General features: G+C 59.8%; 60 protein-coding genes and 3 pseudogenes. 24 read left to right on the top strand and 39 right to left on the bottom strand.

Going from position 1 to position 52,042, the window contains the following annotated elements; genetic code table 11:
• Positions 1 to 371: 371 nt before the first annotated feature.
• Together PFU01S_RS20745 and PFU01S_RS20740 are read right to left on the bottom strand one after the other, a co-directional pair.
• Positions 372 to 1,763, bottom strand: a complete 1,392-nt coding sequence (locus PFU01S_RS20745; protein ID WP_027916477.1) for a sensor histidine kinase — start codon at positions 1,761 to 1,763, stop codon at positions 372 to 374.
• Complete coding sequence (locus PFU01S_RS20740) at positions 1,741 to 2,421, bottom strand: response regulator transcription factor (RefSeq protein ID WP_027916476.1); 681 nt, start codon at positions 2,419 to 2,421, stop codon at positions 1,741 to 1,743. The genes PFU01S_RS20745 and PFU01S_RS20740 overlap by 23 nt, the downstream gene beginning before the upstream one ends.
• 192 nt (positions 2,422 to 2,613) lie before the next feature.
• Between PFU01S_RS20740 and PFU01S_RS20735 the strand changes: the two genes are divergently transcribed.
• The 3 genes from PFU01S_RS20735 (at position 2,614) to proP (ending at position 6,317) form a co-directional block, all read left to right on the top strand.
• Complete coding sequence (locus tag PFU01S_RS20735; RefSeq protein ID WP_027916475.1) at positions 2,614 to 3,507, top strand: PA4780 family RIO1-like protein kinase; 894 nt, start codon at positions 2,614 to 2,616, stop codon at positions 3,505 to 3,507.
• A gap of 170 nt (positions 3,508 to 3,677) precedes the next feature.
• The gene (gene hemB / locus PFU01S_RS20730; protein WP_027916474.1) at positions 3,678 to 4,652 is read left to right on the top strand and encodes a porphobilinogen synthase; all 975 of its coding nucleotides are present in this window, start codon (positions 3,678 to 3,680) and stop codon (positions 4,650 to 4,652) included.
• Positions 4,653 to 4,814: 162 nt separating this feature from the next.
• Complete coding sequence (proP, locus tag PFU01S_RS20725) at positions 4,815 to 6,317, top strand: glycine betaine/L-proline transporter ProP (protein ID WP_027916473.1); 1,503 nt, start codon at positions 4,815 to 4,817, stop codon at positions 6,315 to 6,317.
• Here the strand turns inward: proP and PFU01S_RS20720 are convergent, their stop codons facing one another.
• From PFU01S_RS20720 to nspC, 7 genes are all read right to left on the bottom strand, one after another.
• Positions 6,318 to 7,019, bottom strand: coding sequence for a YoaK family protein (locus tag PFU01S_RS20720; protein ID WP_027916472.1), 702 nt, complete (start codon positions 7,017 to 7,019; stop codon positions 6,318 to 6,320).
• Positions 7,020 to 7,034: 15 nt separating this feature from the next.
• Positions 7,035 to 7,658, bottom strand: coding sequence for a riboflavin synthase (locus PFU01S_RS20715; RefSeq protein WP_028687858.1), 624 nt, complete (start codon positions 7,656 to 7,658; stop codon positions 7,035 to 7,037).
• Between the two features lie 76 nt (positions 7,659 to 7,734).
• On the bottom strand, positions 7,735 to 9,801 hold the full coding sequence (treS, locus tag PFU01S_RS20710; protein ID WP_027916470.1) for a maltose alpha-D-glucosyltransferase: 2,067 nt from the start codon (positions 9,799 to 9,801) through the stop codon (positions 7,735 to 7,737).
• A 110-nt stretch (positions 9,802 to 9,911) separates the two neighbouring features.
• A complete protein-coding gene (locus tag PFU01S_RS20705) occupies positions 9,912 to 10,760 on the bottom strand; it encodes a TIGR03915 family putative DNA repair protein (protein ID WP_027916469.1) in 849 nt (282 codons plus the stop codon).
• Positions 10,751 to 11,971: a putative DNA modification/repair radical SAM protein gene (locus tag PFU01S_RS20700; RefSeq protein WP_028687859.1), complete on the bottom strand. Its 1,221-nt coding sequence runs from the start codon at positions 11,969 to 11,971 to the stop codon at positions 10,751 to 10,753. The genes PFU01S_RS20705 and PFU01S_RS20700 overlap by 10 nt, the downstream gene beginning before the upstream one ends.
• A 217-nt stretch (positions 11,972 to 12,188) precedes the next feature.
• The gene (locus PFU01S_RS20695; protein ID WP_028687860.1) at positions 12,189 to 13,433 is read right to left on the bottom strand and encodes a saccharopine dehydrogenase family protein; all 1,245 of its coding nucleotides are present in this window, start codon (positions 13,431 to 13,433) and stop codon (positions 12,189 to 12,191) included.
• 33 nt (positions 13,434 to 13,466) lie between these two features.
• Positions 13,467 to 14,564, bottom strand: coding sequence for a carboxynorspermidine decarboxylase (gene nspC, locus PFU01S_RS20690; protein WP_027916467.1), 1,098 nt, complete (start codon positions 14,562 to 14,564; stop codon positions 13,467 to 13,469).
• A gap of 193 nt (positions 14,565 to 14,757) precedes the next feature.
• Between nspC and PFU01S_RS20685 the strand changes: the two genes are divergently transcribed.
• A complete protein-coding gene (locus tag PFU01S_RS20685; protein ID WP_027916466.1) occupies positions 14,758 to 14,967 on the top strand; it encodes a hypervirulence associated TUDOR domain-containing protein in 210 nt (69 codons plus the stop codon).
• A 138-nt stretch (positions 14,968 to 15,105) separates the two neighbouring features.
• Here PFU01S_RS20685 and PFU01S_RS20680 read toward each other — a convergent pair whose 3' ends face one another.
• The 4 genes from PFU01S_RS20680 to yghU form a co-directional block, all read right to left on the bottom strand.
• Positions 15,106 to 16,026, bottom strand: a complete 921-nt coding sequence (locus tag PFU01S_RS20680; RefSeq protein WP_027916465.1) for a pyridoxal-phosphate dependent enzyme — start codon at positions 16,024 to 16,026, stop codon at positions 15,106 to 15,108.
• On the bottom strand, positions 16,023 to 16,727 hold the full coding sequence (locus PFU01S_RS20675) for a helix-turn-helix transcriptional regulator (protein ID WP_371259687.1): 705 nt from the start codon (positions 16,725 to 16,727) through the stop codon (positions 16,023 to 16,025). Before PFU01S_RS20675 ends, PFU01S_RS20680 begins: the two co-directional genes overlap by 4 nt.
• A gap of 51 nt (positions 16,728 to 16,778) precedes the next feature.
• The gene (locus PFU01S_RS20670) at positions 16,779 to 18,482 is read right to left on the bottom strand and encodes an amidase (RefSeq protein WP_027916463.1); all 1,704 of its coding nucleotides are present in this window, start codon (positions 18,480 to 18,482) and stop codon (positions 16,779 to 16,781) included.
• Between the two features lie 252 nt (positions 18,483 to 18,734).
• Positions 18,735 to 19,574, bottom strand: coding sequence for a glutathione-dependent disulfide-bond oxidoreductase (yghU, locus tag PFU01S_RS20665; protein WP_028687861.1), 840 nt, complete (start codon positions 19,572 to 19,574; stop codon positions 18,735 to 18,737).
• A gap of 189 nt (positions 19,575 to 19,763) precedes the next feature.
• Here yghU and PFU01S_RS20660 point away from each other — a divergent pair, with 189 nt between their 5' ends.
• Positions 19,764 to 20,807, top strand: coding sequence for an alpha/beta hydrolase family protein (locus tag PFU01S_RS20660; protein WP_027916461.1), 1,044 nt, complete (start codon positions 19,764 to 19,766; stop codon positions 20,805 to 20,807).
• Here the strand turns inward: PFU01S_RS20660 and PFU01S_RS20655 are convergent.
• The 3 genes and pseudogenes from PFU01S_RS20655 to PFU01S_RS20645 all read right to left on the bottom strand — a co-directional run.
• Positions 20,789 to 22,375, bottom strand: coding sequence for an ABC-F family ATPase (locus PFU01S_RS20655; protein WP_023533837.1), 1,587 nt, complete (start codon positions 22,373 to 22,375; stop codon positions 20,789 to 20,791). The genes PFU01S_RS20660 and PFU01S_RS20655 overlap by 19 nt on opposite strands.
• Before the next feature lie 32 nt (positions 22,376 to 22,407).
• Positions 22,408 to 22,722: pseudogene (locus PFU01S_RS22820) on the bottom strand (site-specific integrase).
• Between the two features lie 43 nt (positions 22,723 to 22,765).
• A pseudogene (locus PFU01S_RS20645) lies at positions 22,766 to 23,118 on the bottom strand (SAM-dependent methyltransferase); the annotation flags it as partial.
• Between the two features lie 273 nt (positions 23,119 to 23,391).
• On the opposite strand from PFU01S_RS20645, the gene PFU01S_RS20640 reads away from it, so the two are divergent.
• Positions 23,392 to 23,862, top strand: coding sequence for a lysozyme inhibitor LprI family protein (locus PFU01S_RS20640; RefSeq protein WP_028687862.1), 471 nt, complete (start codon positions 23,392 to 23,394; stop codon positions 23,860 to 23,862).
• A gap of 378 nt (positions 23,863 to 24,240) precedes the next feature.
• Here the strand turns inward: PFU01S_RS20640 and PFU01S_RS22765 are convergent, their stop codons facing one another.
• The 3 genes from PFU01S_RS22765 to PFU01S_RS22225 all read right to left on the bottom strand — a co-directional run bounded on the left by PFU01S_RS22765 (position 24,241) and on the right by PFU01S_RS22225 (position 25,794).
• The gene (locus PFU01S_RS22765; protein ID WP_028687863.1) at positions 24,241 to 24,534 is read right to left on the bottom strand and encodes a hypothetical protein; all 294 of its coding nucleotides are present in this window, start codon (positions 24,532 to 24,534) and stop codon (positions 24,241 to 24,243) included.
• Positions 24,535 to 25,365: 831 nt separating this feature from the next.
• Positions 25,366 to 25,638, bottom strand: coding sequence for a hypothetical protein (locus PFU01S_RS20630; RefSeq protein ID WP_033737114.1), 273 nt, complete (start codon positions 25,636 to 25,638; stop codon positions 25,366 to 25,368).
• Between the two features lie 18 nt (positions 25,639 to 25,656).
• Complete coding sequence (locus PFU01S_RS22225; protein WP_154665211.1) at positions 25,657 to 25,794, bottom strand: hypothetical protein; 138 nt, start codon at positions 25,792 to 25,794, stop codon at positions 25,657 to 25,659.
• A 483-nt stretch (positions 25,795 to 26,277) separates the two neighbouring features.
• Here PFU01S_RS22225 and PFU01S_RS22220 point away from each other — a divergent pair, with 483 nt between their 5' ends.
• The 6 genes from PFU01S_RS22220 (at position 26,278) to PFU01S_RS22425 (ending at position 29,093) form a co-directional block, all read left to right on the top strand.
• The gene (locus PFU01S_RS22220; protein ID WP_154665212.1) at positions 26,278 to 26,445 is read left to right on the top strand and encodes a hypothetical protein; all 168 of its coding nucleotides are present in this window, start codon (positions 26,278 to 26,280) and stop codon (positions 26,443 to 26,445) included.
• Between the two features lie 788 nt (positions 26,446 to 27,233).
• Entirely contained in the window at positions 27,234 to 27,539 is a 306-nt protein-coding gene (locus tag PFU01S_RS20625; RefSeq protein ID WP_027916394.1) for an NIPSNAP family protein, read from the top strand.
• Positions 27,540 to 27,705: 166 nt separating this feature from the next.
• Positions 27,706 to 27,996, top strand: a complete 291-nt coding sequence (locus tag PFU01S_RS20620) for a hypothetical protein (RefSeq protein ID WP_225806690.1) — start codon at positions 27,706 to 27,708, stop codon at positions 27,994 to 27,996.
• 62 nt (positions 27,997 to 28,058) lie between these two features.
• Complete coding sequence (locus PFU01S_RS21465) at positions 28,059 to 28,415, top strand: hypothetical protein (protein ID WP_027916392.1); 357 nt, start codon at positions 28,059 to 28,061, stop codon at positions 28,413 to 28,415.
• A gap of 201 nt (positions 28,416 to 28,616) precedes the next feature.
• Entirely contained in the window at positions 28,617 to 28,805 is a 189-nt protein-coding gene (locus tag PFU01S_RS20610; RefSeq protein ID WP_027916391.1) for a hypothetical protein, read from the top strand.
• 120 nt (positions 28,806 to 28,925) lie between these two features.
• Positions 28,926 to 29,093 carry a hypothetical protein gene (locus PFU01S_RS22425; RefSeq protein ID WP_165919287.1) on the top strand — a complete coding sequence of 56 codons (168 nt, stop codon included), beginning with the start codon at positions 28,926 to 28,928 and terminating at the stop codon, positions 29,091 to 29,093.
• Between the two features lie 106 nt (positions 29,094 to 29,199).
• On the opposite strand, the gene PFU01S_RS20605 is transcribed toward PFU01S_RS22425, so the two are convergent.
• Together PFU01S_RS20605 and PFU01S_RS20600 are read right to left on the bottom strand one after the other, a co-directional pair.
• Entirely contained in the window at positions 29,200 to 29,577 is a 378-nt protein-coding gene (locus PFU01S_RS20605; protein ID WP_027916390.1) for a VOC family protein, read from the bottom strand.
• An 89-nt stretch (positions 29,578 to 29,666) separates the two neighbouring features.
• Entirely contained in the window at positions 29,667 to 30,104 is a 438-nt protein-coding gene (locus tag PFU01S_RS20600) for an acetyltransferase (protein WP_028687864.1), read from the bottom strand.
• Positions 30,105 to 30,274: 170 nt separating this feature from the next.
• Here PFU01S_RS20600 and PFU01S_RS20595 point away from each other — a divergent pair, with 170 nt between their 5' ends.
• The 6 genes and pseudogenes from PFU01S_RS20595 to arsH all read left to right on the top strand — a co-directional run bounded on the left by PFU01S_RS20595 (position 30,275) and on the right by arsH (position 34,546).
• On the top strand, positions 30,275 to 30,691 hold the full coding sequence (locus PFU01S_RS20595) for a hypothetical protein (protein WP_028687865.1): 417 nt from the start codon (positions 30,275 to 30,277) through the stop codon (positions 30,689 to 30,691).
• Between the two features lie 496 nt (positions 30,692 to 31,187).
• Positions 31,188 to 31,604: pseudogene (locus PFU01S_RS21965) on the top strand (IS66 family transposase); the annotation flags it as partial.
• A 68-nt stretch (positions 31,605 to 31,672) separates the two neighbouring features.
• A complete protein-coding gene (locus PFU01S_RS20585; RefSeq protein WP_028687867.1) occupies positions 31,673 to 32,023 on the top strand; it encodes a metalloregulator ArsR/SmtB family transcription factor in 351 nt (116 codons plus the stop codon).
• Between the two features lie 19 nt (positions 32,024 to 32,042).
• Entirely contained in the window at positions 32,043 to 33,332 is a 1,290-nt protein-coding gene (locus PFU01S_RS20580; RefSeq protein ID WP_028687868.1) for an arsenic transporter, read from the top strand.
• A 9-nt stretch (positions 33,333 to 33,341) separates the two neighbouring features.
• Entirely contained in the window at positions 33,342 to 33,812 is a 471-nt protein-coding gene (locus PFU01S_RS20575; RefSeq protein WP_028687869.1) for an arsenate reductase ArsC, read from the top strand.
• Positions 33,812 to 34,546: an arsenical resistance protein ArsH gene (arsH, locus tag PFU01S_RS20570; protein ID WP_027916384.1), complete on the top strand. Its 735-nt coding sequence runs from the start codon at positions 33,812 to 33,814 to the stop codon at positions 34,544 to 34,546. The genes PFU01S_RS20575 and arsH overlap by 1 nt, the downstream gene beginning before the upstream one ends.
• Positions 34,547 to 35,276: 730 nt before the next feature.
• Here the strand turns inward: arsH and PFU01S_RS22760 are convergent.
• Together PFU01S_RS22760 and PFU01S_RS22215 are read right to left on the bottom strand one after the other, a co-directional pair.
• Positions 35,277 to 35,402 carry a hypothetical protein gene (locus PFU01S_RS22760; protein ID WP_255212325.1) on the bottom strand — a complete coding sequence of 42 codons (126 nt, stop codon included), beginning with the start codon at positions 35,400 to 35,402 and terminating at the stop codon, positions 35,277 to 35,279.
• Entirely contained in the window at positions 35,399 to 35,575 is a 177-nt protein-coding gene (locus PFU01S_RS22215; RefSeq protein WP_154665213.1) for a hypothetical protein, read from the bottom strand. The genes PFU01S_RS22760 and PFU01S_RS22215 overlap by 4 nt, the downstream gene beginning before the upstream one ends.
• A gap of 196 nt (positions 35,576 to 35,771) precedes the next feature.
• Here PFU01S_RS22215 and PFU01S_RS22755 point away from each other — a divergent pair, with 196 nt between their 5' ends.
• Positions 35,772 to 36,071, top strand: a complete 300-nt coding sequence (locus PFU01S_RS22755; RefSeq protein WP_027916381.1) for a hypothetical protein — start codon at positions 35,772 to 35,774, stop codon at positions 36,069 to 36,071.
• Positions 36,072 to 36,535: 464 nt separating this feature from the next.
• Here the strand turns inward: PFU01S_RS22755 and PFU01S_RS20555 are convergent, their stop codons facing one another.
• Positions 36,536 to 36,832: a hypothetical protein gene (locus tag PFU01S_RS20555; protein WP_241773127.1), complete on the bottom strand. Its 297-nt coding sequence runs from the start codon at positions 36,830 to 36,832 to the stop codon at positions 36,536 to 36,538.
• A 277-nt stretch (positions 36,833 to 37,109) separates the two neighbouring features.
• On the opposite strand from PFU01S_RS20555, the gene PFU01S_RS20550 reads away from it, so the two are divergent.
• Entirely contained in the window at positions 37,110 to 37,418 is a 309-nt protein-coding gene (locus PFU01S_RS20550; protein WP_027916379.1) for a hypothetical protein, read from the top strand.
• Positions 37,419 to 37,453: 35 nt separating this feature from the next.
• On the opposite strand, the gene PFU01S_RS20545 is transcribed toward PFU01S_RS20550, so the two are convergent.
• The 3 genes from PFU01S_RS20545 to PFU01S_RS20535 all read right to left on the bottom strand — a co-directional run bounded on the left by PFU01S_RS20545 (position 37,454) and on the right by PFU01S_RS20535 (position 38,447).
• The gene (locus tag PFU01S_RS20545) at positions 37,454 to 37,690 is read right to left on the bottom strand and encodes a hypothetical protein (RefSeq protein WP_305955242.1); all 237 of its coding nucleotides are present in this window, start codon (positions 37,688 to 37,690) and stop codon (positions 37,454 to 37,456) included.
• Between the two features lie 124 nt (positions 37,691 to 37,814).
• Positions 37,815 to 38,021, bottom strand: coding sequence for a hypothetical protein (locus tag PFU01S_RS20540; protein WP_028687870.1), 207 nt, complete (start codon positions 38,019 to 38,021; stop codon positions 37,815 to 37,817).
• 117 nt (positions 38,022 to 38,138) lie between these two features.
• The gene (locus tag PFU01S_RS20535; protein WP_023533881.1) at positions 38,139 to 38,447 is read right to left on the bottom strand and encodes a hypothetical protein; all 309 of its coding nucleotides are present in this window, start codon (positions 38,445 to 38,447) and stop codon (positions 38,139 to 38,141) included.
• 214 nt (positions 38,448 to 38,661) lie between these two features.
• On the opposite strand from PFU01S_RS20535, the gene PFU01S_RS20530 reads away from it, so the two are divergent.
• A complete protein-coding gene (locus PFU01S_RS20530; RefSeq protein WP_027916377.1) occupies positions 38,662 to 38,988 on the top strand; it encodes a hypothetical protein in 327 nt (108 codons plus the stop codon).
• Between the two features lie 93 nt (positions 38,989 to 39,081).
• Here PFU01S_RS20530 and PFU01S_RS22420 read toward each other — a convergent pair whose 3' ends face one another.
• Complete coding sequence (locus PFU01S_RS22420) at positions 39,082 to 39,252, bottom strand: hypothetical protein (RefSeq protein WP_023533860.1); 171 nt, start codon at positions 39,250 to 39,252, stop codon at positions 39,082 to 39,084.
• Positions 39,253 to 39,387: 135 nt separating this feature from the next.
• Between PFU01S_RS22420 and PFU01S_RS20525 the strand changes: the two genes are divergently transcribed.
• Positions 39,388 to 39,906, top strand: coding sequence for a methylated-DNA--[protein]-cysteine S-methyltransferase (locus tag PFU01S_RS20525; protein ID WP_027916376.1), 519 nt, complete (start codon positions 39,388 to 39,390; stop codon positions 39,904 to 39,906).
• On the opposite strand, the gene PFU01S_RS20520 is transcribed toward PFU01S_RS20525, so the two are convergent.
• Positions 39,891 to 40,133 (bottom strand): hypothetical protein, encoded by a 243-nt coding sequence (locus tag PFU01S_RS20520; RefSeq protein ID WP_027916375.1) that lies wholly within the window; start codon positions 40,131 to 40,133, stop codon positions 39,891 to 39,893. The two genes, PFU01S_RS20525 and PFU01S_RS20520, sit on opposite strands and share 16 nt — an antisense overlap.
• Entirely contained in the window at positions 40,130 to 40,870 is a 741-nt protein-coding gene (locus PFU01S_RS20515; protein WP_028687871.1) for a carbon-nitrogen hydrolase family protein, read from the bottom strand. Before PFU01S_RS20515 ends, PFU01S_RS20520 begins: the two co-directional genes overlap by 4 nt.
• A 114-nt stretch (positions 40,871 to 40,984) precedes the next feature.
• Here PFU01S_RS20515 and PFU01S_RS20510 point away from each other — a divergent pair, with 114 nt between their 5' ends.
• The gene (locus PFU01S_RS20510; protein ID WP_028687872.1) at positions 40,985 to 41,677 is read left to right on the top strand and encodes a metallophosphoesterase; all 693 of its coding nucleotides are present in this window, start codon (positions 40,985 to 40,987) and stop codon (positions 41,675 to 41,677) included.
• Here PFU01S_RS20510 and PFU01S_RS20505 read toward each other — a convergent pair.
• Together PFU01S_RS20505 and PFU01S_RS20500 are read right to left on the bottom strand one after the other, a co-directional pair.
• Positions 41,658 to 42,269, bottom strand: a complete 612-nt coding sequence (locus tag PFU01S_RS20505) for a LysE family translocator (protein WP_028687873.1) — start codon at positions 42,267 to 42,269, stop codon at positions 41,658 to 41,660. The genes PFU01S_RS20510 and PFU01S_RS20505 overlap by 20 nt on opposite strands.
• Before the next feature lie 97 nt (positions 42,270 to 42,366).
• Positions 42,367 to 43,188, bottom strand: a complete 822-nt coding sequence (locus PFU01S_RS20500; RefSeq protein ID WP_027916371.1) for an AraC family transcriptional regulator — start codon at positions 43,186 to 43,188, stop codon at positions 42,367 to 42,369.
• A gap of 128 nt (positions 43,189 to 43,316) precedes the next feature.
• Here PFU01S_RS20500 and PFU01S_RS20495 point away from each other — a divergent pair, with 128 nt between their 5' ends.
• Positions 43,317 to 43,940, top strand: a complete 624-nt coding sequence (locus PFU01S_RS20495; protein ID WP_027916370.1) for a LysE family translocator — start codon at positions 43,317 to 43,319, stop codon at positions 43,938 to 43,940.
• Between the two features lie 42 nt (positions 43,941 to 43,982).
• On the opposite strand, the gene PFU01S_RS20490 is transcribed toward PFU01S_RS20495, so the two are convergent.
• The 7 genes from PFU01S_RS20490 to PFU01S_RS20460 all read right to left on the bottom strand — a co-directional run bounded on the left by PFU01S_RS20490 (position 43,983) and on the right by PFU01S_RS20460 (position 51,590).
• Complete coding sequence (locus PFU01S_RS20490; protein ID WP_033737116.1) at positions 43,983 to 46,457, bottom strand: autotransporter family protein; 2,475 nt, start codon at positions 46,455 to 46,457, stop codon at positions 43,983 to 43,985.
• Positions 46,458 to 46,589: 132 nt separating this feature from the next.
• On the bottom strand, positions 46,590 to 46,865 hold the full coding sequence (locus tag PFU01S_RS20485; RefSeq protein WP_027916368.1) for a peptidylprolyl isomerase: 276 nt from the start codon (positions 46,863 to 46,865) through the stop codon (positions 46,590 to 46,592).
• A 75-nt stretch (positions 46,866 to 46,940) separates the two neighbouring features.
• The gene (gene hbdH / locus PFU01S_RS20480; RefSeq protein WP_028687875.1) at positions 46,941 to 47,711 is read right to left on the bottom strand and encodes a 3-hydroxybutyrate dehydrogenase; all 771 of its coding nucleotides are present in this window, start codon (positions 47,709 to 47,711) and stop codon (positions 46,941 to 46,943) included.
• A gap of 178 nt (positions 47,712 to 47,889) precedes the next feature.
• On the bottom strand, positions 47,890 to 48,171 hold the full coding sequence (locus PFU01S_RS20475) for a peptidylprolyl isomerase (RefSeq protein ID WP_027916366.1): 282 nt from the start codon (positions 48,169 to 48,171) through the stop codon (positions 47,890 to 47,892).
• A gap of 36 nt (positions 48,172 to 48,207) precedes the next feature.
• Entirely contained in the window at positions 48,208 to 49,317 is a 1,110-nt protein-coding gene (locus tag PFU01S_RS20470) for a 3-deoxy-7-phosphoheptulonate synthase (protein ID WP_042139876.1), read from the bottom strand.
• A 570-nt stretch (positions 49,318 to 49,887) separates the two neighbouring features.
• The gene (locus tag PFU01S_RS20465; RefSeq protein WP_027916365.1) at positions 49,888 to 50,196 is read right to left on the bottom strand and encodes a hypothetical protein; all 309 of its coding nucleotides are present in this window, start codon (positions 50,194 to 50,196) and stop codon (positions 49,888 to 49,890) included.
• Between the two features lie 98 nt (positions 50,197 to 50,294).
• Complete coding sequence (locus PFU01S_RS20460) at positions 50,295 to 51,590, bottom strand: MFS transporter (protein WP_028687876.1); 1,296 nt, start codon at positions 51,588 to 51,590, stop codon at positions 50,295 to 50,297.
• Between the last annotated feature and the right edge of the window lie 452 nt (positions 51,591 to 52,042).

Raw genomic sequence — 52,042 nt, 5'->3', positions numbered from 1 at the left:
TCAAGAGCAAGAGCAAGAGCAAGATCAAGATCAAGATCAAGATCAAGATCAAGATCAAGATCAAGATCAAGATCAAGATCAAGATCAAGATCAAGATCAAGATCAACAGTAAGCCGTTAAACTCTCCTTAGTGGAGCCATCTGGGTACGCGTAATGGTTATATTCGGAACAGTGGTCACGATATCTGCTGGGTATCTAGCAACTTGTAGGAGCGGCCTAGTGCCGCGATGGGCCGCAAAGCGGCCCTAAAAGACTCAAACACGAAATAAGAACTTTTGGATTTACTGCGCGGGTCCCCGCGCCGGTCCAGCGCCCCCTACAAGTCCGCTCCATGCCCGCACCACCGCAACGATTGCCAGCCCTGCACCGGCTTACTTAACCAAGCCCGCAAGAGGACAATGCAACACCAGCTTCGCCCCTCCCAGCCGACTTTCACCGATCTCCAAACCAAACCCATGCAAGTCCACGATCGCCGCCACGATGGACAGACCCAAGCCGAAGCCCGCATGCCGATGCCCCTCGTCGCTGCGATAGAACCGCTTGAGCACCGCAGTACGCTCCTGTTCCGCAATGCCAGGTCCCGTGTCTTCCACAGCCAAGTGCACGCCCGTGTCATCTTGGGAGGCTGCGATCTGTACCTGTCCTCCTTCAGGCGTAAACTTGATAGCGTTGCCCACCAGGTTGGCCAGCGCCTCGAACAACAGCTCGCGGTCGCCATGCAGCGCTGCCAGCTGCCCTGGTTGATGCAAGGTCAATTGGATGCCACCGTCCTCCGCCAATGGCAGGTAGAAATCGTGAAGTTCCACCAACAGGTCATGTGGGTCCAGCTGCGTGAACCCTGCACGACGCTGGCGATCTTCCAATTCGCTGATCCGCAACAGCCCGCGAAAACGGGCCATTAGCGTATCGGTTTCACCAATGGCTTGGTCCAGCGCCTCCGCCTGGGCGGTATCGGCATCGCTTTGCTGGCGTATGCGGTACAGCTGCGCGCGCAGCCGCGTCAGCGGCGTACGCAGGTCGTGGGCGATGTTGTCGCACACACCCTTGACCTCGTGCATCAGGCGCTCGATGCGGTCGAGCATGGCGTTGACGATGGCAGCCAGCATGTCCAACTCATCGCGCCGTGCCGACAGCGGCAAGCGATGGGTCAGGTCGCCCGCCACGATCAGTTCGGCCTGGGCCTGTACCGCACGGATGCGCTTGAGCGGCCTGCGCCTGAGCAGGTACCAACCTGCAAAACCCGGGATCAGCGTCAACGAGATGCCCCACAGCAAGGCGTCGAGGATGATACGTGTGACGACGAACAACGAGCCGTTGTCCCGGAACAACACCAACCAACGGCCATCCTGCACCTTGATCGCCACCGCATCGCAGCTATGGCGCGGCATGTTCGGATCGTCGGCATTCAGGCAGCGCTTGAGCTCGTGAATCTTGCCGTCCAGTGCCAGCTCAGGGGGCAGGGCACGCACACTGCCGCCCAACGGGTTGAGTTGCGCGTCGAACAGGCCATAGGCATCGAAACTGCGTTCTTCGAACGCCTGGCTGGCGATCAGGGCGTCGTCCAGTTGCTTGCCGCTCATGTGCGCGAACAGGTGTTGGCGCTGCAGCATCGAATGCCGGGTGAGTTTGTTCAGGTAGCTGGAAACCTCGAAGTACAGCACCCCCATGAGGATGCTGCTCCAGGCCACGAACAGAAAACTGTAAAGCGCCAGCAGCCGGCTCGTGGACGAACTCCAGCCCTTAGACGGGTTCAGCAATGGCATAACCGGAGCCCCGTACGGTACGGATCAACGGCGACTGGCCAGGCAGGTCGATCTTCTTGCGCAGGCGGCCGATGTGCACGTCAATGAGGTTGGTGCCTGGATCGAAGTGATACCCCCAGACTTCCTCGAAGATCATCATCCGCGTGATGACCTGACCGCTGTGACGCATCAGGTATTCGAGCAGTTTGTACTCGGTGGGGAGCAAATTGAGCGTGTGCTCGCCGCGCCGGGCTTCATGGGTGATGAGGTCCAGCTCCAGGTCGGCCACCTGCAGCTTAGTCTGCGTCATGGGCACACTGTTGCGGCGCAGCAAGACTTCGACGCGCGCTGCCATCTCGTCCGAGGCGAACGGCTTGGTCAAGTAGTCGTCGCCGCCTGCACGCAGGCCCCGCACCCGTTCATCCACGTCCGACAGCGCGCTGATCATCAGAATGGGCGTGGCGATCTTGAGATTGCGTAGGGTGGTGACGATGGTCAGCCCGTCCACCTCCGGCAACATGCGATCAAGGGTGATCAGGTCATAACCGCCGGCGATGGCCTTGGCCAGGCCCTCGCGGCCATTGTCGGCCCAGTCAACGTCCAAGCCATGGCTGTTGAGTTCAGCGACGATTTCCTGACCGGTGACGGCGTCGTCTTCGATGGTGAGTACGCGAGGCATGCGGGTTCCCGGGCATCCAGATGAAAGCCTGATTGTGCCAAAGAACGGCTAGCAGGCGATTTAAGAATAATTCATCTGGCGCCTGTTGCATTGCTTTGCTTGTTTATCGGCTTGCGTGGCACATGGGCAAGCAAGTACGACTCGGCTGTGAGAGGATAGACCGCATCACAGCCAGGACCCGAACACAGCCTGATGAAGACACCCAAGAGAATCGAACCCCTGATTGAGGACGGCCTGGTCGACGAGGTACTGAGGCCGTTGATGAGTGGCAAGGAGGCCGCCGTGTACGTGGTGCGCTGTGGCAACCAGGTACGCTGCGCCAAAGTGTACAAGGAAGCCAACAAGCGCAGCTTCCGCCAGGCGGCCGAGTATCAGGAAGGGCGCAAGGTGCGAAACAGCCGTCAGGCCCGGGCCATGGCCAAGGGTAGCAAGTACGGGCGCAAGGAGGCCGAGGATGCCTGGCAGAACGCCGAGGTGGCCGCGCTCTTTCGGCTGGCCGGGGCAGGCGTCAGGGTACCCAAGCCCTACGACTTCCAGGATGGCGTGCTGCTCATGGAGCTGGTGACCGATGCCGATGGCAATGCTGCGCCCCGGCTGAACGATGTTTACCTCGAGGCGGACCAGGCGCGGGACTATCACCGGTTCGTGATCAGTCAGATCGTACTGATGCTCTGCTCGGGGCTCGTCCATGGCGACCTCTCGGAGTTCAACGTACTGCTGGGCCCGGACGGGCCGGTGATCATCGACTTGCCTCAGGCAGTGGACGCTGCGGCCAACAACCATGCGTTCAGCATGCTGCAGCGCGATGTGTCGAACATGGCGCACTATTTCGGACGCTTTGCACCTGAGTTGAAAGCCACCCGTTATGCGCAGGAAATGTGGGCCCTGTACGAAGCCGGCGAATTGCGTCCCGACAGCCCGCTCACGGGGTTGTTCGCTGAAGATGAGCAGGCAGCGGACGTGGCGGGGATCATGCGCGAAATCGATGCCGCCCGGCTGGACGATGCCCGCCGCCGTGAAGCGCGAGCCGAGGCCGAGCAGGCGCAACCCCAGGCTCAGGAGCCACCGCCGCCCTGGCTGCGCTGACACATCCAACCTGCCGGTGCGGGCGAACGCCATACATCAGGCTGCGCTGGCCAGGTTTTGGCCCGCGCGACGGTCATTGCCTTTGACGCAAGACAATATCTCGTCATTTGGCCTTTCCAGTGTCGCGGCTCGGGCTTAAGGTATACGCCGTTCATCTTTCTGGAGCTGTCATGTCCACTCTTTTCCCGTCCGTCCGTCCCCGCCGTCTGCGCAAGAGTCAAGCGCTGCGCAGCGTTTTTCAGGAGACCGAGTTCCGCCTCGATGATCTGATCTTGCCGATCTTCGTGGAGGAGGGTATCGATGACTTCGTGCCGATCAAGAGCATGCCTGGGGTCAATCGCATCCCCGAGAAGCTGTTGGCGCAGGAGATCGAGCGTTACGCCCGTGCTGGCATTCGTTCGGTGATGACCTTCGGGGTCTCCCACCATCTGGACGCCGTGGGCAGCGACACCTGGAATGAAAACGGCCTGGTCGCGCGCATGTCGCGGATCTGCAAGGATGCGGTGCCAGAAATGGTCGTGATGTCCGATACCTGCTTCTGCGAATATACCAGCCACGGCCACTGTGGCGTGCTGCATGACCACGGCGTGGACAACGACGCCACCTTGGCCAACCTCGGCAAGCAGGCCGTGATTGCCGCCGCGGCAGGTGCTGATTTCATCGCGCCCTCGGCGGCCATGGACGGGCAGGTCCAGGCAATTCGCAGTGCGCTGGACGGCGCAGGCTTCCATGACACGGCGATCATGGCCTACTCCACCAAGTTTGCCTCTTCCTTGTATGGGCCTTTCCGCGAAGCGGGCGGTACGGCGCTCAAGGGCGACCGCAAGAGCTACCAGATGAACCCCATGAATCGCCGCGAAGCGGTGCGCGAATCACTGCTCGACGAGCAGGAGGGCGCCGACGTACTCATGGTCAAGCCGGCGGGTGCCTATCTGGATGTGATTGCCGACATTCGTAACGCCTCGCGCCTGCCATTGGCGGCCTACCAAGTCAGTGGCGAGTACGCCATGATCAAGTTCGGTGGACTGGCTGGTGCCATCGATGAGGGCCGCGTCATGCGCGAGAGCATTGGGGCGATCAAGCGTGCGGGCGCCGACTTGATCCTGACCTACTTTGCCATGGACCTGGCGCTGGAAGGTATTTGAAAACGTGGTCATTGGGGCTGCGCAGCAGCCCCAATGACCCAGCGCCCCAAAAGCTCGCATCCCTCTTTAAGCCTGCGTTTCACAAAAAAACGCTAAGCGCTGAATTATTTAGTGTCCCTTTGTATCTGATCCCTTAGAGCAGTCACCGTCAGGGATAAATAAATGAAATCTCGCAAGAAAAGGGTTCAGCCGATTGGCCTGAAGGACATCACCATCGTCGATGACGCCAAGATGCGCAAGGCCATTACCGCCGCTGCGCTGGGCAATGCGATGGAGTGGTTCGACTTCGGCGTCTATGGCTTCGTCGCCTATGCCCTGGGCAAAGTGTTCTTCCCCAATGCCGACCCCAGCGTTCAAATGATTGCCGCGCTGGCCACTTTCTCCGTGCCGTTCCTGATCCGACCACTGGGTGGTTTGTTCTTCGGCGCGCTCGGCGACCGTTTCGGGCGACAGAAGATTCTCGCCGCCACCATCGTCATCATGTCCTTGAGCACATTCGCCATTGGCCTGATACCGTCCTATGCCAGTATCGGCATATGGGCGCCGATTCTGCTGTTGCTGGCCAAGATGGCCCAGGGCTTCTCGGTAGGGGGGGAGTACACCGGCGCTTCGATTTTCGTGGCCGAGTATGCGCCTGACCGCAAGCGTGGTTTCCTGGGCAGCTGGTTGGACTTCGGCTCCATCGCCGGCTTCGTACTGGGCGCCGGCGTGGTGGTGATGATCTCCACCGTATTGGGTGAGGAGAAATTCCTCGAGTGGGGCTGGCGCCTGCCGTTCTTCCTGGCCTTGCCACTGGGTATGATCGGCTTGTACCTGCGTCATGCGCTGGAGGAAACCCCAGCCTTCCAGCAGCATGTCGACAAACTGGAGCAAGGTGACCGTGAAGGCCTGGCTTCCGGGCCCAAGGTGTCGTTCAAGGAAGTGGCGACCAAGCACTGGCGTAGCCTGATCACCTGCATCGGCGTGGTGATCGCGACGAACGTCACGTACTACATGCTGCTGACGTACATGCCCAGCTACCTGTCCCACAACCTGCATTACAGCGAAGATCACGGTGTACTGATCATCATCGCGATCATGGTGGGCATGCTGTTCGTGCAGCCGATAATCGGCCTTCTGAGTGACAAGTTTGGCCGTCGGCCCTTCATCATTCTGGGCAGCGTCGGCCTGTTTGCGGCGGCGATTCCTGCCTTCATGCTGATCAACAGCGGCGTGCTGGGCTTGATCTTCGCAGGCCTGCTGCTGATGGCCGTGCTGCTCAACTTCTTCATCGGTGTGATGGCTTCGACCCTGCCAGCGATGTTCCCGACGCATATCCGCTACAGCGCCTTGGCCAGTGCTTTCAACATTTCGGTGCTGATTGCAGGCCTAACCCCGACCCTGGCCGCCTGGCTGGTGGAAAGCTCCGGCAACCTGTACATGCCGGCGTACTACCTGATGGTGATTGCCGTGATCGGTTTCATCACCGGCGTGACCATGAAGGAAACGGCCAACAAGCCGTTGCGTGGCGCGGCGCCAGCGGCCTCCGACATCGACGAGGCGCGCGAGCTGCTTCAGGAGCACCACGACAATATCGAGCAGAAAATCGAAGACATCGATACCCAGATTGCTGAACTGGAGGCCAAGCGCAAGCTGCTGGTGCAGCAGCATCCCCGTATCGACTGATCAGCGAGGCATGTAGCCTCGCTGCCAGGCACGAGGAATGAGCAGCGACACCAGGGTCAGCAGGCAGGTCAAGAGGCAACTGCCGACCATAGCCTGAAGACCCAGGTGTTTCTGCAACCAAGCGCCACAGGCTGCCCCCAGTAACATGCCCAGCCACGGCACCAGTTGCACCCGCCAGCCATGACGGCGAGCGCCCAGCATCCAGTGGCCCAGGCCACGACCAAAGCGCGAAAGGGCACCGGTAACGTAGGTCAGGCCAATCGGCAGACCGTTGACCTGTTCAACCACTGCATTGATCATCCCCATCGCCAATGTGGCGGCCAACAAAGGCACTGAAGTATTCGGCGCGGGCATCATCCCCGCAAACCCGAGCAGAACGGCTACCACCAGCAACACTGGCCAAGCACGGCGCCGGCATGAGTGTGCCAGCACCACACCCAGGGTATTGCCGGCCACGAAGCCCAACAGCGCACCTGCCAGGCGCAGTATCATCGGGCCATCGACGTCATTGATGGCGACGGCAAGGCGGGTGGTGTTGCCGCTCATGAACGATACGAAATCGCCCAAGGCCAACAGACCGATGGCATCGGTCATCCCTGCCAGTACCGACAGGCCGGCCACCAGCCCCAACCCTACGCGGCCTCGTAACCTGTGGACACGATGGCGCTTGGAGGTAGGTGTGGCCGTGGTGGCTGGCAGCATGTGCAGTCCTCGGGTCTACCGTTGCTCGCGGGCCAGGGTGTTACGAATGGTGCGCTCCACGACATCGACCAGCACCATGGTGTGGTGATCGACTTCGATATTGAGCAGGTCGCCTTTCTGATAACGGGTGAACGTGGTCTGGCGCAGGGTTTCTGGAATGAGGTTGATGGTGACCACGTTGTCGTCGATGTCGGCGACGGTAAGGCTGCAGCCATTGACGCCAATAAAGCCACGGGCAAAGACGTACTTGGCCCATTCGGGCGGCATGCGGAACTTGATGTATGCACCGGCGTCGGCGATGGAGATGTCGACGATGTCTGCAGTGGTGGCGATGTGGCCAGCCATGAGGTGGCCGCCCACCTCCGCATTCATTTTTGCCGAGCGCTCGATGTTCACCCCTTGGCCGGGCTGCAGGTTTCGCAGGTTGGTGCGTTCCAGCGTTGCCGTCATGGCGTCGAAGCGCACCTGCGTGCCTTCGATTTCGGTGACCGACAGGCAAGTGCCTTCAACGCTGACACTGGCACCGATCTTCAGATCGTCGAGCAGTGCCGGGGTGAGGTCGATGGTGAACTGGTTGTGGCCAGGGTGACGGGCGATATCAAGCAGAGGGCGGACGGCCTGGACGATGCCGGTGTACATTGCGTTGCTCCTGGGCACAGGTAAGTTGACTTGCGCAAACTATGCCCAGGCGCTTGCAAATGCAAGTCACAGCACCTCAGACGTGGCCACTGCTGTTGACGATGCGCAGGCACAGCGCTTCGTAAGGGTCCAGGTTGACCATCAACCGCCCGTCCTCGGTCAAATCGCCTTCGACCGTTTCGTTGATCATGTCCACCACAGGGCCTGGTGTGAAACCGGTCAGTTGCAGTTCTTCACTGATCTCGTCCTGGCTGAAGTTCAGGGCGGTTATCTGGGTGCCGCGCCCTGCAGGCAGTTCGTGAACCATCACCAGCAGGCCAGGTGAAGTCACATCCGGCACCAGCAGTTGCCGGCTGGTGGCGATGCCATACGCCTGGCGAACCGCGAGCAGCTTCTTGACCTTACTGGCGAACGAGTCACTGCGCTCCAGTTGTTCATCAAGGCTGCCGTACAACGCGCGCGCACGCGGCATGCCCCGCACTGAGGTGTGCGCCTCTGGGTCAAGACCTGCCAGGTCGTAACCGCCGCGATGAATCCAGCGAGTGTCGCCGTCGGTCATTCGCTCAGCCACCGCTTCGCCAGGCAAGGGCAGGGCGCCCACCAGGTCCCAGCCGGATATGGCCACCACCCCGGGCTGCATGGCGTTGTACATCACTAGTAGCAAATGCAGCTTCTGTATCGATTCGACCTGCTCGGGGGTGATGTCGTCAAGCTCACGGATTCCCAGGGCGGCGGTGATCAAGCTGGCCGTGGTGCAGGAGATGCCATTGGTGACGAACCGCAGGTTGTAAGGTGCATGTTCGCCGGACAGGCGCTCGTAGATCTCCTCGCGGATATGCTCGCGCAGGATGCTGCCTGGCAAGGTCTGGCCCTTGTACAGGTACATGTCATGCGCATGCAGTGTCCAGAAATGCACCAGCTCGACCGTCAACTCGTCATGGTTTTGCAAGGCATGGATCAGCGAGGCCGGGTCGATGCCGAAGGCGTGCATTTCCTTGAACATCAAGCGCAGGAATTCGGTGTCGCCGGTCAGCAGCGCGTGCTGATAGGCCGGTCGGGTAATGAAGTCGTAGGACAGGTCGGCACCGCCGCTGGACATCTGGGCGATGTCATCGAGGGTGAGGTTCAACTCCTGGAAGCTGAACCCTCCTGCCTTGCGGATCATGCCACCGATCAACTGGTTACCAACCAGCGACAAGGGATGGCTTTCCGACCAGGCGGTGCCGCTGGCCCGGGTTTCGACGCCAAGGAAACCGTTGGCATCCAGACGCAAGCCACGTGCGCCCAGGCAGTCCAGGGCGTGCAGGGCATCGCCGATGATCATCTGCTGCGCCGTGAACGTCGGGTCTAGCCAGTTCAGGGAGGGTTGACCGTCCTTGAAATAATGCAGGTAAACCCAGCGGCGGGTTTTGCCATCCACGCCCGTGATCGGCGCCGTGGCACTCCAGTCAGTCTCTTTGACGCCTGGCTCGAAGAAGATCACCCGTTGCAGCTGGCCGACGATATAGTGGCGGGCCTTGAGCTCGTCGCACTGAGCTGGGAGCAGGTTGACCGAATCGCGGCCCTCGGGCACGTCAGGTAGCAGCCCCCAGTCCTCTTCACGGATTTCGACCATGTGGTAGAGGCCAGGGTAGGGCGCCAGCGCCAGCTCGGCCAGACGGAAGTCGGCGCCTTTGCCAGTGTGCGAAGGGATCAGGTCATCGATGGTCACGGCATTGTGGGCAGCGGCCATGCGGCTCATCTGCACCAGTTCCTGCTCGGTACCGTAAAGCGGGTCGATGTCGAAGCTGATACGGTCGAAGTTGCCGTCTACACTCGGCGTAACCTCGCGTCCGCTGATGCCGCCGGAACGCTTGATCGGCCCGGTGTGCACCCCTTGAATACCAATGTCTGACAGACGCTTCCATAGCGCTTCATGGGCCAAGGCACCCAGCACTGAGCATCCATCCGGCGCGATGATCGCATCGGGGTAGACCGTGAGCCAGACGGAGGCGATTTCTGTCGCACGGCGCGGCTGTGCCTGGGCGTAGGGCTGTTGCCACAGGCGCGCTTGCCCGGAGTACAGGCTGGCCCGCTCCTGGGATGCCTTTAGCATGGAGCGTTCTTCAAGCCATTTGACGTATGACGGGTCGGGTTGGGTCATCTCGCGTCCTCTTTGCGTGTCGGCACCGGCTCAGGTTAAGACGGCAGGGCAAGCGGAACGTTCGGATCAAGACAGGGTTTGTCGCAGACGCTTTGGTTGCTTGCTGGCAGTCAACCTTCCCGGGAGGACTTGTTGATCTGCTTGCCAGCTTGGGCCGCTACTTCCACGGCCTGGCCGTCACGCTGCTTGCCTTGGCGCGCCAGGCCCTCCAGTTGAGGGATGAGCATCCCTTCTGGCAAATGGCGCCAGAACCGGCCAGGCATATGCAAGCGCAAGGCATTCGGATTCAGGCGGGCGGGGTTGAAGGTATGGCGGTAGTAGGTACGCCACAACTCGGCGCCAGGGTCTTCTGCGTGCTGCGCCCATTGCTGCCAGAGCTCCGGGCAGCGGCGTTGATAGTCGAAATGGCGGCCGTCATAGCGGATGCCATCGCGCGGCGTTGCGATCAGCCACCGCAGCCGTCCCAGTCTGTCGGCAAAATGGGGGCTGGCGCTTTGCAGAATGTCGTGAGCAGGTTCGTGAAAAGCGACCAGGTCCAATTGCAAGTGCTCGACCAGCGCTTCAGGTAGCGGCACGAACCGCAAGAACGCATGCAGATGATGGGCTTCACGGCTGACTTGCTTGATGCGTCGATGCAGCTCGCTGCCCAGCCGATCACCGGCCAGCATCGCCGTGCGGTCGCCGTGGGCGACCCGCCACAGCACGTCGTACAACAGGTTCCACCGCTGCTCGCCGTGATAGCGTGCCGCTTCTTCCAGTTGACCGAGCAAGGCCGCTGGCACCTTTGCCCGAAACGGGCCCGTACCCGCCGGCAGCGTGGTGGTGTCCGCCAGCATGTCGGTCATGGGCCCCTGCGACCAGGTGACTTGCGATGGATCGATGCCATGGCTCAGCAAGGACCTGGCTTGCTCACGCCAGATCCCGAACAGGTCATCGCAATCGAGCGCAATCACCCCCACAGCCCCATTTGAACCGGTGCCTGTGGCTCGCGCAGGCGGGCACGCAGCAGGCTGCTGCGTAGGTCGGCCTGGGCTGGGCGGTAATCGCTGGTCACGATAAAGGGCCGCGCCTTGTCGAGCACGCAGCGCAGCTGAATCAGGTCGTCATAGCGGATACGCCGCTCGCGACGCAAGGCGACCAGGCGCTGCACACTGCGCAGGCCTATCCCTGGAATGCGAGCGAGGAGAGCGGGCTCTGCGCGGTTCACATCCAGCGGGAACACTTCGCGATTGGCCAGTGCCCATGCCAGCTTGGGATCGATATCCAACGCCAGGTTGCCGGTCTGGCCCAACAGCTCGCCGGCTTTATAACCGTATCCACGCAAGAGGAAATCGGCCTGGTACAAGCGGTGTTCACGCAGCAGAGGCGGGGCGGCCAGTGGCACGCTGCCCGGGCTGTCGGGGATAGGGCTGAAGGCTGAGTAGTAGACGCGTTTGAGGCCGTACCCCTGGTACAGCGATTCGGCATTGCGCAGCAATGTGCTGTCGTCGGTACTGTCGGCCCCGACAATAACCTGGGTGCTTTGCCCGGCAGGGGTAAAGCGCGGAGCGCGAGGCTCGTTGGCCACCGCTTGCTGCCCCTGATGAATCACGCCCATGGCTTGACGAATGGTCGACGCTTGTTTTTCCGGTGCCAGGCGCTTGAGGCTGTCGTCGGTGGGCAGCTCGATGTTGACGCTCAAGCGATCGGCCAGGCGGCCTGCTTCTTCGATCAACAGCGGATCGGCGTCCGGAATGGTCTTGAGGTGGATATAGCCACGGAAGTTATGTTCTTCGCGCAGCAATCGCGCCACTCTGATCAGCTGCTCCATGGTGTAGTCGGCAGAGCGAATGATGCCCGAGCTCAGGAACAGGCCACTGATGCAGTTGCGCCGGTAGAAGTCCAAGGTCAGGCGTACCACTTCTTCGGGGCTGAACCGTGCGCGAGGCACATTGCTCGAACGTCGGTTGACGCAATACTGGCAGTCGTACAGGCAAAAGTTGGTAAGCAGAATTTTCAGCAGAGACACGCAGCGACCATCGGGTGTATAGCTGTGGCAAATGCCCATGCCGTTGGTAGCGCCCAAACCATTGCCACCATGCGAGCTGCGTTTTGGCGCACCACTACTGGCGCACGATGCATCGTATTTGGCGGCATCGGCAAGAATGCCCAGTTTGGCAATCAGTTGCATGACTCTTACCTGTCGTACTGAGTATTCATACAGTATTGAGGGCCAGGGTCAATTGCAAGGGTTGAACGCCGCGCGGCGGGGTATCCGAGCAAATTCGTGGGTTATCCGATGAATGGTCGGACAGCGGACGGCTGAGGGATTTAAGTGGTTAACAAAGATTCAGTGTGGGCTGATCGATAACGGAAGAGGGCGCCTCAACGGCGCCCTCTGGGGTGAATCAGGCTTCAGCGTCCCACGGACGGTCACCTTTTTCATCCTTCACCCGGGTTGGCAAGCCCATCATGTCCAGCGCCTTGAGGAACGGCTCGGCGGGCAGCTCCTCGACGTTGACCATGCGCTTGGCATCCCACTCGCCGCGGGCGACCAGCAAGGCAGCGGCGACCGGTGGCACGCCCGCAGTGTAGGAAATGCCCTGGCTGTCCGTTTCAGCGTACGCCTCTTCGTGGTCGGCCACGTTGTAGATGAACACTTCACGGGGCTGCCCGTCCTTGGTGCCTTTGACCAGGTCACCGATGCAGGTCTTGCCGGTGTAGCCGGGCGCCAGGGACGCAGGATCAGGCAGCACGGCCTTGACCACTTTAAGCGGTACCACTTCCAGGCCTTCTGCGGTCTTGACTGGCTGCTCGCTGAGCAGGCCCAGGTTTTTCAGGACCGTGAATACATTGATGTAATGCTCGCCGAAACTCATCCAGAATCGGACGTTGGGTACGTTCAGGTTCTTGGAGATGGAGTGCACTTCATCGTGACCGGTGAGGTACAGGTTTTGCGAACCCACCACGGGCAGGTCATCGGTACGCTTGACTTCGAACATGGTGTTGCTGGTCCACTGGCTGTTCTGCCAGCTCCACACCTGCCCGGTGAACTCGCGGAAATTGATTTCCGGGTCGAAGTTGGTGGCAAAGTACTTGCCATGCGAGCCTGCATTGACGTCGAGAATGTCGATCGAATCAATGCGGTCGAAATACTGCTGCTGCGCCAGTTTGGCGTAGCTGTTGACCACACCCGGGTCGAAACCGACGCCGAGAATGGCCGTGATGTTCTTGGCCTGGCACTCTTCGAGGTGTTTCCACTCGTAGTTTCCGTACCATGGCGGGGTTTCACAGATCTTGCCCGGCTCCTCGTGGATAGCGGTATCCAGGTAGGCGACGCCGGTATCGATGCACGCACGCAGCACCGACATGTTCAGGAACGCGGAGCCGACATTGATCACGATTTGCGATTCGGTCTCGCGGATCAATGCTTTGGTTGCCTCGACGTCGAGGGCATTGAGCGAAAAGGCCTGAATGTCGGCGGGTACCTTGAGGCTACCCTTGGCCTTGACGCTGTCGATGATGGCCTGGCATTTGGAGATGTTCCGTGACGCGATGGCAATACGACCCAGTTCGTCGTTATGCTGCGCGCACTTGTGGGCCACCACCTTGGCGACACCTCCTGCACCAATGATAAGAACGTTCTTCTTCAATTTACCTGTTGCTCCTTACAGACGAGGCCTGTCTTACGACAGGCTGGAAACGTAGTCTTCGAAACCGAACTCGCGTACCACCTCGACGCTGCCGTCGAGTTGCTTGACCACGATGGATGGCATCTTCAAACCGTTGAACCAGTTTTTCTTGACCATGGTGTAACCCGCAGCATCCACGAAGGACAGGCGGTCGCCGATCGCCAGCGGGCGTTCGAACTGGTATTCACCGAAAATATCGCCGGCCAGGCAAGACTTGCCGCATACCATGTAGGTGTGCTCGCCGTCGTTGGGCGCCATCTTGGCGTTGAGGCGGTAGATCAGCAGGTCGAGCATGTGCGCTTCGATCGAGCTGTCGACCACGGCCAGGTGCTTACCGTTGTATAGCGTGTCCAGCACAGTCACTTCCAGCGAAGCGCTCTGGGTGATCGCGGCTTCACCTGGCTCCAGGTAGACCTGCACGCCATAGGTCTGCGAGAACGCCTTCAGGCGCGCGCAGAAATCGTCCAGTGCATAGCCTTCCCCGGTGAAGTGGATGCCGCCGCCCAGGCTTACCCATTTCACTTTGTGCAGCAGGTGGCCGAAACGTTCCTCGATACGGGACAGCATCTGATCGAACAAGGCGAAGTCGCCGTTCTCGCAGTTGTTGTGGAACATGAAGCCTGATACCTGATCGATCACGGTCTCGATCTTGGCCGGGTCCCATTCCCCCAGGCGGCTGAACGGGCGCGCCGGGTCGGCCAGCTGATAGTCCGAGCTGCTGACCTGGGGGTTGACGCGCAGACCCCGGACCTTGCCTTCGGACTGCTCGGCGAAGCGTTGCAGCTGGCCGATGGAGTTGAAGATGATCTTGTCGCAGTTCTCGAGCATCTCCTGGACCTCGTCGTCGGCCCACGCCACGCTATAGGCGTGGGTTTCACCGGCGAACTTCTGGCGGCCGAGCTTGAGCTCGTACAGCGAAGACGACGTGGTGCCGTCCATGTACTGCTGCATCAGGTCGAACACCGACCAAGTGGCGAAGCACTTGAGCGCCAGCAGCGCTTTGGCACCCGAGTGTTCGCGCACATAGGCGATCTTCTGCATGTTGCTCAGCAGCTTGGTCTTGTCGATGAGGTAGTACGGCGTATTGATCATTTAGAGGCCCTCGGCAAGGCCGGCCAAAAAAAGGACACGCATTGTGCCTTCACTCGCCGCAGATCGAAAGGGTGCAATTGCATTTCGTCCGGGCAGCGTTGCCGTGACTGAATCTTTTTGCGTTCGGCGTGCTCAGTAGAACAACGACAGATGACACTCTCAATCTTCCCACGCAGGGTGCAAGGAGAAATCGATGAGCAATGCCTTCAAGAAAGGTGACAAGGTGCACTGGAACTCAGAGGCCGGCGTAATACATGGCACCGTCGAGAAAGTGCATACCCAGGATGTCGAATTCATGGGGCGTCAGCGCCATTGCTCAAAGGAGGAGCCACAGTACGAGGTCAAGAGCGACAAGACCGGGCACATGGCCATGCACAAAGAGCAGGCATTGAAGAAGGGCTGAGAACACAGGTTATTGCGTTGGTGCTCAGTTGCCCGTGTGTATCACGGGCTTTTTTATGAGCCGTTTCGTCAGGTGCACTTTGCAGCCGGTGACGCAAGGAGCGGGTTCAGGGCCGCTCCCCGCACCCGCAGGCTGGTTTCATGCCTCGAGCGCTGCCCGCCACGCCTGGATCTGCGCCAAGGTTGCCGTGGCGCCCCCGCACACGACCACCAGTACATTGCGGTAGCTTGCCAGTGCGCTGGCGTCATACCCCACCGCCAAAGCGGCGCCGCAGGCCGGCTCGACCAGCAGACGGTGATCCAGCAAAAAGCGCTCGCACGCCTCCAGGGCCTGCCGGTCACTGACCAGCAGGCTTTGCACGGGATGTTCCTGGGTGCAGAGAAACGCGTGTTCGGCTACCTGTTTCGCGCCCAGCGTGGTGGCAATCGTATCCAGCCGCTCCAACGTCACCAATTCGCCGGCTTCGATGGCGGCATGCAGGGAGGCTGCGCCCTGGGTTTCCACGGCCAGGACCGGCACATCGGCCCAACCATTGCGCTGTAGCCCCTGCACGACGCCGCTCAGCAAACCGCCGCCGCCCACGGAAAGCACGACGGCATCGGGCTTGATGCCGGCTTCTGCCACCTCGTCGACCAGGCTGGCATGGCCTTCCCACAGCAGCGGATCGTCGAACGGGTGAATGAACGCGGCATCGTCGCCCATCAGGCTCAGCGCCAACGCATTGGCCTCCTGCCAGGACTGCCCGTGGACGATGACCTCCGCATCTTCAAGGCGCAGCAATTGCTGGGCGCGCGCGGTGGTGGTCTCGGGCACGACAACGGTCACGGGAAGGCCGAGCTTGCGCCCGACATAGGCGACAGCGAGCCCGGCATTGCCGCCTGACGACGACACGAACCGTTTAGCGCCGCGGCCGTGGTGGAACTCACAGGCGTGGGCGACGCCGCGCAGCTTGAAGGAGCCGCAGGGCTGCAATGCCTCGAGCTTGAGCCAGACTGTGCAATCGGCAGCCAGCGACAGTGGGCGTGATTCGATAAGGGGGGTAGGGATGTGCAAGGTCACTGGGAGGCTCCGCGCAAATGTTCGAGGTAGTTGTAGACGGTGTACCGGGTCACGCCGAGGGCGTTGGCCGCTTTCTCGACGCCGCCCTTGACGATGAACAGCCCGCGTTCCTGCATCACGCGCACCGCTTCGATCTTGGCTTGCCTGGTCATGCGGCCTTGGCCGGTGCCATGCAGGGCCGCCTGGATGATCTCGGTCATCAGCGCCTCCATGTCGGCGGGCTCCGCCGGCGCGGGCGCGCTGCCCATGGGCGCGAAGCTTTGTAAAAAGCCCATGGCAGCCTCCAAGCCCGTGACATCGGTGTTGATGCACAGGCTGGCGAAGGGGTGGCCAGCGCTGTCGCGAAAGATCGCGGTAGCGCTGCGCAGCGTGCGGCCCTTGATGGCGGTCGGGTAGTCGGGCAGTACGACAGGCCCGCAGCCTTGCTGATCAGCCGCGGCCTTGAGCAACGCTTTCAGGCCTTGATCCTGCTCCGGTACAGCCAGGATAGGGCTTCCCACCTGCCGGCCGGAGAGGTGGCCATTGACGATGGCAACGACGGACCGTTCGGGATGGTCCAGGTCGTGAAGCAGGATTTCGGTGTTTTGTGTGACGACGCTGCCCAAGGCCTCAATGGAGGCTTTGAGCACGCTCAAGGTCAAGCGGCGTTCATCTTCGGGTAAGAGGGCCATGCGAACTCTTCGAATCAACAGTTTGTGCATATTTACACATAACGTTGATTTTCGCGAGATGCCTGGCGCTCTGTTGTGCCGTCAGCCCAAGGGCGGGGTGCGGGGTGGAATCATCCGCCGTGAACCGGTGGCTTCGAACGCTGCGGCAAAGCTCAACAGTGCAGTGTCACTGTAGGCCCGCCCCGCGAAGGTCAGGCCTACCGGCATACCGATGTCGCTCATCACGCCCATGGGCACGGTGACCGTGGGCACCCCCAGGTGGCGTATGGCCAGGTTCCCGTTGGCCACCCACACGCCATTGCTCCAGGCAATGTCGGCCGATGCCGGGTTCACATCGGCGTCGGCCGGCCCGACGTCGGCCACGGTGGGGAACAACACGGCATCGAGCCCAAGCGCTTGCATCCAGTCTTCCAGGTCGATCTTGCGAGTCTGTTCAAGGCCACGCAGACCGTCAGGCAGGGTCTCGATCTGATCCCAGGTCTTCAGGCCGCGCTTGGCCATGTTGACGTACTCATCCATGCCGGCGGCCAGATCATCCTCACGGTTGGGCAGGGTGCCAGGGTCGTGTGGGAAAATTCGTGGACCGTCCACATCCGCCAGCCGGTTGAGATTCGGGTCGTCATTGGCGCGCAGGAAGTCGTCGAACGCCCAGCCGGAGAGCTCCCACAGCTCATCGTGCAGGAATGCCTTGCTGACGATGCCCCGGTTGTAGACGGTCGGCGCGCCCGGCCGGTCGCCTTCACAGTTGGAGACCAGCGGGAAGTCGACTTCCACAACCTGGGCACCGGCCTTTTCCAGGGCTTGGCGAGCTTGCTGCCACAGCGTCATGACGCTTGCCCGCGTCTGGATGCGCTGGCCGGTAGGGCCGCCAATGCCCGGTTTTTCCGACGTGCCCGCGTGCTCGTCGGCGTTGATGTACATGCGCGGTACGCCGAATCGCTTGCCTTGCAGGGCGGCGGTGCCTGCTGCCAGGTCCAGGTAGCTGGTCGGGCGGACCTGCGAGGGTTTCGGGATCGAGACCCAGGGCTGCAGCCGCCATAGGTCACCCCGGGTATCGGGATCATCGGCCACGACCACGTCGAGAATTTCCAGCAGGTCATGCATGGTGCGGGCGAACGGCACGACCACATCCATCGTCGGCGTGAGGGGCCAGTTACCCCTGACCGAAATGATCCCGCGTGAGGGGGTGTAGGCGCACAGCCCGTTGTTCGACGCAGGGCCTCGGCCGCTGGACCAGGTTTCCTCGGCCAGGCCGAAGGCGCTGAAGCTCGCAGCTGTCGCGGTACCGGCGCCGTTAGAGGAGCCCGAAGCGAAGGGCGCGGTCAGGTACGCCGCATTGTAGGGGCTCTCGGCGCGACCATAGACGCCGCGCTGCATGCCACCGTTGGCCATGGGCGGCATGTTGGTCTTGCCCAGGCAGATGGCCCCGGCTCCGCGCAGCCGTTCGATGGTGAAGGCGTCGCGCTGGGCTATCAGGTGCTTGAAGGCTGGGCTACCGGACGCTGCGGTCAGGCCTTTTACCAGATAGCTGTCCTTGGCGGTGTAGGGTATGCCGTCCAAGGGCCCAAGCACCTCGCCACGGGCCCGGCGGGCGTCCGAGGCCTCGGCTTCGGCAAGTGCATCGGGATTGCGCACTACCACGGCGTTGAGGGCGGTGTCGGTGCCGGCGCCATCGTAGGCGTCCATGCGGGCCAGGTAGGCCTTGACCAGTTCGACCGCCGTCGTGCGGCCCGCCTCGAGCGCGCTGCGCAACTCGGCGATGGAAACCTCGGTTACCTCGATCATGCGTTCACCAGAAAATGCAGGTTGAGCTAATGCGGTAATGCTGTTCATCTGAGATCGTTGGGACCGCGATGGGCCGCGCAGCGGCCCTAAGTGAACAGCATTAGGCTAATGCGGGGAGTGTACAAGAAGGTTAAAGCGTACGCAGGTGTGCGCAGGAGCAAACGGGTGCGTGCAAGGGGGCATTGAATGGGGGCACCTCATTGACACCTGGGCGGCCCCGCCAGCAGGGCCGCCCGAGGATCAGCAGGCCGTTCAGTCCAGATCCGCTGCCGAATGTCGCTCCGGTACCTGGCTGGCTTCATCACCCCAGGTCCGGTTCACGCGCGTGCCGCGTTGCACGGCGGGACGTGCAGCGATCGCCTGGGCCCAGCGCTGAACGTTGGGGTATTCGTGAACTGCGAGAAACTCTGCAGCGTTGTAGAGGTTGCCCAGCACAAGCTGGCCGTACCATGACCACACCGCTATATCAGCGATGCTGTAATGACCGCCGGCAAGGTAGGTGGTTTGGCCCAAACGGCGGTCGAGCACGTCCAGCTGCCGCTTGGCTTCCATGGTGAAGCGATTGATCGCGTACTCGATTTTTTCCGGCGCATACACGTAGAAATGCCCAAACCCACCACCCAAGTACGGCGCCGCGCCCATTTGCCAGAACAGCCAGTTCAGGGCTTCGGTGCGTTCGGCTGCAGTTTGCGGGAGCAGGGCATCGAACTTCTCGGCCAGGTACAGCAGGATGGACCCCGATTCGAATACCCGCACCGGCGGCTCGACGCTGCGGTCAACCAATGCGGGAATCTTGGAGTTTGGATTGACCTGCACGAAGCCGCTGGAGAACTGGTCACCTTCGCCGATACGGATCAGCCAGGCATCGTATTCAGCGCCGGCATGGCCGAGTTCCAGCAGCTCTTCCAGGGCGATAGTGACCTTGACGCCATTGGGTGTAGCCAGGGAATAAAGCTGCAGCGGTTGCTCGCCCACTGGCAGGTCCTTGTCATGGGTAGGCCCGGCGACCGGCCGGTTGATACTGGCGAAGTGGCCACCAGAGGCCGCTTCGTTGCGCCATACCTTCGGGGGTTGGTAAGCGGGTGTGCTCATGCTCGGCTCTCCACGATTGCGAATGATCGACGACGTCTGATTGACCTGCCTATATGCCACGGGTTCGATGGCGGGCACAAACACAAAACGGATCAGCCCTGGCGTGGCCGATGTTTCATCGGTTTTTCATTTTTGACGCAAGGGCAGCGATTAAGCTCAACCTATCCAGCGGCCATGCGCAGAGCCCCCATGATCCTTCCTCGTTGCTTGCTGGCACTGGCCATGGTCGTTGGCTCGATGGGCGCAGCCAATGCTTCGCCCTGGGTAGCCGGCTTGCATCATATGATGCTGACCGACCCGGTAGACAGCCGACCCATGCAAGCCTTGGCGTTCTATCCTGCCAAGGGGCATGCTCGGGCCAGCCACATCGACGGTTACGCGCTGGAGGTGGCTGAAGAGGTGCCTGTGGCCCAGGGGCGTTTTCCGTTGCTCGTGCTTTCGCATGGCAACACCGGTAGCCCCCTGGCCTTGCACTACCTGGCAACGTCACTGGCCAGGCAAGGGTATGTGGTGGTCGCTGTGGTCCACCCAGGCGACAATGCCCGCGACCCCAGCCGGTTGGGCACCCTGAGCAATCTGTACGGTCGGCCACTGCAAGTCAGCGCCGCCATCACCGCTGCGCGCAGCGATGCGCTGCTTGGGCCTCGGCTGAACGGTGGGAAAGTCGGATTGATCGGTTATTCGGCCGGCGGCGAAACCGCCTTGATCCTGGCCGGCGCGCGCCCTGACCTTGAGCGCCTGCGTGCATATTGCCTCGAGCGACCCGATGATCACGACGCCTGCAAAACCCACGGTGTGTTGATTGCCGACCGCAGCGAACTGTCACCCCAGGCAGATTCCCGCGTCGGGGCGGTGATGCTGATGGCGCCGCTGAGCCTGCTGTTCGGACGCCACGCCTTGGTCGATGTGCACCTACCGGTGCTCATCTACAGTGGCGACAAGGACCAGCTCGTCGCCGTCGATCGCAACGCCCAAGCCCTGGCCCGCAAGTTGCCCGTCACACCTGACTACCGCCTGCTGGCAGGCGCCGGTCATTTCGTGTTCATGGCGCGCTGTGACGCTGAGCAGGCCTTGCGCATGCCGGCGCTGTGCAAGGATGCCGAGGGGGTGGACCGCCGGCACATCCATCGTTCGCTGCAACGCGAGACGGCTGCGTTCTTCGAGCAGACGCTCGAGGCCCCGCAGCCTGAAAAGCGCTCAGTGAATACGCTGAATCAAGCCACCACGCCCTGACTGCGCAGGTATTCGTCGTAAGTGCCGCTGAAGTCCACCACGCCATCGGCTGACAGCTCGATGATGCGGGTCGCAAGCGAGGAGACGAATTCGCGGTCGTGGCTGACGAAGAGCAGGGTGCCTGGGTAGTTTTCCAGCGCCAGGTTCAACGCTTCGATCGATTCCATGTCCAGGTGGTTGGTCGGCTCGTCCATCACCAGCACGTTGGGCTTTTGCAGAATCAGCTTGCCGAACAGCATGCGGCCCTGTTCGCCACCGGAGATGACCTTGACCGACTTGAGGATCTCATCGTTGGAGAACAGCATGCGCCCCAACGTGCCGCGGATCACCTGCTCACCCGATGTCCACTGGCCCATCCAGTCGAACAGGGTCATGTCGTCTTCGAAATCATGGGCGTGGTCCTGGGCGTAGTAGCCCACTTCCGCGCTGTCGGTCCATTTGACTTCGCCCTTGTCCGGGGTCATCTCGCCTACGAGCGTACGCAGCAAGGTGGTCTTGCCGATGCCGTTGGGCCCGATGATCGCGACGCGCTCTCCGGCTTCGACGGTGAAACCGAGGTCCTTGAACAGCACCTTGTCGTCGAAGGCCTTGGCCATTTTCTCGACCGTCACAGCCTGGCGGTGCAGTTTCTTGGTCTGCTCGAAGCGGATGAACGGGCTGACCCGGCTCGACGGCTTGACCTCGGCCAGCTGGATCTTGTCGATCTGCTTGGCCCGCGAGGTGGCTTGCTTGGCCTTGGAGGCGTTGGCCGAGAAGCGGCTGACGAAGGTCTGCAGTTCAGCAATCTGGGCTTTCTTCTTGGCGTTGTCCGACAGCAGCTGCTCGCGGGCCTGGGTGGCGGCGGTCATGTACTCGTCGTAGTTGCCGGGGAACAGGCGCAGCTCACCGTAGTCCAGGTCAGCCATGTGGGTGCACACGCTGTTGAGGAAGTGGCGGTCGTGGGAAATGATCACCATGGTGCTGTTACGCGCGGTGAGCACGGTTTCCAGCCAGCGGATGGTGTTGATGTCCAGGTGGTTGGTCGGCTCGTCGAGCAGCAGTACGTCCGGGTCCGAGAACAGGGCCTGGGCCAGCAGCACACGCAGCTTCCAGCCCGGCGCTACTTCGCTCATTGGGCCGAAATGCTGCTCCAGCGGAATGCCCAGGCCCAGCAGCAATTCGCCTGCGCGCGACTCGGCGGTGTAGCCGTCCATTTCGGCGAACTCGGTTTCCAGCTCGGCGACAGCCATGCCGTCTTCTTCGGACATTTCAGGCAGCGAATAGATACGATCACGCTCGGCCTTGACCTTCCAGAGATGGCCGTGGCCCATGATCACGGTATCGATCACGGTGAATTCTTCGTAGGCGAACTGGTCCTGGCGCAGCTTGCCCAGGCGCGTATTGGGCTCGAGCATCACTTGGCCGCCAGAAGGCTCCAGGTCGCCGCCCAGGATCTTCATGAAGGTCGACTTGCCGCAGCCATTGGCGCCGATCAGGCCATAGCGGTTGCCATTGTTGAATTTGACCGAAACGTTTTCGAACAGCGGCTTGGAGCCGAATTGCATGGTGATGTTTGCTGTGGAGATCAAGTGCTTGTCCTGCGGGGGTTCCAGAGGTGTATTTAGGCCCTCTCGTCAGTTCTGGGCCAATTTTGGGCCATTTCGACTCGGGGCGGCAGCTTCTCCAGCTCCCTCCAGTCCAAGGAGGAGCTGATCCATTTCGCGTAGGTAGAGAGCTACATCTCGACGCTGTAGCCGAGCTGGCTCGCGATGAACGCGGGGTTCATCCCAGACATCAGGCACATGGTTGCGTAGGTGTGGCGGGTGTCGTACTGACGGCGTTCACGGATGTTCAGCGCCTTCAGCGCCGATTTGAAGTGGCGGATTGTAACACTTGGCTCGTTGATCCACAGCCCACCTTTGCTAGGTTGGAACACGAAGGGACTGGTTGGTGCTGACCAGCACTTGGGCTTCGTTTCACTTGAAGATCAGGATTCCCTCAGGTTCCAGTACACGGAAACGCTCGGCAAAGTCTTGGGGGATATCCTCCCGCCATTCACTGGTGAGCACTCTGTACATTGCCCGCATCCAGCGAGCCACGTCGGCCCGGGTCAGATGCGGCGGATCGAACACGACCAAGCGCAAAGCGGCGTCCCCAAGGGCAGACTCCGAAAGTCCATCAGCACATCTGGCTCAACCTTCAGTATCCGGCTGTCGCATCGCTGGTGTTCGTCGTCGCGGATGTCGCCGAACAGGGCGCGCTGGTCTTCCTTGTCGAACCACATCATGCGGCGGGCACTGCATGTGTCGAGCGGTTCAACCGCTGCGCTCATCGCGGCCCCGTGCAAATCAGGTAGGCCATGTACATCAGGGCTAGGGTCATAGAAGGTGTCCTCCGGCATACCGCAGGGCGTCACGATCTTGTCGAAGCTAATCGCGCGCTTTGATCAGGCCTTGATTGCGGTTGAAATGTTGCGGTGCTCCAACTCGAGGGTAATGGCAACGCATATAATGCGTCAGGATCACCTCGCCCGGCTTCTGGCCGAGCCAAACCCGCCTGGAACGGCATCACGCCGGCCGGGCTATGACTCAGGGAAATGAGACCAATGAAGACCGTTATCAAGGCCGGTATCGCTGGCGCGGTGCTGGCAGTAGTGGGCGCAGCCCACGCCGAGCTGCACGGGGAAGAAGCAGAGATTGCAGCACGGGATGCAGCGGTGCGTCAGTACGCGGCGAAGCTTGAGGCCGATTGGCAGCAGTGCTTGAGAAAGCCGGAGACCAAAACCACCCAGGATTCAGCTCATTGCGCATATGAAATGCGGGAGGCGGCCAAGGACGCGGTGGAAGAGAAGTACCAGAAGGCCCTGGCCACCGCAAAGGGGTATGTCGATGAAGGCTCGCTCCCGAAAAATGTACCGGCCATGATGCCCCAGGCGCAGGCAGCGTGGGAGAAGTTCGTAGAGGCAGATTGCGACGTGGTAGGTGCTCTCGTCACTGGGACCGCGAGTTCTACCTATCAGATAGTGTGCGAGTACAAGCACCAGATACAACGTCTCCACGACTTGGACGAATGGTGATTTTGATGGTGTTTGATAGGCGCAGGTCGTCGTAGTCGGGGCAGTCGCTCGATTTCGAAGCTCCGATGATTTCTCCCAAGGATCTCATGGCTTGACTCCAGCGGCCAGGGCCTCAGCCTCCAGTGAGGCGTACGCCACGCCATCCAACGCGCTGCCTCGTGGTATTTGGCGGGGTTCTGCCACTGGCCCACGTCCTTGACGATCTGCCTCAGCAGCCAACCTTCTGCTTCGATCCGGTCGGTCATGTCTAGCCCCAGTAGCCAAGGTCTTCGTCAATAGCATCATGCGGATGCCAGGCGCCGAACGTCTTATGCAGAGAGTCGGCCATCTTCCAACTAGCCCACCCTATGACAGCCTTCAAGAAATCTCGAATTTTCCTCACAACTCATACCTCTCATCAATCCAGCGCCCAGGCGCCAGAGCAGGTGGAGGTTCGGGTTGGGTTTCGTGCTGGGAGAGCTGGCGCTGATTGCTGGCCTGCGGCTGGCTGTCGGAAATGCAGCTGATGCCGCCGAAGTGTCCGCCGTAGAATACGTAGTAGGTAACGCCGCGCTCCTCGTCGTGCACACAATTGCCGCCCCTGTCGATGTTCCCGAATGCCTCGACATGAAAGGTTTGCCCGGCGCTTGCGCCTGTGGCCAACAGCAGGAGGCAGGAGGCGAGGCGGGTCATTCGCTCACCTCATCAACGGGCACCACCGTGCCGCCGTTTGTGCGCTGGGCCTACGGATTTCTTGGCCGCCATATCTCGGCACTGATGCGTAAATACACCATTAAAAATGCGTCAGGCATATATACTAGCCGGACAAGTAATTAAGATAATTCAAATTTCAAGAGAGATAGCCACGTGCGCAAAACACACCTAAGCCTGATCGTAGGCGTTGCTGCCACACTTCTGATTCACGGCGCCCTGAAGAGAAAAGAGGAAAATTACGGGGGATCTTGCGATTCAATTGATGATGGAAGGTACGTGCCTGAGGTAACTGGCAAGGCAGCGGCATCATTGTTTGAGGTTAGGCGACGCCTATACGCAGCTGCAATCGCGGTGTTTATTTCATTCGCTTGGAGTATCGCGTGGTGGTTTGAGGGAGACGCTGCGCAATTTTCACGGTCGGGATCTGTTATAACTGTATTTGCCCTTCTTGGCGAATCGCTTTTGGGCGAGGGTGTGAGCAGACTCAACAGGCAGATGCGAAGATCGCATGGCAGTTACTACACATTGTGGCGCGCTGTTTGCGCCATCGCGGCAGTCTTGGGAACGCTGGTCTGGGGTTACGGTGATCTGTTACATGCCAACCTGATGCCGGAGCCTGTGCCTCAGCCTCAAATTTGCATGCAAACCAATTGAAGCAGAGGCTTCTCTAAGCTGGCTGTTCGCTGGGCACGAGGGGGAACCGAGCCGCTAGTATGGTTTTATGTGGGGCGGGTCAGGCTTTATCGACATAGCGCAGCAGTGAATAGAGAGAAAGGGGGTATAGCGGAGCGTAGTACATTTGTACTCCTATTAGGCTTTCAGCGTATTACCTGCCTTCGCCAGCTCGGCTGTTACACGCTGACGCCAATCCGCGCCGTGCCTAAGGGAGTGCCCGAGAGGCCAGTGAATCACGACGGCCTGCTTGACTTCGGCATTGGGTGCGATCGTGAGCCCCATGATACGTTGAGCCTTGGCGATGTGGTGGCAAGTAAGGTTCGGGCGTCCGAGGATTTCGCGAAGGTCGCTGCTGAGCGCTGGAATGATTGTGGTGTTCCAGTCAGCTAGCTTGGTGTGCAGTTCCAAATTCTCGGCCCGAATACATCAACCCTGGATGTCAGCGTCATCGTGGATCGTCAATGCCAGCTGCAGCTCTGCGATTTCCAGCAGCTGATTGATGTCGGCGCTATCGACATAGGTCCAGCCCAACAATCGGCAGCCCAGCCTGCCTAACTCGCTCAAGGTTATCTATACCTCAAGGTATGGTGTTTCCTAGCATGACTAGATCACAAAGTGTTGCGTACTTGGCTGAGCTGAAAAGACCACCATTGGAGTCGATGAACTTTAGTGATGGTGAGGTCTATCGGTGATCTGCCTGGAAAAATGATACTGATAGTTTCCCCAGTTGCGTTTATATTTACGGTGTTGCAATTAGGTCAGATATCTTGGGTCGAATTTGGTCGAAGACTTCGATCGGTGAAGCACTTTTGAGTACGCAGAAGCTTACGTAAAAGGAATGTGCCTGCAGCGAAGTAAAGAGGATATGGAGGCTAGTTATAATTAAACCCACATGGAGGCGTTTTCACCTCCTTCAAAGAATTCGGTTGGACATGGAAGCGTTCATGTTTTGAGTACGGCAGGTGGTGGCTACTGGCTCAGCGCCATGCTTTGCGGCGATTGGCGATTTTTGATGTAATGCCCGACCATCTCACAGGAAGGAACCTTATGAAGCACACCATGATTGGCGCAATTCTCGTCGCCGTTACTGCGCTGTTGCTGAGCGGCTGCTTTGGCTCAACAGAAGAGCAAAAAGCAAAGGCGCAGCAGGAATCCAGCGACAGGCTATGGGACATCCCACCTCCGAAGACACCAGATAAGGGTTTCAAGCCCTGATGGGGAATTTCTAACGCCGCCTATCCCTAGGCGGCGTTTTTCGTTTGGGTGCTGGCGGGCAGCGCCGCAGGGTTAGGCGGCAGCGCGAACTACGAAGCTCAGGATGGCAGTGGCGTCGTCGTTGAAACACTCGGCCAGGTTTTGATACGTCCGATCCTTCGAGTTTTTCCAGCTTGCTCCAGTCGGAGCTTGGGTTGAGCCAACGGCATAGGTCGATATCAGCATGTAAACGCTGTGACCCAGCTGTTGGGCTATGAATGCGGGACTTAGAACAGAGGCAGTCGGCGTATGGCCTGGCGAACTGGATAGCACGTAAAGCCTGGTCGTTCAGCAGCACACAAGTCCCTTTCTGTCTTCGTTCCTTCCTCTATCTTGCTTAGGGCGACTCTCCTTATGACTTGCTGCATCCTCTTCTGCAGATTGATCACATCCCATCGGCTGGCATGACGTCTATCGGTACATTAGCTACGTCTTTAATCTTACTGCGCTGCGAGAGGGCGAGAGTCGCAAAGAATGCGCCATCTGACTGAAGTGCAGCGCACACGCCGACCTCGTGGGAAGTCATTGCGCGTTGCTCGCTCAAGTTGATCCTCCTTGAGCATCCAAGCCCAAGTCCATGGGCTTTCCAGCAACGGACCGGGGCGGGTCGTTGGGAGACAACGCTACGACGGCATGAGGCCGTACGGTTACGGGTGATGCGTCCAGGGGGATAGGTGGTCATCCTTGGAAGTCTGTGCAGGATTGCCTTAGAGTTTGCGCTTTACTCAAGCCTTCAAAGGAATGACTCCATGGTCACCTGCCATGTTCGTTATGTGATTGATCCCTACCAGCTTCCCGCTTTTGAGGCGTATTCCCGTCACTGGATCGCTCTGGTCGAGCGCATGGGAGGCCAGCACCATGGCTATTTCCTGCCTTCTGAGGGGGCGAGCAATGTCGCCTATTGCCTGTTCAGCTTCGAGAGCCTTGCTGCCTATGAGCAGTATCGACAGCAGGCGGCAGGCGATTCGGCATGTATGGAATTGGTCAAGGAGGCCAGCGACAGGAAATTCATTCTGAGTTACGAGCGAAGCTTCTTGCGCCCAGTGTTCGAGTAGTAAGCAGATTTCCTTGTATCAGCCCAGCTCTGTTCTGGGCTTTTCGCATCTGGGCTGGGCCACGCCGCCTTGTGGTAGATTCCCGGCATCATCAAGGAGGGATCAAATTCGAATCTTGATCGGGGCAATGGGTTTGGCTTTGCTAGCGGGATGCATGGCTCCAACCATGAATGAAGCTCGTCAGGCTGGTCCCTATAAAGTTCTGAGATCGACCAAAACTGACGCCGCGCTGGCGAAGTGTGTCCAGTACGAATGGCAAAATCAGCCGATTTTTGGTGGAACACCTGGCGCCACTCTTCAAGCAGGCCGCGATGTCGGCTATACCGTCTTCACGCAAGTATCAGAGTATTTCGTAGACATCCAGCCAGCACCGAGTGGGTCTGAAGCAAAGTACTACGTGGTGCTGGGGAACTGGATCGCAAAAAAGCGCCTGTCAGCATTGCAAGGCTGTCTGTAGCGGTTCCGTCGAGCGCGCAGATGCCGGGCTGATACGGTCTCGACTTTCAGGAGATAGAAAATATGCGAAACATCATAGTCGGGTCGGGCTTGGCATTGCTGGCGGGGTGTGCGAGCGTTGGCGACACCCGAAGCAATCCGCCACTGCTGGACTTGAAGTCGTCAAGGCCACCCCAGCAGGTTGCCGAGTGCATCCGAGATGCCTGGCAGAACACCACGGTGCTGGGGGTAAGTGTCGGCGGTATCTTGCAGACATCTGGCGACCGCTACGCTGTCTTGGCGCCTGACGCGCAGACGCCTATCCATTTGGTCGATGTGGCATCAGCACCAAGTGGTTCGACTGTCCGTTATCACTTCTATCGCACCTGGCAGTCACCGCTGGAGCGCGTGACAGATGCGGTCAGGTCATGCGCCGGTTGACCTATCCGGGGTGGATAGCTTTTCAATGGTCGCTGACTGCTACCGAGCGCGTGGTGGCCACGCTCAAGGCCACGGTGCCCGCCACTGAGGAGTACAGCATCAATGAATGCTGTGGCGTGCTGCATTCCTTAACCTGAGAACACATAATGCAGCACAGAGGACGCACGACAGGGTGCGGCTCAAGGCACGAAAGGACGGCCAATGACCGAGAAGGAGGAGCTGGAGCTTGAGAAGCTCCAAGCTGAAATTCACAAGCTCACCGCCGAGGCGCGAAAATTGATCGCCGAGGCCAACAAAATGAAGCGCGAGACGCTGTTTTACCCCTTTGTCGCGGTGGGAGGGCTAGTCACCGTCATCGTTACCGCTGCGGCCTTCATTCAAAAGCTCTAGCCTGCCGTCCTGAGAAACAGGCTTGCGCCGAGTGGTCTTGAGCTTTACGCCAATTCGGCCGACACTATCGCCATAGGGTCTAGCAACAGGCGTGACCTGGCATCACAAGCGAGGACGACCATGAGCCATGATCAAGTTATCAAGCAGATGAAAGAGAACCTGGCACAGCTGGGCAGTGAGGTCCGCGAGGGCACGCAGCACCAAGCGCGCAGCATCTTTCTGTCGGCTGCTGCGGGCGCAGTCTTTGCTTTGGCGACGAGCTGGGTAGCGTTCAAGCTCTTTTCCTGATCGGTCGGGGCCGTTACCGGCAAGCCCCACCCGATAGCCTGCTTGGTTTTCTCGAGAGCACCCAGGCCTGTCTGGATCGCGCTTCATTCTGCTCCTGTAAACTCTGCTAGAGTCGCTCCGATATCTCTATCAAGTTGAGATCCGGGTCGCGCACATAAACGGATCGGATAGGTCCCGTGGCGCCGGTGCGTTGAACGGGGCCCTCGATAATTGGCCACTGCTGTGCTTCTAGATGGGCCACGACTTTCTCAAGGCTGATCGAGGCGATGAAGCAGAGGTCCAACGCGCCTGAGACTGGCAAGTGAGCCTTGGGTTCGAATTCGTGGCCACGCACGTGTACGTTGATCTTTTGCTCACCGAAGCGCAAAGCCAAGCGCCCGGCACCGAAAATTTCCAGGTTCATGCCCATGACGCGGGTATAGAAATCCTTGCATGCCTCGACATCGATGGTTGTCAAAACGAGGTGATCCAGATGGTTGATCATTTCACTGCCTCCCTGGGTGAGCAGTTGGTTTTCGATGAAGGTTTCGTAATGGTCAATGAGCGGACCAGTAGCACCCCACGGCTGCAGTGCTAGCCGGGCAAGCTCAGGTGCAGCAAGGGGAACGGGCGGCCCTCACCATCGAGAGGGGAGCGGCCTGTTTGGATAAAACCATAATGCAGATAGAACCCGACCGCTTTCGGATTCTGCTCATTCACATCAACGCTAATTTGGCCGCGTGAACTCCGGGCGTGATCCAGTAGCGCGCGGCCGATGCCTTCACCTCGCCGACTGGGTTCGATAAACAGCATTTCTACGTGGCTTACGTTAAGCCCGATGAACCCAAGCGGGCCGTTTACGGCATCCTCTGCCATCCATAATTCGACAGCCGGCAGGTAGCTATCGCGCAGTTGAGCAAACAACGCCTCGATATCGGCTTCCTGTAGGAAATGGTGAGTGGCACGAACGGCGCGCAGCCAAAGGTCGAGCAACTGCGGATGGTCGGTATTAGTAGCCTGGCGAATGATCATGGCATCATCCTTAACGGGTGATAGCGGAAAAAGAGGGGTGGCAGGGAAGATAGCGAGTCTAAGCGTGGCACATCGGTAGGGTGGCCGAACGAGCAGCGCCTGGAGCGTGGTTTTGACGAGGCCAATTGTAACGTATGGCTCATCCACTGTATTTGACTTGACGTGACCTGATGAAAAATTATCGATATCTGCTCATGGCCACTGTCGTGCTTTCGAGCTGCACTGCGCAACCTGTACGGCCGGTTATGGGTGAGGCTCAGTACAAGGGTTTTGCGCTGTCATCCATTACAGGTGAGCAGTGCGCGCTCACTGGGATGCTGGATGTCGACCTGGCCGCCGCCAATAGTGTGATGCTCGAGGCGCGAGCTGCGGCGTTCGAGTATGACCCAGCAAGGATGGAAATTGAGCGTCGGCAAGCCGCTATCGACCTGCAGCGTGGGCATGGCGTGACTGAGCCTGTCTGTCATGCGCTTGCTTATGAGGTATTGAGAGCGCTGGCGGTGCGCAGGATCGAAGATCAGTCAGCGCTGCAGCACAAGCGCATGACCTTGCAGGCAATGAAGCAGGCGCGCGGTGTTCTTCCCTGACCTACTGATAACCGGGACATAGTAGCTGATGGCCGCAATTTTCCGGCACACGTCAATTCATGCGGATACAAGGCGCGGTGAATCAGAACGACGACAGAGACTGCGATCGTTTGAGTGCAGCACAGGTGGTGATAAACGTGCAGGCCATGCTTAGGCGGTTTCAGAGATGGTTTACACCAGCGCGCAAACGATGGGCGGGGGGGGCATTGATCGTTATCGCGTTGGTGGGTATGGCAATGAATCCCGCGAGCAGGTGGCCTTGGGTGTTGGCGACAGGCGTGATATGGCTGCTCGCGGCCTGGTTACCCAGAAGATGACAGATCGTTAGTCGCAACTGCTGGTGCTTGATCCGCTGTCGCTAGCGTGGCTGTCCCCGATAGGGCGCTATTGCTGACGTGATGGCAGTCGTAGTGTAACCGTCCGGCAACCACATCTTCCCCACACGACTGCTGAAGGCCATGGAGCCCCCTAAGTTTGAGTGGACACCATTTCTGGTCCATCAAGCGGATTTCCTATGCAGCCTCGTTTTCTGGGCTCGTGGAATGGCTAGTTGGTCTGCGATGACTTTGCAGGTTACAACGCCAGCTTCGTACAGGGCTTGTTCGACATTGGCTGTATGGCCCATGTCCGTCGCAAATTCTTTGACCTGTTCGCTTCGAATGTGCCCATCCATAACAATCAGGGGGGAAATCAGATTCGCCCATGGGCCCTCGGTCATTCGAACTGGCTCCTTGCCAGGTCGTTACGCAGCGGTAAACGGGCAGCGGCGATCATGAGCCTGATCCAGTCAGCACGGCTGAATGGACATGATCCATACGCCTACCTGAAAGACGTCCCTAGTCGTCTGCCAACCCAAAGGGTAAGCGAGTTTCCTGATCTGCTTGCGCATACGTGGGCGCCTGAAGCGAGATGAGCCGCTTCCAATTGCGGCTACATATCTGTAAATTCGCATATGCGTAGAATCGAATATAAAGGTTGGTCATGCCCATTCAGCCGCCTATTTTCTTTAAATGCCTTGGTGACGAAACCCGCGCCCGGATCATGCTCATGCTCGCAGCTGAGGGTGAGCTGTGCGTCTGTGAACTGATTTGGGCACTCGACGACAGCCAGCCGAAGATCTCACGCCACCTGGCTCAGCTTCGTACCTGCGGGCTGCTGGAGGACCGTCGGCAGGGCCAATGGGTTTACTACCGTCTTCATCCGGAACTGCCTCTATGGGCACTGGATGTACTTCAGGCGACGCTCGAGGCTAACCGCACTTGGCTCGGTGATGACCAAGGTCGCCTTGCTTCCATGGAAGGTCGCCCGGTACGCCAGGTTTCCTGTTGCTAAGTGTTATTGGAGACCCGAGATGTTGCTGGCAGTGTCTATTTTTCTGGTAACGCTGGTACTGGTGATCTGGCAACCCCGAGGGCTTGGCGTGGGTTGGAGTGCGTCTGCCGGAGCGGTGGTCGCGTTGCTAACTGGCGTTGTTGCGCTCAGTGATATCCCGGTGGTCTGGCACATTGTGTGGAACGCGACGGCGACGTTCATTGCGGTGATCATCATCAGCCTCCTGCTGGATGAGGCAGGCTTTTTCGAGTGGGTAGCGCTTCATGTGGCTCGTTGGGGGAGAGGCAGCGGGGCACGCCTGTTTGCACTAATGGTACTCTTGGGTGCAGCTGTCTCGGCCCTGTTTGCTAATGATGGCGCAGCATTGATTCTGACCCCCATTGTCATCGCAATGCTTACGGCGCTGCGCTTTAGCCCGGCAGCAACCTTGGCTTTCGTGATGGCTGCCGGCTTCATTGCCGACACTGCCAGCTTGCCGCTGGTTGTCTCGAACCTTGTGAACATCGTCTCTGCCGATTTTTTCGACATCGGATTTGGTCAGTACGCCTCGATTATGTGGCCGGTGAATCTGGCCAGTGTCGGGGCGACGCTAGGCATGCTTTGGTTGTTTTATCGAAAAGAGGTACCGCTGGCGTACTCACCCGAAGAACTACCGCGACCAGAAGAGGCCATCAAGGATCGCCATACGTTCATTGCTGGCTGGTGGGTGTTGCTGCATCTGCTAGTCGGTTTGTTCGCCCTTGAGCCCCTAGGCATACCGATCAGTGCTGTCGCCGCTGTATGCGCACTGGTGTTGCTGATAATTGCCGCGAAAGGGCATGTGATCTCGACCCGCAAAGTCATGCTCAACGCACCCTGGCAGGTCGTATTGTTTTCACTTGGCATGTATCTGGTGATCTACGGCCTGAAGAATGCAGGGCTGACAGAAGGACTCGGCTCATTGTTCGGCACCTTCGCCGATCATGGTCTGTGGGTTGCGACACTCGGCACCGGTTTCACGGCTGCGCTGCTGTCATCTGTCATGAACAACATGCCCAGCGTGCTGATTGGTGCCTTGTCGATTCAGGACAGTGGCGCGACGGGGCTCGCCCACGAAGCCATGGTGTACGCCAACATCATCGGCTGCGACCTTGGCCCCAAGATAACCCCCATCGGTAGTCTGGCGACGCTGCTGTGGCTGCATGTCCTGGCTCAGAAAAACATCCGCATCACGTGGGGTTACTACTTCAAGGTTGGCTGCGTAATCACTTTCCCCATTCTGCTGCTGACACTGGCAGCGCTTGCCGTGCGCTTGAGCATCAGCACGTAGGAGTAACTTATGAAGATGCTGTTCATGTGTACGGCCAATAGCTGTCGCAGCGTCCTGTCCGAAGGACTGTTCAACCATGTTGCGCCGGACGGCTTCACGGCCATCAGTTCGGGCAGCCTCCCCAGCGGCAAACTCAATCCCCGTGCGGTGAGCACGCTGCAAGGACTGGGTGTCGACACGTCCGCCCTTTATAGCAAGGGATCAGAAGCGTTCGAGGACTCGCCACCCGATATCGTGATCACTGTGTGCGACAAGGCAAGTAGCGAAGCCTGTCCGGTGTATTTTGGCCCGGCCATCAAGAGCCACTGGGGGCTGCCTGACCCATCGGAAGTGGATGGCAGCGACGAGGCTATTCAGGTCGCATTCGACGCAACGGTTGAACACATCAAAAGGCGGTTCGCAGCGTTATTCGCGTTGGATCTGAAGACACTTCAAGGCGACGACCTGAAGCAGGCTTTGGATCGGATTGGAGCATTGTGATGAACGAGTTCGATATCGACTCTGCCGAGGCCTTTCCTGCCCTCGATCTGTTGCTGATGGATCTGCCCACTGCCGATAAGCTTAACCTGGCTGATGCGTCGAACGTCAAACCACGCATCCTTCTGCTCTATGGATCGACCAGAGAGCGTTCGTTCAGTCGTCTCTTGACGCAAGAGGCCGCTAGACTGCTCCAGTACATGGGCGCCGAGACGGTGATTTTCGATCCGTCAGGTTTGCCCTTGCCGGATGACGCGCCAGTCGAACACCCGAAGGTACAAGAGCTGCGTAATCTGGTGCTGTGGTCAGACGGACAGGTATGGTGTTCCCCCGAGCGTCATGGCGCTATGTCCGGGGTATTCAAAGCGCAGATCGATTGGATTCCTTTGACCCTGGGTGCCGTGCGGCCCACCCAAGGCAAAACACTCGCGGTGATGCAGGTGTGCGGCGGGTCTCAGTCATTCAACGCTGTGAACCAGATGCGTGTGTTAGGTCGATGGATGCGCATGCTGACCATCCCGAATCAGTCGTCCGTGCCGAAGGCGTATCTGGAGTTCGACGATGCTGGCCGAATGAAACCTTCGCCGTATTATGACCGCGTGGTCGATGTGATGGAGGAACTGGTGAAGTTCACGCTGCTGGTTCGTGGCCGTGAGGGCTATTTGGTAGATCGATATTCGGAGCGAAAAGAAAGCGCTGAAGCTCTATCGGCCAGGATAAATCAACGCTCCATCTAGGAATCGCTTGGATGGGATGTCAGCCATTACGCAACTTCAATTGCAACGTGTAATGGCTGGTGCGCTTACGTCGTAGCTTCGTATCGAGCAGGTTGTGGCCAGGCGCGTGGTCTCGTCGTTGTCCATGAAGGGCACGGAGGAGGGAGGGCTGATCTGGCTGGAGTCGGTTGAACGGTTGAGTTCAGCGTGCCCTGGCTTATCTGTGCGCTTGAACAAGCGGGTCAAGAAAGCAGGCATGACTAGTCCTTTCTTAAAAGCCTGTTGAGCAGCCCCTCTTGGTGCACATTGTCGTAGCACCCAGGTTGATTAGGTGGCGTGGCGTCACAGGGGATATTTCGTTGATCCCAGCGACTTCCATAGGGGCTGTTGAAATAATGATTGCACCCCGTAAGCAGGGTCACCACCAGCCCGATCAGTAGACCTTTATTCATTGCACATTCAGCCCTCAAATGTCCCACGTAGTACGGTACTGGCAACTGGCAGGGCAGATTAAAGTCGAATCGGATAGGTCCGTTGACTCAGCGGTAAGTTTCGCCCCTTTACGCAGCCAGCGCGCGTCATCTCCCAACGTTCAACGTTCAACGTTCAACGTTAATAATGCCGCTGATAAACACGCTTTCTACAAGAAGCCGACCAAGCGCATGCTCTCGAATTCTGACACCTAGTGAGATGCCTGATCGGCCACCGCCAAAGCATATTAGCCATTGACCCGCACCGCCAGCAAAGCCCGTTACTTGCGCAACGGCTTGAGCAGGCCTGGCTGCTCTCCGATGTTCATGAACAGATAGTAGTCTCCGCGCTCGCCAAGGAGAATGCGATAGACCTGGGCAGTTCTGTCGGTGCTGGGCGAAGTCAATTTGTCCACGAGCAGTGTGTAAGTAGTGACACCAAGGTGCTCAAGGCCTGTGCAACTTCGGTATGGATTTTCGCTCGCCATTTCTGCATGACGTGCCGGTGCGCCATGACCGTCAGGGCGATCGCCAACAGTGGCAACACCGCAGCTGCGAAGAAGGTCAGTAACGAATTCATGATTGATGCTCGCGGTAGATGTGCAGTGCGTCCAGGCATCGCTAATGGCGCTCTATCGCGACAGCCCAGCATTATGGCACCGACGTTCCCGCTCGTCTGATCGATGAGGTTCGATGCCATATTTCGCTAGTAGCCCAAGCGGCAGGCGGCTAATGTCCCTCTTAGCGGCTATTAGACTAAAGTATTAGGAGGCGCGATGCGGATACGCGGCAGTGTGTTCTGGTCCTGGGCTGACCCTACGTTGCACCATCGCGCGCACGAAGAGACATTAAGCGACAAGACGTCGATTAATGTACAGGTTCGTCTGTCCCGAAAAGGCCTCGTTCAGCTGTTCATAGGTGTCTATGCTCCTGGCGGCGTGCCTGTCTATGAGGAGGCGTTCGACGACCGCCCAAAGGAGTCCATGTCCCGGGCATTGGCCTGGGGCGTCATGAGGGCCCGCGAAGTGGCTTCTTTCAATTCCCAGAGCATCCCCAAGAGCGGTCATGGAACATGATGGCTGCCGATACGTCTGAACTGCTGAGCGCAACAAATGCCCAACGTTTCACACGTTGAGGAGTTTGAACATGACTGAACAGCAACCTGAACCCAAAAAAGATCAGGTACCGGCTCACGCCACCGAGGAGGAAAAAGCGCGACTCAAGGACAAGAACAAGGATGGCATTCCGCCTGGAGTCGCCTGACAGTTTTTACCGGGCATGAACTTCTGAATGCCACCGCTTATCTGATTCAGGCGCCGGGTCATTCGGCTCAGGTCAGTCGTTATTCAAGCGGAAAGTTGCGTATGTTTTCAGAGGACTTCTACGGTATCTACCTTGTTGTGGAGGCGGTGGTGGCTTTCGTCGTGCTGGCGCTCGCTGCTCATTGGAGTCAGGGTACTTGAGGGTGCGAGACGGCACGGGTCAATCCTGTGCCGTATGCAGCTGCATCTCTGGGGATTTATTTCAGCCAACTACCCGCTCAACCCCTGATCATCTCCAGCCGTTCGCGGCCTGCTTCGGTAATCGCGTTCTCGCCCTCGTCACTGATGCGGTACCGTCCCGATGGCAGCTTGTGAATCGAGAACCGCACCAGCCCGCTGCGGGCAAGCGCTTGTCCGGCTTCATAACTCATTGCATTTTCCAGATCGTAAACCTTGATCTCACCAATCTTGAAACGTGAAAACGCAATGAGTGCTGAATCGATGACGTCTTGGCTGACGGAATGAACGTGTTCCATTTGACTTCCCAGTTCGTGAGTGGCGCGGTCCATGGACATAAGCAACGGACCTTGGCAGTTCGTCGAAAGGCGAACGCTACTACGCTTGGTACGAGACGTGTACTGGGTTTGCATCCACGCTGGATGCAAACCCAGCGACATGACCGCGGCACTGGGAGTGCCCGATGCTTTTCCCCACGACAGCTAACTGAATACTGTAGTAGCAGCCAAGCGCGTAGAGGCGTCATGAGCACTTTGCTTTTGACGCACTCAACCGCAATACTTCGCGTATTCAATCGGAGGAAAGTGCGTGGAAACAAGAAGTGCTGTAGCTGAAATGTTCATTGGCATCCCAACACATTTCTGGGTATTGCCCGTGGCAGGCCTGATCGCGTATTACGGCGTCAAATGGTCAGCCAGGCCTACACCACGCGCGCACTGGATCAAAGGGGCAGCCTACTTGCTGCTGATCGCCCTGGCCTTGATCCCGAACGCACTTTACGCGCTCATGCCGCCTGCCCCCGGTCCTGAGCAGCTCATCGACAACCACCCTATGCCCAACTATGCCGGCCGCTTCTACCTGGACCTGTTCTACGTATTCGGCGGCTGGGCGCTGAGCAAGGTGGTCAAGCTCAGGTTTCATTGAGACGATCTTCGGGGGATGGGATTGTACTCAATGCGTCACTTGTTACGCACGGCAGGGCTAAGTGAGCTCTGCATCTTGGTTGCCACCTCCCGCAGGGCTTCGGTTACCTGTGCAAGGGCTTCAATGTGTGCGTTCACGTCGATCTGATCCGGATGAGCACCCCGCGCCTGCATGAAGCGCGCATGGCCGTTCATGGCTTTGCCAAGTTCTTCTAGATGATCTGCGGTTTTGACCAAGTCCGATTTGATGCAGTCAAGTGATTCCATGAACATGTTGACTCGATGGGCGATGCGTTCAACGTTAGCATGTTTGTCAGCCGCTGCGCTTGGCCCGGCTTCCAGCAACGGAAGGGAACGCCTGTGCCCACGCTCTTTCTCCACCTGCCCACGACCCCAATCAGGAGGGTGCTTGATCTTCGGATTGCACCATTAGAACCGATCCCTGAGCGTCAGTACCCAGCAAGGCCGGGCCACTATCAACACGCGTTTCGGCAAGCGCTGTATCAGGGGAGCGAAAGATCTGCTGACGCTGCTCGGGGCTCACGAGGGTTATCAGCTTACCGTTCTGGTAAAACAACCGCGTTTGTTTAGACGACTCGTTCATGGGCTCGGCATCCTTGGCTGAAGGGTTCGCGTGCCGGGATTGGCCTGATGACATTGCCACCCTATACCTGCCCTTGCTACTGGCAGAACTGTCAGGCGACAACCTGCACAGCGCCGCCTACTCTATCAAGCGTTCCGGGTTGAAGAAAAAAGAGGCGATCAGAACTGCGGCGATAACCCCGCTGGCGTCAGCCAGGAACAACGACAATGAGTGACTGTTGCCTACTGTTGCGCCCAGGCCTGTAGCAAAATTCACCCCATGCGGGAATGCTGCGACCATCAGCAGCACGCTGGCCAGCAGGCAAGCGAGCAGCTTCATGTACAACCTGCCGAACGCCAGCCCGTAGGTCCAGAACACCAGGATGCACACCACGGCCAGACCGGTCGATGTTGCAAATTGTGCAAGCACTTCTAGCCACCACACCATGTAGGACTCCAGCGAATCGCCCAATTAAATCAGTCAAGCAGTGCCCACATTTGTGTGGCTGTGCATGATTGCTCATCAGAAACAAGACAGGCTGCATTCGTTCCGCACGCCGGTAAAAAAGGGCAACCGTGATGTTTCCGGAATTCGACGATGGTCCATTCCTCCTTGGCCCTTTCACTTGCTAAAATGCCCGCGACTGATCGAGGCCAAAGAAATGCCTAACTTCCTGTATGTCGTGGCGGCGCTGTGTGTAGCACTCGTGGGCTGCGCCTCACCCGGAAAGCCCACTGCAAGCAAGCTCACATCCAAAACGCCCCAGCAATATGCCGCCTGCGTTATGCCGCAATGGCAGGCCTTGGCACCCAATTCAACGCAGAAATCCATCCCCCATGGCGTACGCATGACGGCGCCTAGTGCGGTGACGACCGATGATGTGCTGGAGGTGATCGAGTCGGGGGAGGGTAGCCGCGCGACATTCTATAAAGGCAGCTTTCTGTCGGGCGACAAGCTGAGGGTGGCGGCACGCGAATGCCTTGAGTGACAGGTGCGTCAGGCGGGTTTGCAGGCGGGCGTGATCGCAGGAAAAAGGGCGGTCCTTCGCCTATTCAAGAGCGTGGTAGTTGCGGCGCGCCGTTCATTGAAGCAGTGCAGGCTTGCGTGCGGTTTTGCGGCGTACTACATTGCATACCCAGCGCTTGCCACACCGGTAAGGCGCGCGGATGAACGTCAGGTCAGCGATCAACCTGGCCCCTTGTGCCTTCAGGGCTTGTGCGAGTTGTGCGAGCGTCTCAGCTTCGATAGTCATGATTCACCTCGTCAGTTTCTTGCAGCGTTCACAAGTGTTGACCGGTGCCGATTCGCAGTAATTCAGTTCCATTACGGTTAGTCGCTTTGTCATAAGCACCCCCCGCAAGCTGCCTTTTAATTTCCGAGTAGCGGTATGCCCAGCCTGTACACCCTCATGCCATCGCTGGTTGGCACGCTGACCCTTGTCTCTCGGGATCAAAGGCTGATCGCCGTGCTGTGGGAGCAGGAGCGGGAAAACAGAGTGCGTCTTGGTCCGTTGCAGCGTGACGATCACTGCCCCGTTCTGATCGAAACCGCACGTCAACTGACCGAATACTTCGCCGGCTCACGTCAGTGTTTCGATCTGGCCCTGGAATTCTCTGGGACGGCGTTTCAGCGTCGAGTGTGGGACGCATTGCTCTGCATACCCTTTGGTGAAACCCGCACGTATGGTCAGATCGCCCAGCAGATCGGCAACCCCAGTGCCGTGCGGGCGGTAGGCGCTGCCAATGGCCGCAATCCGATTTCGATCATTGCGCCCTGTCATCGTGTGATAGGGACTGGCGGTGGGCTCACCGGCTTTGCCGGTGGCCTGGCCGCCAAACAACTGCTATTGGCCCTCGAAGGCCGGCAAACGTTGCCACTGGACTTGCGGCTTCAGCCCAGCCAGTAGGCGCCAACGCACGACAGTGCAGTCAGAAATGTACCTACCATGAGTGAATACTCCCAGCGCACACGGCGCAATCGTGCCTGAACAGCCCGCAGGTATTGACCTGGGGCAGGCGCATCACGGCGATGGCGCATGCCCTCGGCAATGTCAGCCACCTGGCCATCGATTAGCAATCCGATCACGTAGTAGCTTAGCCCGTAGCTCGCCAGTGCCAGTACCAGGTAAATCACGCGGGCGCATCCAGCGGCATCACGCTGGCAGTGCCAGCCTCGGTGTCCAGCAGCAGCAGGCCTTCGCTGTGGGAGTCCAGGCAAGCCAGCAGGCGACCCTCACTGTCCCACGCCGCAGAACCACCGGCCGCCAGGAACTCGCCGGCGGGTCCAACGCAGTTGGCCATCAGCACGGTCAGGCCCAGTTCGCGCGCCACCTGCGGATAATGCATGTGTCCTTCGCTTACGCCTTTTGCCGTCTTGGCCACACTCACCAGATAGATGTCTGCCCCTCGTTCTCGTGCCGATGCAGCATGTGCCATGAACATCGATTCATAGCAGATGGCGGGCGCAATTCGGTGATGCGCCGCCTGAATCAGCGAGGTGCTCACCCCTGCGTTGAAGTAGGGCAGTTCATCTTCGTGCAGACGCTGTTTTGCATAGGCTTGGCGCGGGGCGCCCGGGGTGAAGATCGGCATGCCGATCTGGATGCCGTTCGGGGTTGGCAACGGCAATCCCGCCGCAACGAGGATGCCCAGGCGGTCACTTGCCGCCTGCAGCGGGTCCAGGCGTGCGGAGCCCAAAGGCAGCGCAGCCTGACGGGCAATGGTGGGTTCGTAACCGGTCAACGACAACTCGGGAAAGACGATCACGGCAGCGCCCAGGCTCGCAGCCTGTTCGATGCAGGCCAGATGACGCCCGACGTTGGCCGCCACATCGCCCTTGAATGAACCCAGTTGTGCAGCGCACAGATTCATGACACTTCCTTCCCTGGCACGTGATCGCCGAGCATACTCCCGACCAGCCGCTTGTGCCATGCTGCCCAGGCAAAGGCCTAGAAAGTCTTTGTCTACTTGCAAAGGAATAAGGTCATGCAGCGTTTCCAGCTTGTCGGTGCCAATGTTCAAGGTCGGGATCTGGCCGTTGGAGACATACACGGCCATTTCGACCGGTTGCAGCAAAGCCTGGACGCCGTCGGTTTCAACAAGGAAAAGGATCGGCTATTCAGCGTCGGCGACCTGGTCGATCGCGGGCCCTTTAGTCGGGCAGCCCTGCATTGGCTGGAGCAGCCATGGTTTTATGCGGTCCAGGGCAACCACGAGTCGCTGGCGATCAACCTGGTCCGTGGCGGCCGGCTGGACCTGGCGATGTACCGTGCAGCAGGGGGTGGGTGGTTCATCGATTCGACGGCCGCTGAGCAGCTGCGCTTCGTCGAGCGTTTCGAACAGATGCCGATCGCCTTGCAGGTCGAGTCGGCAAGCGGCCCCATTGGCCTGTTGCATGCCGACAGCCCGTTCGACGACTGGTCCACCCTGCGTACCTGGCTCGAACTGGCCGATGACCCAGACGTGCTTGAAACCTGCCTGTGGTCAAGGCGACGTTTGAAGCAGGCCGATACCACGCCCGTAAAAGGGTTGCGCGCCCTGCTGGTCGGTCATACCACTGTCCAGTCTGTCAGGCAGCTGGGCAATGTGTGGCACCTGGATACCGGGGGATGGACCAGTGGGCATTTCAGCCTGATGGACCTGCGTACACTGATGCTGGTCAACGCCAGGCCAGCGTGATCAGCAAACCGATGCCGAGCAGTAGCAACACGAGGCCTGACAGCCGTTCGAGTAAGGGCAGGGCACTGCTGAATCGCCGCAGCACCCGCGGGTGGCCTATGCTGACAGCGACCAGCAGGTCCCAGGCAAGCACCGCGCAGAACATCCAGATGCCGTACGAAAACAGCCACATAGTAGAGCTGCCCGCTACCAGGCTGGCCAGGCTTGCGTAAAACAACCCATTTTTTGGATTGAGCAGGCCGGACAGCAGGCCCATCTGCAGGTTGCGCCACCAGGTGGGTGCGCTGCTGGCCGAAGTCGGGGACACGCTGGTACTGCCGGCATGACGCAGAAACGCAATACCCAGATAGACCAGGTAAACCGCACCGGCCAGTTGCAACAGCTCGAACAGCGCGCTGCCCTCGTGCAGTATGGACACCCCGGTGAAGGCCAGCACGATGAATACCCCGTTGCCCAGGGCAATGCCCACGCATGCGCCGCTGGCCACGCGCCAGCCACTGGCAATTGCGGTTCGGGCAATCAGGAAGAAATCCGGCCCGGGCGACAACAGCGCCAGGAAGTGGGCAAGGGCAATCAGGATAAATGCTTGCATGGTCGCAGGTGACTCGGCGCTTGAGGTCAGTTGCCTGAGTGTGCGAGTGCAGGCACGCTGCGTATTGAACAATATTGCAGGTGGTGACCGCGCAGCCTTACTTCATAGTCTGAGCCTTGAGGTAATGCCCCGGTGTGATCCCGACATGCGCCTTGAATACCCGCTGAAAATGGCTTTGATCGGCGAACCCCAGGTCGTGGGCGACCTCAACCAGTCGGTGACCCTGCCGGAGCAGTTGACGGCCCCGGTTGATCCTGGCGTTGAGCAAGTAGGCGTGCGGCGTCAGGCCTGTGGCAGCCCGAAACGCGCGAATCAGTTGATAACGACCAAGGCCTGCTTCCCGGGCCAATGACTTCACGGTCAGGCGAGCCGGATCCTGGTCGTGCAGGGTCGTCAGCAAATCCTGCAGCGCTGGGGCTTGAAGGACGGGTGCTGCGGCCAAGGGCGAGAAGGTGTCGAAATCCATGTCGCACAGAAAAGCGATCAGCTCGGCCTCCTTTTGCATCGGGGCCGCCTCGGAAAACAGCACGTCGTTGAGTTGGCAGAATCGGTGGTACGCTTCGGCATCCCGGCTGACACGCGCCGGTTGTTCAGGCGCGCCGCAGGGCAGGCCGGACTCAGTGCGCAGCTCAGCCAGCCAGCGCGCATCCACATGCAGCATCTGGTAGCTCCAGGACTGGTCTGCCTCGGGGTTGCAGGCATGGACCCGGTGCGCGGGGACCGCCACCAGCGTACCGGGGGTGAGCCGCTCGGTCCCGCAACCTGCACCTGTGAACAGGCTGGAACCCGCGTCCACGGCACCGATGGAGAAGGTCGGATGGCTATGGGCTTTGTAGCAGGCCCGGCTGTTGCAGGCCCGGCGGCTCTCGACCTGCGGCAAGCGCGGATCTCGCCACAGGCGGGTATTGGAACGCGGCATCGGAAGGTCCTCGTGATGGCTGACAGCTTAAACAGACGCTGCTGGCCCGTACAGTTGTCGCGCGTGACTGTACCTTGACGCTGCGGCCTGGTACCTGCGATACAGCCCTAAATTCAGAGGATAGAGGGATGGACCTTGCCAGTCTGATGCTTTTCATACCGGCCTGCTTTGCCCTGAACATGGCTCCAGGTCCCAACAACCTGTTGTCGCTGCACAATGCCAGTCGCTATGGGTTGCGCGCCGCTTGCCTTGCAGGGGTAGGGCGCCTGTTTGCTTTCAGCGGCATGATAGGCCTTGCGGCCATGGGCCTGGCCGTGGTCCTGCATACCAGCGAAACCCTGTTTCTGGCGATAAAAGTGGTAGGGGCGGTGTATCTGTTCTATCTGGCGTGGCAACTGTGGCGTGCGCCAGTGGCCGCGGCCGTCGATGCTGGGTACTCGGCGCGCAGTGGGTGGCGCCTGGCGCGTCAGGAGTTCATGGTTGCAGCAGGCAACCCGAAAGCCATCCTGATATTTACAGCCTTTCTGCCACAGTTCGTATCGGTCGCCAGCCCCGTGCCGGTAGGCCAACAGTTCCTGTTACTAGGGGTTTTGTTTCTACTGCTGGAATGGGCAGCCATCGCGCTCTACGCTGCAGTGGGCGCTTATTTGCAGCGATGGTTCTCGCGGCCGCGGCCTCGTAGGTTGTTCAATCGCACCAGTGCCGCGCTGCTGGCAAGCGCAGGGGCAGGGCTGTTGGTCGTTCGGCGTTAGTCAAGGGCAGGGCGCGCGATGGTCGCGCGCCCTGCTTACTTGTCAGAACTGCCAGCGTACGCCCAGGTTGACGCCGCTGGCCTCTTGTTCACGGCTATCCAGATGCGTCGTGTACTGAATCCCGCCGTGCACGCTCAACGAAGTATTGAGTTGCGCTGCAACGCCTGCTTCGGCTTGCAGGGCGGTGTAGCGGTAATCAGTCTTGACCTTGTCCGTCTTGTCGAAGACCAGCGCATCCCTGCCGCCGTCCCCATGCCACAGGTTCACTTGCGCGTAGGGTTGCAGCAGCCGGGCACCGTCGGGCTGGAATCGTCCCTCCAGGCGCAGCCCGATGCGGCCAGTGAGTTCAACCTGCGCGTCATGGTCGATACGCGAGACGCGATCATTTGCGGTATCGAACTTGGTCTTCTGGGCGATGACCTGTGCCTGCGGCTCGATTGCCCAGTGCGATGACAAGGTTACGGGCACGCCGGCTTCCAGCGAAGCGGCCCAGGCGTCCCCGTCCAAGTCCAACTTGTCGCCTCGGTCCGAGCGCGCCCGCCCATCCAAACGGGTGTATTGCAACACGCCATCCAGATAGCCACCTTGCGCACCCACCCAGCTCCAGTACGCACCTGCGCTTTTTCCATCCAGGCGCAAGTCACCGACGCTACGGTTCTCCTGGGCCAACGCGAAGCCCTTGACACCGGCCGTCAGGCGAGACTGGCTGAGGTATACCCCAGCGTGTTGACGGGCACCGCTATCACTCACATGAGCATACACGTCCTGACCAACCTTGAAGCCATACAGGTCGCCATCGAGGCTGGGGCTGACCGTACCACTCCACTGTTGACGGAGTGCGCCGCCGTAGGCCTGACCCCAGGCAGCGGGCAGTGCGCCCTGGCCCTCCAGCAACTGCTGGTCGCCCTGACGCTGATGGAAGGTGCCCAGCCCCTGACGCACCACGATGGCTGCCCCCCTGGGGGCGGCGGCGTAGACCGCGACCTCGGGACGATACAGCGGCAGGCTCTGGTTGCCGGCGATCGGGGCGGGCAAGTCCAGTTGCCCTGGGGCTGGAGCGGCAACCGGCGGGGTAACCGCCGGCTGTTCGGGGGCCGGCTCGGCAGGGACCTCGGGTTCGGGCTCAGCCGGCGGCGTCACCACAGGTGGCGCCACCAGCGTCGAGCGCAGGTACCAGTTGTTCTCGCTGCCAGCGGTAACACCACCTTTGAACAATCGATAGTCGTAGGCACCCGCCGAAAGGGTTTGCGTTTGCACGAAGGCGGTAGCCGTACTGGTGGCACCGTCGCGTGCCTCCACGACCTGAATGCCGTTCTGGGGTGTCGACGCGCCGGCTCCCCCCAGATTGTTGACGATCAGGCCGGTCGTCCCCGTTATGGACCCGGCGCTGACCACCAGGCGATCGGAGGGCGCATTGTCACCGGCCAGCACACTGTTCACGCGCAACAGGCCGTTTTCGCCGACATAGTCGCCTTGGATGGTAAGACGGCCCAGGGCATCGCCACCCTCGGTAAGGTTGAGCGTTCCGGCGTTACTCACCGATGCGCGTTGCCCTGGGCCAAACGCTGTGATCACGCCCTCGCTTGAGGCAAGGACGCTGTTGCTGTCGAGGGTGAGCCTGCCGGTTCCGGTGCCGGCGTCTCCAAGGACCAGGGTGTCGTTGAGCGCCAGCTGACTAAGATTGGTCAACGCCACCGTCTCCCAGTTGAGGTAGCGAGCACCGCCCACCGCGCGGCTATTGTCGAACGTGAGGATATCGTTGCCTTCGCCGCCATCGATTGTGATGATCAGCGTTTCCGGATTAAGCCCGGAGAGCAGCGCAGTGTCGTCGCCCGGCCCGGCATCGACTTTCCCGCCGATCGTCCCGCCGTCCCAGACGAAGCGATCGTTGCCCGTGCTGAGCAGCACGTCCCCTGCGACGCTGCCGCCATGGATCAGGACGCTGTCGTCGCCGCCGCTGACGCTGATATTGCCGCCAATAGTGCCATCGAAGACCTCGATGTAATCGGTGTCGAACGCGGCAATGACATTCCTGTCAACGCTGCCACCGCGCATGATGAAGGTATTCTTGTCCAGGCGCAGGTTGACGTTTCCGATCCTGCCGCCGTCCATTTCGGCGTAGTCGCCGCTGTCGAAGGTGCCCTTGATCCAGCCGCCGGACATGTAGAAGGTGTCCAGCCCGTCACCCTGGTTGACGTTACCCTCGATCACGCCGCCGCTCATGACGAAGTCATCGATGCCGCCACCCTGATTGACGTTGCCGGCGATCGTGCCGGAGGCCATGTCGATACTGTCCCGGCCTGGGCCAAAGGTGACATCGCCCTCGATGGCGCCGGTGCCACCTGCCGGAAACACCAGACGGTTGTCACCCTCGGTATCCACCAGCGAAGGCGCTGACCCGCTGTCGCAGACATACGTGTCGTTACCGGCCCCAGGGGAAAATGTACAAGCTGCCTGAGCGGATGGCAGGGCCGCGCCCAGCAAACTCAGTGAGCCCACAATCAGTCGTACACGCATAGCAAAGCCTCCATTCAAAGCCAGCGCGCAACGTCAATTGCGCGGGGTCAGGCACTTTTTACAGAGGAAGGCTTGGGAGCGACAACTGGCAGAACTGCTAGTTGCTGGGTATTTAGACGGCAGTGTTGAGACTCAGTCGCGGTAGAACGTCTGCACCAGGTGATAGCCGAATTTGCTCTTCACGGGCCCATGCACAACGCGCAGGGGCTTCTTGAAGATGACCTGGTCGATCGCACCGACCATCTGCCCAGGGCGGATCTCTCCAAGATCACCGCCACGCTTGCCCGAGGGGCAGAGGGAGAACTTCCTGGCGAGCACATCGAACGCCTCACCCTTGGCGATGCGCTGCTTGAGCTTTTCGGCTTCGTCAGCAGTCTTGACCAGGATGTGGCGGGCTTGGGCTTTCATGATCTACCTGTGCATGCAGCGAGAGAAAGCAGCCATTATGCCCGACGCACCGCTACCACCGCGAATCGGCATGGCTTATTGCGCCAGCCATCCACCGTCCATGTTCCAGGCCGCACCGCGCACCTGGCTGCCAGCCTCGCTGCATAGAAACAGCACAAGCTCGCCCAGGTGCTCGGGCGCTACGAACGCTTGTGAAGGCTGTTTTTCCGCGAGCAATTCCCGTTCTGCCTGCTGCGGATCGACGCCGGTTGCAGCACGTGCGTCGATCTGCTGCTGCACCAGCGGCGTCAACACCCAGCCTGGGCACAGGGCATTGCAGGTCACGCCGCTCATGGCGGTTTCCAGCCCTACGACCTTGGTCAGGCCAATCACCCCATGCTTGGCGGCGACATATGCGGCCTTGCCGGTGGAGCCGACGAGCCCATGGACCGAGGCGATGTTGATGATGCGGCCCCAGTTGCGGGCGCGCATACCTGGCAGCACCAGGCGAGTGCCGTGGAAGACCGCAGACAGGTTCAAGGCAATGATCTTGTCCCAGCTGTCCACCGGGAAGTGCTCGACAGGTGCCACATGCTGGATCCCGGCATTGTTGACCAGGATATCCACGGCACCGAATGCCTGTTCGGCAAAGTCCAGCATGGCCTCGATCTGCGCGGCATCGGCAAGATCACCGGGGTGATGGCGCACCTGCACCCCTAATTGCTCAAGGCTGGCGATGGCAGGTGAAGGGTCACCAAAACCGTTGAGCACGATGTTGGCCCCCGCTCGCGCCAGCACATGGGCAATGCCCAGGCCAATGCCGCTGGTGGAACCTGTGATCACTGCTGTCTTGCCTTTGAGGGTCATGCAAAGCTCCCTAACAGCGCGCCGGCGCCGACTGGAACGAAGAAAGCCGTTGGGCATCGCCCGGGATGGGCTGAGCGTAGGAGCGGAGCGGCTGATCAAAGGTTCCGCAGGGGCCTTCGCGTGAGGCCAAAGCAGCGGCTTTGCGCCACTCCCTCCTACCGGGCTTGCTTCGCAGGACTTAGTCCTGGCGGCTGGTCACTTCCAGCAGGTGGTAGCCGAACTGAGTCTTGACCGGACCCTGCACGGTGTTGACCGGGGCGCTGAAGACCACGGTATCGAATTCCTTGACCATCTGGCCAGGACCGAACGAGCCCAGGTCACCACCCTGACGGCTGGACGGGCAGGTGGAGTTGGCCTTGGCGATTTCAGCGAAGTCGGCACCCGCTTCGATCTGGGCCTTGAGTTCGTTGCACTTGTCTTCGCTGTTGACCAGGATGTGACGGGCGGTTGCACGTGCCATGGGGTACTGCTCCTTGGGAGGGTAAAGAGGCAAAGCCTAACGCACTTCAACCGGTCGTGTCTCGCAGGGTTCGGCCTGCCGCTCACCCAAAAGGCGTGCCGCACCCTGCAACAAGGTCTCAGTGGTGCTCCAGCCAAGGCAGCCATCGGTGATGGACACGCCGTATTTCAGCGCCCCGTTGCTCAGGGCCTGACAACCCTCGAACAAGTGCCCCTCGATCATCATGCCGACGATCGAGGTGTCGCCGCTCAATCGCTGTTGCAACACCTCGTTGAAAACAGCCGGTTGCCGGGCGGGGTCCTTGCCACTGTTGGCATGGCTGCAATCGACCATGATGCGCGCAGGCAGGCCTGCTTTGGCGAGCCCCTGACGGGCCAGGGCAAGGCTGTGGGCGTCGTAGTTCGGACCTTGATGGCCACCTCGCAGCACCAGGTGAGTATGCGCGTTACCCAGGGTTTCGACGATCGCAGGGTAGCCCTGTGCATCCATGCCGAAATGCCGGTGGGCATGGGCAGCACTGCGCATGGCGTCCGTCGCGATGGCAACGCCGCCATCGGTGCCGTTCTTGAAGCCTACCGGCAGCGCCAGCCCGCTAACCATTTCTCGATGAATCTGTGATTCGGTGGTGCGGGCGCCGATGGCGGCCCAGGCCAGTACATCGTCGAAGTAGCCAGCGGCCATGGGCTGCAGCAATTCGGTCGCAACCGGCAGGCCCCGTTCGATCATGCCCAGCATCAGCCCCCGCGACAGTGCCAGACCTGCATGCATGTCGTCGCTGCCATCGAGGTGAGGGTCGTAAGCCAGGCCCTTCCAGCCCACCGTCGTGCGCGGTTTTTCCACGTAGGCACGCATCACCAGCAGCATGCGTTCGCCGACCTGTCGGCTCAACGCGGCCAGGCGATCGGCATATTCCAGCGCCGCGCGCGGATCATGCAGCGAGCATGGCCCTACGATGACCAGCAGGCGAGGGTCGCGCCCTTCGAGAATGTCGCAAATGGCTTGGCGGTGCGCCTGGACTTGGTGTGCGAGCGAGGCAGACAACGGCATCTGTTGTTTGAGCAGGTGCGGGCTGGGAAGGCGGCGGCTGACAGCGGTATTGGCAGCTTGGGCTTGGGTCAGGGGCAGGGCGAGGCTGGAGGCTTGCATGAGGGTTTTCCTTGGGCGGACGGCAGGCACTATGGCTGCGCAGTCGGCCCTATCGAGGTGTTCGACAGATCGGTGTTTGGCTATTGGCTGAATCAGTGCCACCTGTGCAGAACCGGTCGGAGGCGGCAGGCTGGCCCGAGCGGACGTGGCTAAATCGCCAGGTGGAGGTGCTGGTTACGTAATAGGTGTCGTATTTCATGAATCTGTCCTCTGGATCGTTTGGGTGTAGGCCTGAAAAAACAAAACCCCCGGTCGGGAGGCCGACCGGGGGTTTGAGTATTCTCATGTTCGGCGGCCCCTCGAAGGTGGACGCCGTGTGGGTATCGGCGCCTAGTGGCTAAACCAATACCCGAAGTAATAGGAGGCAGGTGCGTTCACGCACACGGTCACGACCGCTGCCGGGCGCGGGGCGCGGCCAGTGGTAGTAGCGAGTGTGTGGATGGTTGCTTGCATGCTGCTCTCCAGTGAATGAGCCCGAGCTTACTGCACATTGCGCGGGCCATTCAATGGAAAATTGCTATGAGCGTAATCGATCGGATGATTACGCCGGGTGGTCACTGGACCGTAGTCTTAGTGACTGTCTTGATCTTCAGCTTGACCACCAGTGGCGCCTGCGCCTGAGCCAGTGGCTTCGCCGGTGCTGTTGGAGCCGCCCGCAGCACCGTCATGGGCACCTGCGGCCCCGGCGTTGCTGCTGTCATTGTCACGGCTGCTGCCTGGGGTATTCACGCTGCTGCCTTCACCTGCAGTCTTGCCGCCCATCTGGTCGGTTTTCGGGTGCATGTCGGTGTTGGTGGTGTCAGTGGCGGCCTGACTGGTACCGGCCAGGGTGGCCAAGGCGAAAGCAACGGACAGCGAAAGGCTACGGATGCGAATCATGGCGAAGCTCCTGTGCATGGATTCTGTCATTGCTTTGGCATAGTCCTGCACAGGAGGTGCCCAGAGGGCGACGGATGGTCGGTTAGGGCACGCTTGCCTCAACAGGCCTCGCCGTGGTGCGAAGGCTTGGGTTCGGCCGTTTCCATCGGAGGATGCTCCTGCGCGGCATGCATCAGGTCCTCGGTGACCCGCAGTTCGGCGCCAGTAGGCGAGAAGGTGGTGGAGGCCGTGAACGGGGCAGGGTGTTCCGCGGCCGGGCGCTTGCCGCGCCGCCACAGGAAAAAGCCCACCATCAACAGGTTGACCACGGCAAACGCCCAGAAAAGCCCGGCTTCGCCAAACTCGGTCATCACGGGTGATATCGCCATCGGCGCCATCGCCGAGCCCAGCGAGTTGATTAGCAGCAGCCCTTGGATCATGGGCACCAAGGCATCGGATGGGGCACGGTCGGCTGCATGGCTGACCGCCACCGGATACAAGGTGAACACCCCGCCGCCCAGCAGAAACAGCATCGCCGGCAGCAGGAATGCATCCGAAGGCAGGAACACGGTGACCAATGCCAGCGCAGCGCACACTGCCGCCAGGGCAATCAGCACGTCCTGACGGTCCTTGCGGTCCGACCACCGCCCCACCGGGTATTGCAACAGCATGGCCCCGAGGATGACCCAGGCCATCATGTTGCCTACTTCGCCGACGTCCAGCCCGATACGTTGGAGATACAGCGGCAGCAACGTATAGATCCCGGCAATGGCCACGCCCGAACCAAAGCATCCCACCAGCCCCGAGGGTGCCACGCCCAGCAGTTGCCGCGGCTTGAGCGGCTCTACCTGGTCCAGCAGTGGCGAAACCCGTGGCAGGATCACGATCGGCAACACCGACAGGGCGGTCAGCACACCTGCCAGCATGAAAGGCGCGGTCTCGCCCAGGCGGGTGATCTCGCCAAGCCCTGCCTGAGCCAGCACCCCGGCGCCATAGAAGGCGATCATGTACAAGGCCAGCAGGCGACCGCGGATCTTGGCGTCTCCGGCAAGCAACAACCAGCTCTCGATGACCAGGAACACCCCCACGGCCGCCCAGCCATTGATCAGGCGCAGCACCGACCACCAGGTCACGTCATAGAACAGGCCTTGCAGCAGGATGGTGACGCCGATCAGCGAGGCAAAGCTGGTGTAGGCGCGGATATGGCCGATGCGCAGGATGAGCCGATCATTGAAGATGGCCCCCAGGGTCAGACCGATGAAGTAGGTGGACGAGACGATGCCGATGGTGGTGGCAGACTCGCCAGCCTCGCCGAGTCGCAGGGTGGTCAGAGAAGACATGAAGCCGTTGCCCAGGGCAATGATGAACAGCCCGAGCAGCGGCGCCAGCGCCATGGCCAGCAAACGCGCAGACATAGGTACCTCTAGTTGGATAGGCGAAGGTTGGCCTTTTCGAGCGCTCACGCTGGTCGACCCGGGTAGGGTAGAGGCTGCACGGATGCGACCTGGGCAAGACTCAACCGCTTGGCCATGCAGGAAGACGGCCGGGCGGGGAGGGTTGAGCCTATTTCACATGAGCGTTCATGGGGTCAGGCGCGGACTCGGTCTTGGTTGCCGGTTGCCACCGTTCAAGGCGACGGGCGAAAAGGAAGCGCGATTCTACGGGCTTGCAGGGTTTTGCCAAGGGTTGACTGCCTGCGGCGCAATGCCGCAGTCTCGAAAAGACATGCCAATGTCTTTCCCAGGCAAATCGCCCGCAGTCGCAGTCGCAGTCGCGGCTGCTGTTGCTGTTGCTGTTGCTGTTGCTGTTGCTGTGGCTGTGGCTGTGGCTTTTGCTTCTAAGCGCGCGGTAGCCCAGGCGGCGCAGA

The sequence above is a fragment of the Pseudomonas fulva NBRC 16637 = DSM 17717 genome (genome assembly GCF_000730565.1).
GTDB classification, from domain to species: Bacteria; Pseudomonadota; Gammaproteobacteria; order Pseudomonadales; family Pseudomonadaceae; genus Aquipseudomonas; species Aquipseudomonas fulva.
Note: the sequence above shows the minus strand (reverse complement) of the source record. Positions and strands in the feature narration are given on the sequence as shown.

Bases quoted from the DNA above. Each gene is read 5' to 3' on its own strand.
- PFU01S_RS20745 (WP_027916477.1), bottom strand. From the start codon at position 1,763: ATGCCATTGCTGAACCCGTCTAAGGGCTGGAGTTCGTCCACGAGCCGG.
- PFU01S_RS20740 (WP_027916476.1), bottom strand. From the start codon at position 2,421: ATGCCTCGCGTACTCACCATCGAAGACGACGCCGTCACCGGTCAGGAA.
- PFU01S_RS20735 (WP_027916475.1), top strand. From the start codon at position 2,614: ATGAAGACACCCAAGAGAATCGAACCCCTGATTGAGGACGGCCTGGTC.
- hemB (WP_027916474.1), top strand. From the start codon at position 3,678: ATGTCCACTCTTTTCCCGTCCGTCCGTCCCCGCCGTCTGCGCAAGAGT.
- proP (WP_027916473.1), top strand. From the start codon at position 4,815: ATGAAATCTCGCAAGAAAAGGGTTCAGCCGATTGGCCTGAAGGACATC.
- PFU01S_RS20720 (WP_027916472.1), bottom strand. From the start codon at position 7,019: ATGCTGCCAGCCACCACGGCCACACCTACCTCCAAGCGCCATCGTGTC.
- PFU01S_RS20715 (WP_028687858.1), bottom strand. From the start codon at position 7,658: ATGTACACCGGCATCGTCCAGGCCGTCCGCCCTCTGCTTGATATCGCC.
- treS (WP_027916470.1), bottom strand. From the start codon at position 9,801: ATGACCCAACCCGACCCGTCATACGTCAAATGGCTTGAAGAACGCTCC.
- PFU01S_RS20700 (WP_028687859.1), bottom strand. From the start codon at position 11,971: ATGCAACTGATTGCCAAACTGGGCATTCTTGCCGATGCCGCCAAATAC.
- nspC (WP_027916467.1), bottom strand. From the start codon at position 14,564: ATGATCAATACGCCGTACTACCTCATCGACAAGACCAAGCTGCTGAGC.
- PFU01S_RS20685 (WP_027916466.1), top strand. From the start codon at position 14,758: ATGAGCAATGCCTTCAAGAAAGGTGACAAGGTGCACTGGAACTCAGAG.
- PFU01S_RS20675 (WP_371259687.1), bottom strand. From the start codon at position 16,727: ATGCACAAACTGTTGATTCGAAGAGTTCGCATGGCCCTCTTACCCGAA.
- PFU01S_RS20670 (WP_027916463.1), bottom strand. From the start codon at position 18,482: ATGATCGAGGTAACCGAGGTTTCCATCGCCGAGTTGCGCAGCGCGCTC.
- yghU (WP_028687861.1), bottom strand. From the start codon at position 19,574: ATGAGCACACCCGCTTACCAACCCCCGAAGGTATGGCGCAACGAAGCG.
- PFU01S_RS20660 (WP_027916461.1), top strand. From the start codon at position 19,764: ATGATCCTTCCTCGTTGCTTGCTGGCACTGGCCATGGTCGTTGGCTCG.
- PFU01S_RS20640 (WP_028687862.1), top strand. From the start codon at position 23,392: ATGAAGACCGTTATCAAGGCCGGTATCGCTGGCGCGGTGCTGGCAGTA.
- PFU01S_RS22765 (WP_028687863.1), bottom strand. From the start codon at position 24,534: ATGACCCGCCTCGCCTCCTGCCTCCTGCTGTTGGCCACAGGCGCAAGC.
- PFU01S_RS22220 (WP_154665212.1), top strand. From the start codon at position 26,278: ATGAAGCACACCATGATTGGCGCAATTCTCGTCGCCGTTACTGCGCTG.
- PFU01S_RS20625 (WP_027916394.1), top strand. From the start codon at position 27,234: ATGGTCACCTGCCATGTTCGTTATGTGATTGATCCCTACCAGCTTCCC.
- PFU01S_RS20620 (WP_225806690.1), top strand. From the start codon at position 27,706: ATGAATGAAGCTCGTCAGGCTGGTCCCTATAAAGTTCTGAGATCGACC.
- PFU01S_RS21465 (WP_027916392.1), top strand. From the start codon at position 28,059: ATGCGAAACATCATAGTCGGGTCGGGCTTGGCATTGCTGGCGGGGTGT.
- PFU01S_RS20610 (WP_027916391.1), top strand. From the start codon at position 28,617: ATGACCGAGAAGGAGGAGCTGGAGCTTGAGAAGCTCCAAGCTGAAATT.
- PFU01S_RS22425 (WP_165919287.1), top strand. From the start codon at position 28,926: ATGAGCCATGATCAAGTTATCAAGCAGATGAAAGAGAACCTGGCACAG.
- PFU01S_RS20605 (WP_027916390.1), bottom strand. From the start codon at position 29,577: ATGATCAACCATCTGGATCACCTCGTTTTGACAACCATCGATGTCGAG.
- PFU01S_RS20600 (WP_028687864.1), bottom strand. From the start codon at position 30,104: ATGATCATTCGCCAGGCTACTAATACCGACCATCCGCAGTTGCTCGAC.
- PFU01S_RS20595 (WP_028687865.1), top strand. From the start codon at position 30,275: ATGAAAAATTATCGATATCTGCTCATGGCCACTGTCGTGCTTTCGAGC.
- PFU01S_RS20585 (WP_028687867.1), top strand. From the start codon at position 31,673: ATGCCCATTCAGCCGCCTATTTTCTTTAAATGCCTTGGTGACGAAACC.
- PFU01S_RS20580 (WP_028687868.1), top strand. From the start codon at position 32,043: ATGTTGCTGGCAGTGTCTATTTTTCTGGTAACGCTGGTACTGGTGATC.
- PFU01S_RS20575 (WP_028687869.1), top strand. From the start codon at position 33,342: ATGAAGATGCTGTTCATGTGTACGGCCAATAGCTGTCGCAGCGTCCTG.
- arsH (WP_027916384.1), top strand. From the start codon at position 33,812: ATGAACGAGTTCGATATCGACTCTGCCGAGGCCTTTCCTGCCCTCGAT.
- PFU01S_RS22215 (WP_154665213.1), bottom strand. From the start codon at position 35,575: ATGAATTCGTTACTGACCTTCTTCGCAGCTGCGGTGTTGCCACTGTTG.
- PFU01S_RS22755 (WP_027916381.1), top strand. From the start codon at position 35,772: ATGCGGATACGCGGCAGTGTGTTCTGGTCCTGGGCTGACCCTACGTTG.
- PFU01S_RS20555 (WP_241773127.1), bottom strand. From the start codon at position 36,832: ATGTCCATGGACCGCGCCACTCACGAACTGGGAAGTCAAATGGAACAC.
- PFU01S_RS20550 (WP_027916379.1), top strand. From the start codon at position 37,110: ATGTTCATTGGCATCCCAACACATTTCTGGGTATTGCCCGTGGCAGGC.
- PFU01S_RS20545 (WP_305955242.1), bottom strand. From the start codon at position 37,690: ATGTTCATGGAATCACTTGACTGCATCAAATCGGACTTGGTCAAAACC.
- PFU01S_RS20540 (WP_028687870.1), bottom strand. From the start codon at position 38,021: ATGAACGAGTCGTCTAAACAAACGCGGTTGTTTTACCAGAACGGTAAG.
- PFU01S_RS20535 (WP_023533881.1), bottom strand. From the start codon at position 38,447: ATGGTGTGGTGGCTAGAAGTGCTTGCACAATTTGCAACATCGACCGGT.
- PFU01S_RS20530 (WP_027916377.1), top strand. From the start codon at position 38,662: ATGCCTAACTTCCTGTATGTCGTGGCGGCGCTGTGTGTAGCACTCGTG.
- PFU01S_RS22420 (WP_023533860.1), bottom strand. From the start codon at position 39,252: ATGACTATCGAAGCTGAGACGCTCGCACAACTCGCACAAGCCCTGAAG.
- PFU01S_RS20525 (WP_027916376.1), top strand. From the start codon at position 39,388: ATGCCCAGCCTGTACACCCTCATGCCATCGCTGGTTGGCACGCTGACC.
- PFU01S_RS20515 (WP_028687871.1), bottom strand. From the start codon at position 40,870: ATGAATCTGTGCGCTGCACAACTGGGTTCATTCAAGGGCGATGTGGCG.
- PFU01S_RS20510 (WP_028687872.1), top strand. From the start codon at position 40,985: ATGCAGCGTTTCCAGCTTGTCGGTGCCAATGTTCAAGGTCGGGATCTG.
- PFU01S_RS20505 (WP_028687873.1), bottom strand. From the start codon at position 42,269: ATGCAAGCATTTATCCTGATTGCCCTTGCCCACTTCCTGGCGCTGTTG.
- PFU01S_RS20500 (WP_027916371.1), bottom strand. From the start codon at position 43,188: ATGCCGCGTTCCAATACCCGCCTGTGGCGAGATCCGCGCTTGCCGCAG.
- PFU01S_RS20495 (WP_027916370.1), top strand. From the start codon at position 43,317: ATGGACCTTGCCAGTCTGATGCTTTTCATACCGGCCTGCTTTGCCCTG.
- PFU01S_RS20490 (WP_033737116.1), bottom strand. From the start codon at position 46,457: ATGCGTGTACGACTGATTGTGGGCTCACTGAGTTTGCTGGGCGCGGCC.
- PFU01S_RS20485 (WP_027916368.1), bottom strand. From the start codon at position 46,865: ATGAAAGCCCAAGCCCGCCACATCCTGGTCAAGACTGCTGACGAAGCC.
- hbdH (WP_028687875.1), bottom strand. From the start codon at position 47,711: ATGACCCTCAAAGGCAAGACAGCAGTGATCACAGGTTCCACCAGCGGC.
- PFU01S_RS20475 (WP_027916366.1), bottom strand. From the start codon at position 48,171: ATGGCACGTGCAACCGCCCGTCACATCCTGGTCAACAGCGAAGACAAG.
- PFU01S_RS20470 (WP_042139876.1), bottom strand. From the start codon at position 49,317: ATGCAAGCCTCCAGCCTCGCCCTGCCCCTGACCCAAGCCCAAGCTGCC.
- PFU01S_RS20465 (WP_027916365.1), bottom strand. From the start codon at position 50,196: ATGATTCGCATCCGTAGCCTTTCGCTGTCCGTTGCTTTCGCCTTGGCC.
- PFU01S_RS20460 (WP_028687876.1), bottom strand. From the start codon at position 51,590: ATGTCTGCGCGTTTGCTGGCCATGGCGCTGGCGCCGCTGCTCGGGCTG.